Annotated in this window: 41 protein-coding genes, 3 tRNA genes and 4 pseudogenes (1 of these 48 running past the window's edge); 24 read left to right on the top strand and 24 right to left on the bottom strand. The window is 68.4% G+C overall.

Annotation, left to right across the window (positions count from 1 at the left end):
* Positions 1-33, bottom strand: the 5' portion of a protein-coding gene (locus G472_RS0130155) for a class I SAM-dependent methyltransferase (protein WP_029011372.1). The gene continues 624 nt to the left of window position 1, outside the view; only the first 33 of its 657 coding nucleotides appear in the window; it begins with the start codon at positions 31-33; the stop codon falls past the left edge of the window.
* An 88-nt stretch (positions 34-121) separates the two neighbouring features.
* Between G472_RS0130155 and G472_RS0130150 the strand changes: the two genes are divergently transcribed.
* The 4 genes from G472_RS0130150 to G472_RS0130135 all read left to right on the top strand — a co-directional run bounded on the left by G472_RS0130150 (position 122) and on the right by G472_RS0130135 (position 2,578).
* A tRNA-Asp gene (locus G472_RS0130150) sits at positions 122-198 on the top strand.
* A gap of 4 nt (positions 199-202) precedes the next feature.
* Positions 203-277 (top strand) — tRNA-Gly (locus G472_RS0130145).
* A 3-nt stretch (positions 278-280) separates the two neighbouring features.
* Positions 281-354: transfer RNA gene (locus tag G472_RS0130140), tRNA-Gln, on the top strand.
* Positions 355-487: 133 nt separating this feature from the next.
* Positions 488-2,578, top strand: a complete 2,091-nt coding sequence (locus G472_RS0130135; RefSeq protein ID WP_029011371.1) for a site-specific integrase — start codon at positions 488-490, stop codon at positions 2,576-2,578.
* An 84-nt stretch (positions 2,579-2,662) separates the two neighbouring features.
* On the opposite strand, the gene G472_RS40465 is transcribed toward G472_RS0130135, so the two are convergent.
* The 7 genes and pseudogenes from G472_RS40465 to G472_RS0130105 all read right to left on the bottom strand — a co-directional run bounded on the left by G472_RS40465 (position 2,663) and on the right by G472_RS0130105 (position 9,630).
* Complete coding sequence (locus G472_RS40465) at positions 2,663-3,301, bottom strand: response regulator transcription factor (RefSeq protein ID WP_245593630.1); 639 nt, start codon at positions 3,299-3,301, stop codon at positions 2,663-2,665.
* A 51-nt stretch (positions 3,302-3,352) separates the two neighbouring features.
* Positions 3,353-4,021 (bottom strand): hypothetical protein, encoded by a 669-nt coding sequence (locus G472_RS0130125; protein WP_029011370.1) that lies wholly within the window; start codon positions 4,019-4,021, stop codon positions 3,353-3,355.
* Positions 4,022-4,160: 139 nt separating this feature from the next.
* Positions 4,161-6,794 carry a relaxase/mobilization nuclease domain-containing protein gene (locus G472_RS39320; RefSeq protein WP_029011369.1) on the bottom strand — a complete coding sequence of 878 codons (2,634 nt, stop codon included), beginning with the start codon at positions 6,792-6,794 and terminating at the stop codon, positions 4,161-4,163.
* On the bottom strand, positions 6,787-7,164 hold the full coding sequence (mobC, locus tag G472_RS0130115; protein ID WP_156927316.1) for a plasmid mobilization relaxosome protein MobC: 378 nt from the start codon (positions 7,162-7,164) through the stop codon (positions 6,787-6,789). Before mobC ends, G472_RS39320 begins: the two co-directional genes overlap by 8 nt.
* 527 nt (positions 7,165-7,691) lie before the next feature.
* The gene (locus G472_RS40875) at positions 7,692-7,856 is read right to left on the bottom strand and encodes an IS1096 element passenger TnpR family protein (RefSeq protein ID WP_084537002.1); all 165 of its coding nucleotides are present in this window, start codon (positions 7,854-7,856) and stop codon (positions 7,692-7,694) included.
* 140 nt (positions 7,857-7,996) lie between these two features.
* A pseudogene (locus G472_RS40870) lies at positions 7,997-8,185 on the bottom strand (transposase); the annotation flags it as partial.
* A gap of 101 nt (positions 8,186-8,286) precedes the next feature.
* The gene (locus G472_RS0130105) at positions 8,287-9,630 is read right to left on the bottom strand and encodes a hypothetical protein (protein WP_029011366.1); all 1,344 of its coding nucleotides are present in this window, start codon (positions 9,628-9,630) and stop codon (positions 8,287-8,289) included.
* 795 nt (positions 9,631-10,425) lie between these two features.
* Here G472_RS0130105 and G472_RS0130095 point away from each other — a divergent pair.
* Genes G472_RS0130095 through G472_RS0130070 form a run of 6 tightly spaced genes read left to right on the top strand, consistent with a single transcriptional unit; the run spans position 10,426 to position 24,936 of the window.
* The gene (locus G472_RS0130095; RefSeq protein WP_029011365.1) at positions 10,426-15,600 is read left to right on the top strand and encodes a DEAD/DEAH box helicase; all 5,175 of its coding nucleotides are present in this window, start codon (positions 10,426-10,428) and stop codon (positions 15,598-15,600) included.
* A gap of 4 nt (positions 15,601-15,604) precedes the next feature.
* Positions 15,605-18,370, top strand: coding sequence for a DEAD/DEAH box helicase (locus tag G472_RS0130090; protein ID WP_029011364.1), 2,766 nt, complete (start codon positions 15,605-15,607; stop codon positions 18,368-18,370).
* A gap of 3 nt (positions 18,371-18,373) precedes the next feature.
* Positions 18,374-22,216: an Eco57I restriction-modification methylase domain-containing protein gene (locus G472_RS36540; RefSeq protein WP_035694279.1), complete on the top strand. Its 3,843-nt coding sequence runs from the start codon at positions 18,374-18,376 to the stop codon at positions 22,214-22,216.
* A 35-nt stretch (positions 22,217-22,251) separates the two neighbouring features.
* Complete coding sequence (locus tag G472_RS37810; RefSeq protein WP_051341635.1) at positions 22,252-23,616, top strand: HD domain-containing protein; 1,365 nt, start codon at positions 22,252-22,254, stop codon at positions 23,614-23,616.
* The gene (locus G472_RS0130075) at positions 23,613-24,122 is read left to right on the top strand and encodes a hypothetical protein (protein ID WP_029011363.1); all 510 of its coding nucleotides are present in this window, start codon (positions 23,613-23,615) and stop codon (positions 24,120-24,122) included. Before G472_RS37810 ends, G472_RS0130075 begins: the two co-directional genes overlap by 4 nt.
* 49 nt (positions 24,123-24,171) lie before the next feature.
* On the top strand, positions 24,172-24,936 hold the full coding sequence (locus tag G472_RS0130070) for an HNH endonuclease (protein WP_029011362.1): 765 nt from the start codon (positions 24,172-24,174) through the stop codon (positions 24,934-24,936).
* A gap of 83 nt (positions 24,937-25,019) precedes the next feature.
* On the opposite strand, the gene G472_RS0130065 is transcribed toward G472_RS0130070, so the two are convergent.
* A complete protein-coding gene (locus G472_RS0130065) occupies positions 25,020-26,162 on the bottom strand; it encodes a hypothetical protein (RefSeq protein ID WP_029011361.1) in 1,143 nt (380 codons plus the stop codon).
* Positions 26,163-26,398: 236 nt separating this feature from the next.
* Here G472_RS0130065 and G472_RS36530 point away from each other — a divergent pair.
* The 5 genes and pseudogenes from G472_RS36530 to G472_RS0130040 all read left to right on the top strand — a co-directional run.
* Positions 26,399-27,013 (top strand): annotated as a pseudogene (locus G472_RS36530) (transposase); the annotation flags it as partial.
* Positions 27,014-27,236: 223 nt separating this feature from the next.
* Positions 27,237-28,832 (top strand): TIGR04141 family sporadically distributed protein, encoded by a 1,596-nt coding sequence (locus tag G472_RS0130050; RefSeq protein ID WP_029011360.1) that lies wholly within the window; start codon positions 27,237-27,239, stop codon positions 28,830-28,832.
* 130 nt (positions 28,833-28,962) lie between these two features.
* The gene (locus G472_RS39315; protein WP_156927315.1) at positions 28,963-30,147 is read left to right on the top strand and encodes a hypothetical protein; all 1,185 of its coding nucleotides are present in this window, start codon (positions 28,963-28,965) and stop codon (positions 30,145-30,147) included.
* A gap of 387 nt (positions 30,148-30,534) precedes the next feature.
* Positions 30,535-30,711: pseudogene (locus G472_RS40865) on the top strand (DUF6538 domain-containing protein); the annotation flags it as partial.
* A gap of 238 nt (positions 30,712-30,949) precedes the next feature.
* On the top strand, positions 30,950-32,365 hold the full coding sequence (locus G472_RS0130040) for a tyrosine-type recombinase/integrase (protein ID WP_029011358.1): 1,416 nt from the start codon (positions 30,950-30,952) through the stop codon (positions 32,363-32,365).
* Here G472_RS0130040 and G472_RS38505 read toward each other — a convergent pair.
* The 10 genes and pseudogenes from G472_RS38505 to G472_RS0129990 all read right to left on the bottom strand — a co-directional run bounded on the left by G472_RS38505 (position 32,299) and on the right by G472_RS0129990 (position 42,682).
* Positions 32,299-33,127, bottom strand: a pseudogene (locus G472_RS38505) (IS5 family transposase). The gene G472_RS0130040 and the pseudogene G472_RS38505 sit on opposite strands and share 67 nt — an antisense overlap.
* 296 nt (positions 33,128-33,423) lie before the next feature.
* A complete protein-coding gene (locus G472_RS0130030; protein ID WP_211100280.1) occupies positions 33,424-34,626 on the bottom strand; it encodes a serine hydrolase domain-containing protein in 1,203 nt (400 codons plus the stop codon).
* A complete protein-coding gene (locus G472_RS0130025; protein ID WP_029011355.1) occupies positions 34,623-35,567 on the bottom strand; it encodes a phytanoyl-CoA dioxygenase family protein in 945 nt (314 codons plus the stop codon). Before G472_RS0130025 ends, G472_RS0130030 begins: the two co-directional genes overlap by 4 nt.
* A gap of 37 nt (positions 35,568-35,604) precedes the next feature.
* Entirely contained in the window at positions 35,605-36,309 is a 705-nt protein-coding gene (locus G472_RS0130020) for an ABC transporter ATP-binding protein (protein WP_029011354.1), read from the bottom strand.
* Position 36,310: 1 nt separating this feature from the next.
* Positions 36,311-37,030, bottom strand: coding sequence for an ABC transporter ATP-binding protein (locus G472_RS0130015; protein ID WP_029011353.1), 720 nt, complete (start codon positions 37,028-37,030; stop codon positions 36,311-36,313).
* Complete coding sequence (locus tag G472_RS36525; protein WP_051341634.1) at positions 37,030-38,007, bottom strand: branched-chain amino acid ABC transporter permease; 978 nt, start codon at positions 38,005-38,007, stop codon at positions 37,030-37,032. Before G472_RS36525 ends, G472_RS0130015 begins: the two co-directional genes overlap by 1 nt.
* 2 nt (positions 38,008-38,009) lie before the next feature.
* Positions 38,010-38,891 carry a branched-chain amino acid ABC transporter permease gene (locus G472_RS0130005; RefSeq protein ID WP_029011352.1) on the bottom strand — a complete coding sequence of 294 codons (882 nt, stop codon included), beginning with the start codon at positions 38,889-38,891 and terminating at the stop codon, positions 38,010-38,012.
* Between the two features lie 71 nt (positions 38,892-38,962).
* Positions 38,963-40,228, bottom strand: coding sequence for an ABC transporter substrate-binding protein (locus G472_RS0130000; protein ID WP_035694276.1), 1,266 nt, complete (start codon positions 40,226-40,228; stop codon positions 38,963-38,965).
* A gap of 47 nt (positions 40,229-40,275) precedes the next feature.
* Entirely contained in the window at positions 40,276-41,835 is a 1,560-nt protein-coding gene (locus G472_RS36520) for an AMP-binding protein (RefSeq protein ID WP_169732873.1), read from the bottom strand.
* Between the two features lie 7 nt (positions 41,836-41,842).
* Positions 41,843-42,682: a phytanoyl-CoA dioxygenase family protein gene (locus tag G472_RS0129990; protein ID WP_029011350.1), complete on the bottom strand. Its 840-nt coding sequence runs from the start codon at positions 42,680-42,682 to the stop codon at positions 41,843-41,845.
* Between the two features lie 201 nt (positions 42,683-42,883).
* On the opposite strand from G472_RS0129990, the gene G472_RS38500 reads away from it, so the two are divergent.
* A complete protein-coding gene (locus G472_RS38500; RefSeq protein ID WP_029011349.1) occupies positions 42,884-43,816 on the top strand; it encodes a helix-turn-helix domain-containing protein in 933 nt (310 codons plus the stop codon).
* Between the two features lie 79 nt (positions 43,817-43,895).
* Here G472_RS38500 and G472_RS0129980 read toward each other — a convergent pair whose 3' ends face one another.
* The 4 genes from G472_RS0129980 to G472_RS0129965 form a co-directional block, all read right to left on the bottom strand.
* Positions 43,896-44,336 carry a diol dehydratase small subunit gene (locus G472_RS0129980; protein WP_051341629.1) on the bottom strand — a complete coding sequence of 147 codons (441 nt, stop codon included), beginning with the start codon at positions 44,334-44,336 and terminating at the stop codon, positions 43,896-43,898.
* On the bottom strand, positions 44,333-46,606 hold the full coding sequence (locus tag G472_RS0129975; protein ID WP_029011347.1) for a propanediol/glycerol family dehydratase large subunit: 2,274 nt from the start codon (positions 46,604-46,606) through the stop codon (positions 44,333-44,335). The genes G472_RS0129980 and G472_RS0129975 overlap by 4 nt, the downstream gene beginning before the upstream one ends.
* 65 nt (positions 46,607-46,671) lie before the next feature.
* Positions 46,672-47,466 (bottom strand): 3-oxoacyl-ACP reductase FabG, encoded by a 795-nt coding sequence (gene fabG / locus G472_RS0129970; RefSeq protein WP_029011346.1) that lies wholly within the window; start codon positions 47,464-47,466, stop codon positions 46,672-46,674.
* 51 nt (positions 47,467-47,517) lie between these two features.
* Positions 47,518-48,519 carry a phosphotransferase enzyme family protein gene (locus tag G472_RS0129965; protein ID WP_029011345.1) on the bottom strand — a complete coding sequence of 334 codons (1,002 nt, stop codon included), beginning with the start codon at positions 48,517-48,519 and terminating at the stop codon, positions 47,518-47,520.
* Between the two features lie 267 nt (positions 48,520-48,786).
* Here G472_RS0129965 and G472_RS0129960 point away from each other — a divergent pair, with 267 nt between their 5' ends.
* The 5 genes from G472_RS0129960 to G472_RS0129940 all read left to right on the top strand — a co-directional run bounded on the left by G472_RS0129960 (position 48,787) and on the right by G472_RS0129940 (position 54,178).
* The gene (locus G472_RS0129960) at positions 48,787-49,932 is read left to right on the top strand and encodes an ABC transporter substrate-binding protein (protein ID WP_029011344.1); all 1,146 of its coding nucleotides are present in this window, start codon (positions 48,787-48,789) and stop codon (positions 49,930-49,932) included.
* 108 nt (positions 49,933-50,040) lie between these two features.
* Complete coding sequence (locus tag G472_RS36515; protein ID WP_051341627.1) at positions 50,041-51,132, top strand: ABC transporter ATP-binding protein; 1,092 nt, start codon at positions 50,041-50,043, stop codon at positions 51,130-51,132.
* A gap of 5 nt (positions 51,133-51,137) precedes the next feature.
* Positions 51,138-52,061 carry an ABC transporter permease gene (locus G472_RS0129950; RefSeq protein ID WP_245593629.1) on the top strand — a complete coding sequence of 308 codons (924 nt, stop codon included), beginning with the start codon at positions 51,138-51,140 and terminating at the stop codon, positions 52,059-52,061.
* A gap of 13 nt (positions 52,062-52,074) precedes the next feature.
* On the top strand, positions 52,075-52,884 hold the full coding sequence (locus tag G472_RS0129945; RefSeq protein ID WP_051341625.1) for an ABC transporter permease: 810 nt from the start codon (positions 52,075-52,077) through the stop codon (positions 52,882-52,884).
* Positions 52,885-52,894: 10 nt separating this feature from the next.
* Positions 52,895-54,178 carry a class-III pyridoxal-phosphate-dependent aminotransferase gene (locus G472_RS0129940; protein WP_029011341.1) on the top strand — a complete coding sequence of 428 codons (1,284 nt, stop codon included), beginning with the start codon at positions 52,895-52,897 and terminating at the stop codon, positions 54,176-54,178.
* Positions 54,179-54,207: 29 nt separating this feature from the next.
* Here G472_RS0129940 and G472_RS0129935 read toward each other — a convergent pair whose 3' ends face one another.
* Positions 54,208-54,903, bottom strand: coding sequence for a cysteine hydrolase family protein (locus tag G472_RS0129935; protein ID WP_029011340.1), 696 nt, complete (start codon positions 54,901-54,903; stop codon positions 54,208-54,210).
* 131 nt (positions 54,904-55,034) lie between these two features.
* On the opposite strand from G472_RS0129935, the gene G472_RS0129930 reads away from it, so the two are divergent.
* From G472_RS0129930 to G472_RS0129920, 3 genes are read left to right on the top strand one after another with little or no spacing between them, the layout of a single operon-like run.
* Complete coding sequence (locus G472_RS0129930; protein WP_035694273.1) at positions 55,035-55,838, top strand: DeoR/GlpR family DNA-binding transcription regulator; 804 nt, start codon at positions 55,035-55,037, stop codon at positions 55,836-55,838.
* A 44-nt stretch (positions 55,839-55,882) separates the two neighbouring features.
* The gene (locus tag G472_RS0129925; protein WP_029011338.1) at positions 55,883-56,644 is read left to right on the top strand and encodes an SDR family NAD(P)-dependent oxidoreductase; all 762 of its coding nucleotides are present in this window, start codon (positions 55,883-55,885) and stop codon (positions 56,642-56,644) included.
* The gene (locus tag G472_RS0129920) at positions 56,641-57,024 is read left to right on the top strand and encodes a hypothetical protein (RefSeq protein WP_156927313.1); all 384 of its coding nucleotides are present in this window, start codon (positions 56,641-56,643) and stop codon (positions 57,022-57,024) included. Before G472_RS0129925 ends, G472_RS0129920 begins: the two co-directional genes overlap by 4 nt.
* Positions 57,025-57,671: the final 647 nt, after the last annotated feature.

The following is a 57,671-nucleotide window of genomic DNA, read 5'->3' as shown; positions in this document are numbered from 1 at the left end:
GCAGCGGGCGGGATCGTCGTGGTGTGGGTGCATGCGCCATGGTGGCAGAGGAATTCCGCCGTCGCGACGAAAAAAGCGCTTGCAACGGCCCCGGCGTTTTCGTACATACCGCTTCCCTTTTGCGGGTGTAGCTCAGTTGGTTAGAGCGCCGGCCTGTCACGCCGGAGGCCGCGGGTTCAAGTCCCGTCACTCGCGCCATGTTGCGGGCGTAGCTCAGGGGTAGAGCACAACCTTGCCAAGGTTGGGGTCGAGGGTTCGAATCCCTTCGCCCGCTCCATGTTGGGGGATCGTCTAGCGGTAGGACAGCGGACTCTGACTCCGCCAGCCTAGGTTCGAATCCTAGTCCCCCAACCATCTCTCCCGATTTCGCTTTAGAATCAACAGCTTGGCTCCGCTGCCCCGGCAATCCAGTGCCGGTGGTGCCCAGAGCTGGTGCCCACACCTGCTGCCCAGCGCACCGCCCGGCCAGAAACCGAGCACCGCGAGCATGGGCCATGCCTCCCACCTGATCCTGCGCCATCAGACCTGGCATTGGCGCCGCCGGATCCCCGCCGACTTGCGGCTGACGGCGCCGCAGGGGAGACTGAGCCTATCGCTCAAGACGAGCGTCCTCCGAGGAGCCCGGCGCCTCGCCCTGCTCCTCGATCTGGCTCTGGAGGACTTGCGCATGCACCCGACGCCGCTCGCCCCGGACACGCTGACGGCCATCCTGGCCAAGGTGCGCGACGACGCCCTGGCCCGGGAGGAGGCAAGGCGGGCTCCGTGGCCGCCCGACCTCGGGTTCGTCCCGCGTCCGGCGGCATCCCGCGGCATCGTGGTGCCGGAAGCCCTCGCCCAGACCTATCTGACGTGGCTTGCCGGGCAGGGCGGCATGGCCGAGGTGAGTGACGCCGACCTGCGGGACCCGCTGGCGGGCCGCGGGGATGGGATCGCGACCCTCGGCTCCGACGGTGCCGGCGACGCGGCAGCCGCCACTGTGGAAACGACGCCGGCGGTCGACGAAGCCGATGGGCCGGCCGATGGTGGTCCCGTCCACCGTGGGGCCACGCTGCCGCCGGACCTCGATCGGGCGATCCGGGACCTCGTCGCCCGCCACCCTGCCCCGCCGGCGCAGGTGACGACGGCGCGCGGTGCGTCGCAGATCCGCGACACCATCGCCCGTGGCGTCCAGGGCATGTGCGAGGACGCGTCGCGGCGGCGCGACGGGGCGTTGGCGAAAGACCACGTCGGGCGGGCGCTCGACGGCCTGGACCTGCCGGCGATCGAGGGCCATGACCGCGCCTCGGTCGAACGCCACGCCTTGTCCGTTCTGGCCGCGGTCCAGAACCAAGCGGCGTCGCGCGCATCGGACCCCGGCGAGGTCTCGACCCGAACGGTGCCGCCTCCCGTCGCCGCCCCGGACGCCCCCGCCACACGGACACCAGCCCCGACGGTCACCCAGATGCTGCAGAAGTGCATCAAGTTGAAGCGGGGCAAGGGCTGGAACGACAAGTCGGTCGCGGACGCCACGACGACCGTCCGCATGTTTGTTGAATTCCGCGGCGATGTCGCCGTCGATCAGGTGACGAACGCCGACGCCCGTGACTACAAGGAGATCCTGCTCGACCTGCCGAAGCTGGCCGGCAAGGGCCGCTATGCGCGGCTCACGGTGCGTCAGCTCGTTGCCGAGGCGAACGCCCTCGAGCAGGCGTTGAACGACGGGACGATCTCCCCCGCGAGCGTCCATGGTGTCCATCGGGACGACGACAACGAAACGTGGCACGTCGAACGCTACTCCCTTACGACCGTCAACAAGCACCTCAATTTTTTGAACGTGATTTTTAGGGAGGCTATGGCCTATCTCGGCCGCGATCCGGACAGCTCGGTGTTCGGCAGCCAGCTGTACGAGAAGTCACTGATCCGGAAGCACCGTCGGAAGCGGCGCGCCTACGAAGTGGACGAGCTGGAACGCTTGTTCCGGTCGCCGGCCTGGACCGGCTGCGTCGACGACCGGTTGCGCGCCACGCCGTCGGACCGCCCGCCGCCGCGCGACGCCCGGTACTGGGCTCCGCTGATCGCGGCGCATCAGGGCATGCGCCTGGAGGAGATCCTGCAACTCAGGCCGGAGGACATCGGCGAGCAGGACGGGATGGCGGTCGTCCGCATCCGGGAAGGTGCGGGGCAGACGTTGAAGACCGCGTCGAGCACCCGGGTGGTGCCGCTCCATTCGACCCTGGTCCGCCTGGGCCTGCCGAAGCAGGCCGCGGCCCGGCGAGCGGAAGGAGCCAAGCAACTGTTTCCCGAATTGCGGCGCGGTGGCGGTTTCGGCACATACGGCCATGCCTTCAGCCTGTGGTGGACCGAGTACCGAAGGAAGATCGGCGTCTACGAGCCGTCGAAGGATTTCCATTCGTTCAGGACGAGCCTCAACACGCACTTGCTCCGCCGCGGCGTGAACGAGACGACCATCAAGGCGCTGCTGGGCCACAGCACCGCCGGCGACATCACGGCGGACGACTACAACGCCGGCCTGACCCTGGCCGATCTGCGGCGCGCGCTGGAGCTCTGGCAGCTCGATGTCGGTCACCTCGCCGACTGACCGCCTCCACCGCCCGGCGCTCCGGCCAAGCCGGTCGGGAGCGCCGGGTGGTGGAGGCGTCCGGCGCCGGCCGTCGCTACGGGATCATGCCGGCTCCCGGGCAAGCCACCGCGCGATGAACTGGCCGCGGTTGCTGACCCCGAGCAGCCGATAGATCTGGGAGAGATGGATCTTGACCGTCCCCTCGGCGATGCCGAGGCGGTGGGCGACCACCTTGTTGGGCGCGCCGGTGGCGAGCAGCGCGGCCACGTCCTGCTGGCGCGGCGTGAGACCCAGCGCCGGCGGCGGCGGCAACGGCGCCACGACCGGCCGGCGCAGCGGCCGCAGCGCCGGCTGCGACACCACCCCACATCCCCGGCCAACCAGCCGCAGGATGGCGGCGATGTCGGCGGGGCCCTCGTCACCGTGCAACACGGCGTCGGCGCCCCGGAGGATGGTCGGCGACCAGGGGGCGTCCCGGCCGTCCAGGACGGCCACCACGTGATCGGCGGCACCGACCAGGGTGAGGGCGCGGACGTCGGCCCGGAGGGTGCCGTCCGCGTCGGCCCGGACCAGGGCGAACCGGTAGCCGGCCCCCGCCGCGATGTCCGACGGGTCGCCGACGATGTCGACACCGTCCACCACGCCGGCCTGCTCGACGAGCCGGGCAAGTCCGTGGCCGAGCAGCGGCTGACGGATGGCGACCACGGCCCGGCCGGAAACGGCCAAATCCAATGAAGTCATGGTGATGCTCCTTGGCGCGGCAGCCCCGCCGGGCCACCGCGCGTGCCAGCGTTACAGGGAGACGACGACGTCGAGGCTGAGGGTGTGATGCGGCGCGATGGCCACCACGGCCGTCACCTCCGGCTGGCCAGGGGACCGGTGGTGTCCCAGGAGGAGACGCCGGCCAAGGTCCGCCAGATCGCCGGCGAGATCCCGCAGCGCGCGCTCACCATGGACGCCGGGCAGGTCGCCGCACGTGCAGGCCTGCAGCACCTCGGCAACGCGCAGCTCGAGGTCAGGGTCGACGTCGGACCCGACGCCGACCACCACAACACGATGGACGACAATGCCATCGAGCAGGTCCAGCGCCGTCTCGGGGCGACGGCAGTAGACGGCCACACCGTCGGCGTCGACGACCACCCGCCTGGGCCAGGCCGCCAGCCGCACGATCCGACCGACGAGATCCTGCGCCGACGCCGGTGCGTTGGGCGCGCGGCCGTCGGCGCCGTCGAGGATGGCCCTGGCGTCGTCGGCCAACCACGGCGGAGTTCCGTCCGGATCGCGGTCGACGGCGTCGACCACCTCCCGGGCCAAACGGCGCGCCGCCGCGACGTCACCCGCGGCGGCGTGGGCGCGGGCGAGCGCAACGAGGCCCTGCGGCGTGGGGCAAGCCGTGTAGGCCGCCTGCAGGCGACGGACGGCCGCAAGGGGAGAATGAAGGGATTCGGGCATGCTGGACATCGGAATGGCTCTCGTTGGCTGTGGAACGGTGACGCCCGGTCGGGCCGCGGCGCCGCCAACGCGCCGCCGCGGCCCGACCGGGCGTCACGTCACCATCCCCATGTTCAACCCTCGGGTGAAAAGGGCTCGGTCGCGACGGCTACTCCCGGGCGGCACCCTCCCTGCGGTGCGACGGCACGTCCCCGGCCTCCTGTGCGATCGGCGCCGAGGCGGACCGGGAGTAGACGGCCCGCTCCACCTCGAGCATCCGATCATGCGCCGCGACCAGATGCGGCGCGATCCGGGCGATCGTCTGGCGCAGCAGCTCCGGTGCCACGGCATGCCCGCCGTTGGCGCGCCGCGCGAACTCCGTCCGCGCCCGCGTGAGGCCGAGGCGCGCCGAGGTCTCGGTCCGCGCGTTGTCGTCGCGCAGCCACGCGGTCAGCCGCTCGACATAAACGCGCACCTCGCGTGGCGGATCGACTCCCGACAGTGCCGGGGTTGGCGGCTCTTGCGCCGCCCTGTCCGCCGTCAGGTCCGATCCGGCCGCTGCGTCTGCGCGACCAGGGAGGCCAGCCGCTCCACCGCCATGGACAGGCGCACGATCGCCTCGGCCTGAATCCGCAGATGCTCCAGGATCTGGTCGGCGACGCTCGTGCCCGACGTCGGCTTGAGCAGCGCCATCAGCGCCTCGGTTCGCCCGTCGATCCGGATCAGGGTGTCGGTGGTCTGCGACGGGTCCATCAGCGATCTCCATCGTTAGCAGCGTTGCTGTCACCCGGCTCCTCTCGAGCCGGGCGACGAGGTCGATATGGGATTGCGGTTCGGGCGCCGCGGGCATGTGACGCAGCAGCTCGAGTGCCGGATCGATGACGCCTCGGAGGTGCCCCGGGCCCAGCAAGCTGTCGCACAAATCCTGGATGGGATCGGACGCATCGCCCGGCGCACGGTTGCCCGGCGTGGTCCGCCCGGGAGACGGGCCGTCATCTGGCTCCGGACCCGGCACAGCCGTCGTGGACACGGTCGGAGCCGGGCCGTCCCCAACGCCGTCGTCCGGCGCGACGATGACGGGGGTGTCGCGACACCCCTCGTCAACGGGTCCGAGAGTAGGGGATGGTTCCAAAGCCGGGTCGCGCAATCCGTCGGTCCAGTCGTCGGCCGCATGGTCCGCCGACCGAGATGCGGCATCGACGCTCCAGGGAATGCCGGCCTCCTCCAGCGCCGCGGACGCGGCGGCGATCCAGTCCGGCGGACCGGACAGCTCGACGCCCGGCCATGCGGCCGCCCGGACGAGCGCGACGAAAACGGTCACCGCATTAGCCGACACGGTGCCCGCCGTCCCCACGACGATCAGGTCGCCATGGTCGGTCAGCGTTTCACCCGTTGTCAGTCGGACGCGCAGGGGCCGATCGGCCTCATCCGGCCGCGGCCGGTCCACGGCCCGCAGGTACGGCCCGATCCGCGGGTCGATCGGCCGGCCGTAATGCTCGGCGAGACGGCGGAGCAATGCCGACGGCAGCGGCGCGTCGAACGCGACCGGCGGCGGCGTGGGCTGGTCCGGCATCCGGCGCCGACGTCCGGCAACGGCGGCATCGCCTGTCCACGGCCACCCTCGTGGGGCCGCGGAGTCGTCAAGGGCCGGATCAAAGGACGGCCCGTCATCGTCATAGGGCTGCTCCGAGGTCGCGCGCCAGATGGCGGCATCCCGGCGGGCCCGAAGGGGGGGCGCCCGCCGAGAGTGGAATTCCCGGTTGTTGGCGATCGTCCGAAGCTGCCGCACCTCGTCCGCGACGCGACGTCGGTCCTCCAGGCGGGCATGCAGCGCGTCCAGCGCGTCGCGCCGAGCGGCAATGTCGATCCCCAGCCGGCGCAACAGACACAACTCGGCGTCGACCTCGTCGCGTGCCGCCCCTTTGTCGCTCCGCGCCGCGGATCGCTTGATGTCACACTGCCCCACCCGGACCTCCGCGACCGACGGCAGCGTGGCAGGGTCCAGGTCGCCCAGGCGGGCCGCCACCGCCGCCGCCCGCAAGCGTCGCCCGTCGTCGTCGACGAGGCGCCGCCGCGGGGAATGGACCCCGCCCCGGGGGTCGACGATGACGATGTCGCGGCGATCGCCGCGCGCCAGGACATAGCCCTGCACCGCCAGCGCCACGGCGAAGGACCGGCCATTGTCGGAGCGGGCCCATGTCGACTGGATCAGGGCGTCCACGGCGCCCTGATCGACGCCGAGGCGCTTGGCCTGCTGGTGCTCGTCGTGGCTCAGCCGGCTGACTGGCCGTGCGTCGATGACGACGCCGTCCGCCCGTAGGCGGCCCGTGAAGCGCCCGGTCCCTAGCGTCAGGCCCAACGTCGCCTCGATGCTGCGTGCCGCCTGCTCGTTTTTTACATACCGCCAACCGTCGGGCGCCGCGGTCATGGTCGCGAGATCGATGCGGAGCCTGACCTGGTGGTAGTGACGGCGGCCATGCTTGATGTGCTCGATGATGACGTAAGGGCCATCGGGCAGCCCGTGACGCCGATCGTAGACGGTGAAGGCCATCCTCACCTGGTCGTCGGTCAACTCGATACCGGGTGCGGGGCTGATGCTCGCGTGGTCCAGCGGCCGGTGTGACCGGCCGCCCAGGGCCATGTCGGCCATGTCGAGCAGCATCGTGGGCACGGTCTCGCCCATCAGCCCACCGGCGACCACGATGCGCACACACTCGTTTTCAGCCGCCTCCAGGTGGGCGGCCAGCGCGACCGCCCCACCCCTGGCGCTGCTCTTGATGATGATCGACGGCCGCTCAGGCATCGCGCAGCGCCTCCGCGACCCTGGCCCGCATGTCGTCCAGCGGGCCAAGCGCCGCCCGGACCTCGGCGGGATCCATCGCACCGCTCGCGTTAGCCACGCGGGCGATCTGGTTGATGTTCGAACCGATCTTGCCGAGATCCCCGAGGATTGCTGCCAGCACCCCACCTTCCGGCCGGCGACGGCGGTGGCGGCGACGACGGCGCAGCGTCAGGTGCCGGGCGACATACGCCATCACCAATCGGCGGGCCAACTGGCCGGGGCTCTCGCCCTCGTCGCAGACCTCCTCGATCGCCGCCACATCGTCGTCCAGGGCGCGGAATCCCACGGTCCGCCGCATCTGCCGCTCCTCGGTCCCACTCTGATCCGACATGACCACCTCCACCTGATCCGAGACGTGACACAACCGGGAGAGGGTGCAGCGGAGAGATCTCTCTCCCTGCCAAGCTGCAAATAACCAGCGCCCTATGGGCGCGGTTAATTTGCACGGCTTGCTCACCCTCAAAATCGCTCTCCCGACGTTGACATGGATCAGCGACGCACTCCACGCAACAGGAGAGGCAGATTTTTTGCGTTTCCATTTTTTCTACGTGGACACACGACGCCGCGCAAGAGTTCCGCTTGGTTCTGAATAGGTTTCATTTCATGGAGGCCCACCGCCGAGCGCCATAGCACGCGCCACGTCTATGCGCCGGCAGGGTCACGGGGGAGTCACGGGGGCGCCACGGTCGCGCTTTGATTGCATAACCCGCTATAAGGATCGCGCTGCGGCCGCGATGACGAACACCGGCGGGCCCCGTGCATCGTAAGCGTCGGCTGGTGGATGCGGTCAGGGCTTCGTTTTGGGTTTCCGGCGGGCGAGGCGCTTGGCGAGGCGAGCGAATTCCTTGCAGACGGCGGCTACGCCCACGGTGGCCGGATCGAAGCCGGGTGCGCGCATTCGATCATCTCGGCATGGCGCTCATGTCCGGGATCGGCGATTGCCTTGAAGTGTGGTTCGTAGCCCCAGGGGCCGCCGATGTCTTCGGGCGGACACTGAGGTGATGTGGTGGACGGCCCTTCCACCCTCCTGGTTCGGTGGCAAGCTGATTGCCGTCTGAAGAAACCACCTCAGCCGGAGCCGGGACGGGCATGACGACGCCGGTCGATGGCGGCGCATCGAGCACGTGCACCGGCATGAACGCCGGCCTCTCGGCGGACAGTTCGCCGTTCTTGATCTGCCGGCGCCAGCGGTCGATCAGGCTGGTGCACACGCCATGGCGACGCGCCACCGCGGTCACCGCGCCGTGCCCGCCCCGGGCTTCGCCGACCAGGCGGATCGTCTCCTCGGCCGCGTAGGTGCGCCGCCCCGGACGCCGATGATGACGTCGATGCGCTGGAGCGCCACGGTGCAAACCACGCTGCTTGCCACGATGAAGGCGGCCCGGGAGCGGCGCCGACCTCCAGCTTTCATCACGCCGCCCATCCTTCCCGCAAGGCAGCCTCCAGACGGCGCTTACCCATTGGCAGCGTTCGTCCGACCATCAATGCTCGCGGCGCCCGAGGTGCCGTCGGCTCGCAAGTCCGTGCCGCCACGATCCGTCCCTGACGACAAGCCCGTTTGCTCCTGCATCACATCGGCTGGCCGACGAGACCGCCGCACCGGACCAGCCTCCAGGCAGGCCGGTGCCGCCGCCCCGTCCTTACCGCCCAGCCCGACCTCGGTCGAACGGCCGGTTGCCAAACCACCGGTGCCATCTGAAGCGTCCAATTCCGCCGTGTCGGCGGAAGTCCCGGTCGTGTTCACGCGCAAACCCGTGGCGGCCGCCACGTTCCCGACAGAGATGGGCATGGTGACGAGGAGGCGCTCGATGAAGGCGCCCAGCGCCCCGGCGGCATTGGCCTCCGCCACCAAAGTGATGATCTGCCGATGCGCGTCGGCCAGATCCCCGCGCCACTGCTCGACCTCAGCGCGCAAGCGGTCGATCTCGTGCCGACACTCCGCCTCGTCCCGTTCGAATCGTGCCTCAGCCGCCGTGAACACCTCGCTTCTCGACGCGAGCTGTTCGGCCAGCGTGGCAGCCTGCCCGCGAGCCGCGTCGCGTTCGCTCCGGGTGTCGGTCAACTCCTTGCGAAGCCCGTCGATGCAGGCCTCATGCGCCGCCGCCTCGGCCTCCGCGGCGCGGACCCGCTCTTCCAGGGCGAAAATGCGAGTCAGTGCACTCGCCTCTCGTACCTCGCACTCCTCGATCATCCCGGCGGCCTCCTCAACAATGCGCGCCGATTCCGCTACGCGTGCGTCCAAGACGCCCTGCAGCAGCGCCCTCTCCATGCCGAACCGCTCGCGCTCGGCAGCCCGTGTTGCCTCGCCAGCGGCATTGGCCGCGGCCAACGTCTCACCCAACCGCCGCTCTGCACGCTCGTCCACCTCGACCAATGCCTGCCGCATGGCGAGCTTCACCTGCACCAGCACTTGCGCGACGCCCGCCAGCCCCTCGGCGGCGGCGTCCAGCACTGCGGCAACCGCCGGCGGGATGCCGGCCACCGCATCCGCCTCCGGTTCGGCGCCCGGCACCGTCGGCTTCGCAGCCACCGGAGCGCTCATCTCGGTGGTCGCCTGATGCTGGGCCCGGCGTTCCTCGTACCACGCGCTGACCGCACGCAGCACCTGACTGTTGTTGCGGTTGACCATGGCGCGGATCGCCCGGGCCGAAGGCGGCACCTCTCCGCGCTTCCACGCGTCATCAAGGATCGCCCACACCCGGGCCCGCAGTTCGATGTCCACATCGGGCAATCCCGTGCTGTCGGCCGCGGCTCCGGCCACCGAGGCGGCACCGCAATTGTCGCTGGGCCCGATCATCGTCCTTCTCCTGTCCACGCGCGTACCGATTGCACGCTGGAGGGACATGGGTTCGCGCTGTTGGCACCGCGGAGGCGGCGCCGGGAACCGCTTGCTTCCGGAACCGCCGCCTTTGGAAGCAACCGGTTCCAGAAGCACCTGCTTCCTTGTGGTGATCTCCAATCCCACCGGTGGGATCAGGCCTTCACCATGACCCGGCGCTCCTCGCCACTGTGCTCGATTGCCTGTTCGATCATGCTGTCAGTGTCCAGATCCGGGGCGACAGCCGACGCCTCGAGGACAAGCGCAAGGCGGGCTTCAGACCCGGGCCTGATGAGCAATGAAAGCCAGCACGGAGTGGGGTGTCGGTCTTCCCGCGCCGCCTCGGTGGATCTGTTTTGAACCCGCGCCGATCACATCGGCGGCTTCCAGCGTCCATTTCCCGGGAAAACGAGAAGCACGATTCGCAAACTACTCTCGGGGAGGTTATTCCAACTTCACACAACCACATCCCTGGATTGGATAACCATCCAGCTTGCACTCGAACTTCAGAGCAACTAGCCTCACCTCGCTACGCAATTTCGGCTTGCTCGCCGCTGGGCATGCCCCGGAAGCCGGAGGTTCAGCAGTGACCAAGTCAGAGGAACGCCCCTGCATTGCCGTCGGCCGCCCCTAGAGGAAATTTGAATAGAAGAACAACACCCAGATGTTGAAGATAGAGTTGTCAAAATACCTTGACGGCAACGGCCTTCTGTCGGCTGGGAAAATTGAAAGTGAATGGCGAACGGCATCTGGTGAGTGCGCAGGGGGTTTTAGATGAGAGCTTTCGAATTTGACCGGCACATTCTCGAAAACTATGCTCGGTTTTCACGTTCTTTCAGCACCCCTCGATCACCGGATCTGGATGACGCCATCCGCAGGCAGTACACGGAAGGCCGGTTCTGGCCCGACGCACTCCTGTCGCTGAATCCGCGCTATGAAGCCGGTCCCACCACCGATGAACTGGTCAGCTCCGGGGTCCTCGCGGCGGAGACGGCCCACGTCTTCCGCATCGATTCGACGCCGGTGCGGTTTCATGCACACCAGGGGCAGGCCATCGCAAAGGCCCGGGCCGGCCAGAGCTTCGTGGTAACGACGGGAACGGGGTCGGGCAAGTCGCTCTGCTTCTTCGTGCCCATCGTCGACGCCATCATCCGGGCGCGCAAGGCCGGGCAATCTCCGCGGACCCGAGCGATCATCGTCTACCCGATGAACGCCCTGGCCAACAGCCAGATCAAGGAAATCGACAAATTCATCAACCAGTCGGGCCTGCCACAAAACCTCAGACCCTCGGTGAAACGCTATACAGGGCAGGAGTCCCAGGAGGAACGCCAGCGGATCGCCGCCAATCCACCAGACATCCTGCTCACCAACTTCATGATGGCGGAGCTTCTGCTCACCCGGCAGGACGCGGTCGACTCCCAGGTCATGGAGAACGCCAAGGGGCTGGAGTTCATCGTGCTCGACGAGCTCCACACCTATCGGGGGCGCCAGGGGGCCGACGTTGCCATCCTGGTCCGTCGGCTTCGGGATCGCTGCGCAGCCGACAAAGATCCGATCTGCATCGGCACCTCCGCGACCATGGCGAGCGAGGGCAGCGACGAGAGCCGGGCGCTGACCGTGTCCGAAGTGGCGTCGCGTCTGTTCGGCACGCCGGTCGGCCCCGACGCGGTCATCGATGAGTCCCTGCGGCGGGCGACCGACGACCAATTGGCGCTTCAGGACGTCATGCCGGCCTTGGCCGGCACGATCACGGCGGGCATCCCGCCTCATCTGCCCGATGCCGACCTGCCCCGTCATCCCCTTGCGGTCTGGTCCGAACTGGCGCTCGGCCTGGAGGATGGCCTGGTCCTGAGGCGCCGGAGGCCGGTACCGTTCGGCGAGGCCGTGGAAAAGCTTGCGCAGGCGAGTGGTCTGGAACCCGATCCCTGCCGGACCGCGCTTCAAGCCTTCCTCACCCGCGTCAGCCTGCCGGAGAAGGATCGCGGCGGCAGTGCCCCGCACGCCTTCCTGGCCTTCAAGCTCCATCGCTTCATCTCCGGCGCGGGGGAGATCTACACCACCTTGAAGGCCCAGCCGCGGACGGTCCTTCTCGAGGGGCAGCTCGAGGACCCGTCCGACCCCGGCGTACGCCTCTACCCGACCCGGTTCTGTCGGCAATGCGGACATGAGTATCACGTGGTCACGAAGACCGAGCAGGATGGCGGAACCGTCTTTCTGCCCCGTGACATCGACGACACGCCGATCGACGCCGAGGACCAGATCGACGTGGCCGGGTACCTGACGCCCATGGCGGATGGCGATCCCGAATACCGTTTCGACGGCAGCCTCGAAAGCTACCCCGAAGGTTGGATCGAGGAGCGCAACGGCCTTCCCAAGCTGCGGAAGAACCGGGCCAAGCGCGTTCCGCTCACGGTGACGGTAGCCGCCGACGGACGATCCGACCCCGACGGCCGCCATTTCTGGTTCATTCCGGGCAAGTTCGGATTCTGTGCCTGCTGCCTCGATGAGCCACACGGCGCCACGCGGGAACGCAGCAAACTGGCCGGCCTTTCCGCCGAGGGTCGGAGTTCGGCCACCACGCTTCTCGTGTCGAGCGCACTGGAATGGCTGAACAATCCCGGCAACGGCGTCCCCGAGGACAAGCGCAAGCTCCTCGGATTCACCGACAATCGGCAGGACGCCGCGCTGCAGGCCGGGCATTTCAACGATTTCCTGTTCGTCAGCCTGCTGCGCGGCGGAATCCTGCGGGCCGTTCTCGACGCCGGCAACGACGGCCTGAGCGAGGATGAGTTCGGGCTGCGCGTCGGGCGTGCCCTCGGCTTCACCGCCGCGAACCTGCCGGCCCGCATCCATTGGATGCTCGAGCCCGAGGCCGGCGCGGTGATCCGTAGCGATGCCGAACGGGCGCTGGCCAAGGTTCTCGCGCACCGGGTCTGGACCGATCTGCGTCGCGGCTGGCGGTTCACCAACCCCAGCCTCTCCGTCCTGAAGCTGATCGAGGTCGATTTCATCGGCCTCGACGAGGTCGCCGGGAAGCGGGAACGGCTTATGGCCGCCCTGCCGCAGTTGGGTGCCATGGACGCCGACGGCCGGCGGAATGTCCTGCGCCTTTTGCTCGGGGCGATGCTCGAAGGCTTGGCCGTCGGCACGGAGGCGCTCGAGCTGCCGGTTCTCGACACGGTCGCGCAGAAATCCCGTTCGCTTCTGCGCGCCCCCTGGGCCATCGACATCAAGGAGACGCCTCGCGGCCGGACGACGCTGTTTTTGCAGGCGCCGGGAAAGGATGCCGTCGGGCTCCGAGAAGAGCAGACCATCTTGCGCGGCGGGGTGAGTTCGCGCATCGCCCGCCTCATCAACCGCAGGAGCGTCCTGGGCACCAAGCTGGGTCGGGACGACTACCTCGACGTCATGGCAAATCTTCTCGAATGCCTGGCCGAAGAGGGCCTCGTCACGCTAGTCGAGGCGGACGCCGAGATGCGCGGCTGGCGGCTGTCGCCGTCCGCCGTGCGCATCATCCCCGGTGAGGCGATCCGCCAGGGCGCCCCGACGGGAAACCGGTACTTCCATGACCTCTACACCGGGATCGCCGCGCAGCTTGCGACGGGCGGCTCGAGGTTCTTCGGCTTGGAAAGCCGGGAGCACACCGCCCAGGTCTCGCAAAAGCACCGGGAATGGCGGGAATGGCGATTCCGCTATGAAAAGGACGATCGGGAGAACATCAAGGAGCACGTCGCGGAAATCAAGGCGGACGGCGAATCCGACCAGTTTCTTCCTGCACTGTTCTGCTCCCCGACCATGGAGCTTGGGGTCGACATCTCGGCCCTGAACGCGGTCTACCTGCGCAATGTGCCGCCGACCCCGGCAAACTACGCACAGCGGGCGGGCCGCGCCGGCCGGTCGGGCCAGGCGGCGGTCATCGTCACCTATTGCGCCGCCCAGTCCCCGCACGACCAGTATTTCTTCGAACGGCGCAACGACATGGTCGCCGGGGTGGTGCGCCCGCCGGCCCTCGACATCACGAACAAGGACCTCGTCAGCTCCCACCTGCAAGCGATCTGGCTGGCCGAAGCCGGCCTCGCCCTGTCTCCGGACATTCCGGAGATCCTCGACCTCTCGAAGCCCGGCTATCCGCTGAAGGACGAAATTCTTGCGGTGATCCGGGCACCCGGACTCGTCGCCAAGGCGCGGGAGCCGATGCGACGGGTCCTCGGCCAGATCGTCGTGTCCGTCGGAGGGGTCCGTCCCGTCTGGATGGGGAACCCGGACGATTACGTGACGGACGTCGCCACCCAGGCACCGGTCGAGTTCGACCGAGCGTTCGAGCGCTGGCGCGAGCTCTACAACTCCGCTCGCTCCCAGTTGATCGAGGCCAACCAGCGTTCGCAGGTCGCGGGCCTTTCCGGCGCGGATCGCCGGAAGATCAAGGCGGCCCAGATCCAGGCCATGGACCAGATCGGCATCCTCGAACAGGGCAAGGCGACCAACGGGTCCGACTTCTATTCCTATCGCTACCTGGCCACGGAAGGCTTTCTGCCGGGGTACAATTTCCCGCGCCTGCCGCTCTACGCCTTCATCCCCGGGGAAGGTGGCTCGGGCGCCTTTCTGTCGCGTGCCCGCTTCCTCGCCATCTCCGAGTTCGGCCCGCGCAGCCTCATCTACCATGAGGGTCGTGCGTACCGGGTGATGAAGGCCAAGCTGCCCCCGGAAACCCGCACGCCCGACGGCCAGGAGCTTGCGACCCAGAAGATCACGATCTGTCCGAATTGCGGGGCGGCGCACACGGAGGAGTGCGAGCGCTGCCATGCCTGCAATGCGCCCATCACCGAGGAGAAGCCGGTCGAGCGGACGCTGCGGATCGACAATGTCGAGGCGGCACCGGCGGAACGCATCACCGCAAACGACGAAGAGCGGGTCCGCCAGGGCTTCGACATCCAGACCGTCTTCGCCTGGCCGAGGAAGCACGGCCGCATCGAGGTGACCGAGGCGGAGTTCCGCACGGGGGATACGCCCTTGTTCACCCTGCAGTACGCCAACGGCGCGGAGATCAGCCGGATCAACAAGGGCCTGAAACGCCGCCGCGACAAGAATGTTCTGGGGTTCCACATCGACCCTCGCACCGGCTACTGGGCCAAGATGGAGGACGAGGACGCCGAGGTCGACCTGCCGCCGGACGCCGTCCGACCGGTGCGCATCGTGCCCATCGTCCGGGATCGCAAGAACGCCCTCCTGTTGCGCTTCCACGATCCCGATGCCTTCCGGCCCGGGACGATCGCAACGGTGCAGCATGCCCTGATGCGCGGCATCGAGGTGGTCTTCCAGCTCGAGGAGGGCGAGGTTCTCGGCGAGCCGCTGCCCCAGCGGGACAAGCGCCGCGCGGTCCTCGCCTACGAGGCGACGGAAGGCGGCGCGGGTGTCCTGAGCCGTCTGGTCGAGGACCCCGGCGCGCTGAACAAGGTCGCCCGCACGGCGCTCGACCTCATGCACTTCGACGGCGTCGAGGAGGCCATTGCCGCCGGCGACCCGGAGCTCCTGCGCGACCGCGACGACGAGGCCTGCGTCCGCGGCTGCTACCGCTGCCTGCTGTCGTATTTCAACCAGCCCGACCACGAACTGATCGACCGGGCGAGCGATGAGGTGAAGGCGCTCCTCATCGACCTCGCCCGCGGTTCGGTGGTCCTGGCGGCAACGCCGCGCCGGGATGAGGCGGCACGGGGATGGGAGGACCACTTCGCCCCGGCGGGCTTGCCCACCCCCGATGCGACAGGGGTGACGATGGCGGATACGACCCTTCCCTTCGCCTGGCGCCGCAACCGCGTGGCGGCGACCACCGGAGACCTGTCCGCGGCAGCGCAGGAGGACGCCGACGCCAAGGGATGGTCCCTCTTCCGGTTGCCGGCCTCCCCCGATGGGGGGCTTCCCGCAGACTTGATCGAGTTGCTGAAGGAATGACCCGATGACCCTGTCCTTTGCCCCCGGCGACCTCGTGCGGGCGCGCGGCCGGGAATGGGTGGCCCTTCCCGCACCGCGCCCCGACCTCCTTGCCCTGCGGCCCCTGTCCGGCAGCGAGGGCGACACCGTCCTGCTGGACCCGCGGCTGGAATTGACGCCGGTCGGCCCCGCCCGCTTCGACCTCCCGGAGGACGCCGCCCCGACGGTGCAGTCCAAGGCGGCCCTTCTCGCGGACGCCCTGCGCCTGACCCTGCGGCGCGGCGCGGGACCGTTCCGGTCGGCGGCCCAGCTTGCGTTCGAGCCGCGGACCTATCAGCTCGTCCCGCTGCTGATGGCGCTCCGCCTCCAGGTTCCCCGCCTCCTGATCGCCGACGACGTCGGCATCGGCAAGACCATCGAGGCCGGGCTGATCCTGCGGGAGCTGATGGACCGCGGCGAGGCGGACGCCTTCTCCGTCCTGTGCCCGCCCCATCTGGTCGAGCAATGGACGACCGAACTCAAGGTGCGCTTCGGGATCGACGCCGTCGCCGTCACGTCGGGGACGGCGGCACGGCTGGAGAGGAGCCTGCCACTCGCCCAGACCCTGTTCGACGCCCACCCCCACACCGTGGTCAGCCTCGACTACATCAAGGCCGAGAAGCGCCGGGAGACGTTCGCCCGCGCCTGCCCGGACTTCGTGATCGTCGACGAGGCCCACGCCTGCGTCGGCACGCACAAGGGCCGGCAGCAGCGCTTCGGGCTTCTCTCCGGCCTCGCACAGGACCCGGAGCGGCGGTTGATCATGCTGACCGCGACCCCCCATTCAGGGGACGAGGAGGCCTTCGCCCGGCTCTTGTCCCTGATCGATCCGGAGTTCGCGTCGCTGACCTTCGATGACGCGAAATATCGCGAGCGTCTCGCCCGCCATTTCGTGCAGCGCCGCCGGATCGACATCGTCTCGGGCGACTGGGGCGAGGACCGGGCGTTTCCGAAGCACGACCCGAAGGAGGCGGCCTTCCGCCTGTCGCCGGCGCATCTGCGGTTCCAGGAGGCGGTGCTCGACCACTGCCTGGGCGTGGTCTCACGGGCTGGAACGGGGCAGCGGGAGCGGCGACTGGCGTTCTGGGGGACGCTGGCCCTGATGCGCTGCGTGGGGTCGTCCCCGGCGGCGGCGCTCAGCGCCCTGCGCAACCGCCTGGCGAACGAGCCCGACCGCATCGAACCGCAGATCTACGACGAGGACGGGGACGACGAGGACGCGGTCGACCTCGAGCCCGGCGCGGTCTGGGAGGGCGACCCGGCGCTTCAGGCCCTCATCGCCGAGGCGGAACGGCTCGTCGGCGATTCCGACCCGAAGCTCGACGCGCTGATCGGCATCCTGAAGCCCCTCGTCAAATCGGGGGCGAACCCGGTGGTGTTCTGCCGCTACCTCGCGACGGCCGAACACGTCCGCGACGGCCTGCGCAAGGCGTTCCCGAAGCTTCGGATCGAGGCCGTCACCGGCGTGCTGACCCCGGACGAGCGGCGCGACCGGGTCGTGGACATGGCGCCGGACGACGAGGAGAACCCCAGCCAGCGCATCCTGGTCGCGACCGACTGCCTGTCGGAAGGCATCAACCTCCAGCAGCTTTTCGACACCGTCGTCCACTACGACCTGTCCTGGAACCCGACCCGGCACCAGCAGCGGGAAGGCCGGGTGGACCGTTTCGGGCAACCGGCCCGTCTGGTCCGCTCCGTCATGATGTATTCCCCCGACAGCGCCATCGACGGGGCGGTGCTGGAGGTGATCCTGCGCAAGGCGAAGAAGATCCGCGAAGCCACCGGCGTCACCGTTCCGCTGCCCGACGAGCGCGGGCCGGTCACCGACGCCCTCATGGCCTCCATGATGCTGCGCCGGGGTGACACGCGGCAGATGGCCCTCGACCTGCGGCTGGACGACGGCACCCGCCTGATCGACACGCGCTGGCGCGACGTGTCGGAGAAGGAGAAGCGCTCCCGCACGCGCTTCGCCCAGAACGCCATGAAGCCGCAGGAGGTGGCGCCGGAGTGGGAGAAGGTGTCCGGCCTGCTGGGCTCCCCGCAGGCGGCGCGAACCTTCATCGAACGGGCCATGGCCCGGTTCGGCGTGCCGCTGGAGGAGCGTCGCTCCGCCCTGCTGGCGCACGTCCACGCCCTCGACCCCGCCCTGCGGGAACGGCTGGCCGAACGCGGCATGGCGGGCAGCGTGCGCCTGGCAATGGCGGAGCCCGCCCCGTCCGGGGTCAGCCTGATCAGCCGGTCGCATCCGCTGACGGCGACGCTGGCCGAGGCCCTGGTGGAAGCCTCCCTGGACCCCGCCACGCTGACGGGCCTGGGCATCGGCCGCGTGGGCGCCTGGCCGACGCCGGCCGTCGAGCGGATGACGCGGCTGGTCCTGCTGCGCATCCGCTACAAGCTGACCGTCCACGGCCGCCGCGAGCGGCTGCTGCTGGCCGAGGAGGCGGCGCTGGTCGCCCTCGGCAACGGCGCCGTCGTCGCGTCGGGGGAAGAGGCCCGCGCCCTTCTCGACGTCCCGGCCGCCGGCGACCTGGCGCCCGCCGCCCGCGACCGCTTCGTGAAGCGGGCGCAGGAGGACCTGCCGGCCCTGCTCGACGGGCCGCTCGCCGCCTTCGTGCGGGGGCGGGCGGAGGAGCTTGCCGCCGACCACGCCCGGCTGCGCGCCGCCGCCGGTTCCGCCTCCCGCGTCGCCGTGGAGGCCGTCCTGCCGCCCGACGTCATCGGGCTGTTCGTGCTGATGCCCAGCGAGACCTGATCCATGCCGCGCAAGCCCGTCACCGACATGTCCGCCTGGCCCTCCCTGACGCTGGAGGGCAACCTGATCGCGCCGGCCATGGTCGCCAAGATCGACCGGCGGGAGGCGCCGGAACAGGCCGAGGAGAGCTACGGCATCCGCAAGGGGCTGACCGTGCGGGAGGAGATCTCCACCTCCTTCCGCGTCGGCCAGTCCCATTTCGACGCCTTCGCCAAGGCAGCCGCGCCGTCCATCGAGGCGACCCGGCGTTTCGTGCGCGACTTTCTAAAGGAAACCTTCGGATTCGACGATCTGGCGCCGGCCGACGGTGCGGCGTCCCTCATCGCCGGCGGACGGGTGCCGGTGGTCGTCGTGCCGCCGGCCGAGGCGCTGGACCGGCGCAGCCCGACCCTGTCGACCGACCGCGCCCGGTCTCCCGCCTTCGCCCTTCAGGACCACCTGAACGACAGCGACGGCACGCTGTGGGGTCTGGTCACCAACGGGACCCGCCTGCGCCTGATGCGCGACAACGCCTCGCTGACCCGCCCGGCCTACATCGAGGCCGATCTGGCGCAGATCTTCACCACCGAGGACGCGGCGTCCTTCACGGCGCTGTGGCTGCTGATCCACCGCTCGCGCTTCGGCCGGGCGGGCGCCACCGCCGCCGACTGCGCCCTGGAGCGCTGGCGCGACGCCGGGTCCCGCGAAGGAGAGGCGGCGCGCGACCGTCTGGCCGGTCAGGTGGAGGACGCCCTGCGCCTGCTGGGGTCCGGCTTCCTCGCGGCGAACCCCGATCTGGCGGCCCGGCTGGCGTCGGGGGAGATCCCGCTGACCGGCTGGTTCAACGAGCTTCTGCGCCTCGTCTACCGCCTGATCTTCCTGATGGTGGCGGAGGACCGCACCCTGCTGCACCCGAAGGACGCCGCCGCCGACGCACGCCGGCTCTACACCGAGGGCTACAGCCTGACGGCGCTGCGGGCGCAGTGCGTGCGCCGCGCCTCGTGGGACCGCCACCACGACCGCTACGAAGGTCTGAAGGTGGTGTTCCGCGCGCTGGCCCGCGGCGAGCCGGCGTTGGGTTTGCCGGCATTGGGCGGGCTGTTCGCCCCCGACCGGCTGCCGCACCTGGAAACCGCCGTCCTGCCCAACCGCGCCTTCATGGAGGCGGTGTACCGCCTGTCCTGGCTGACCGACGGGACCGCCATGGTCCCCGTCAACTGGCGCGCCATGGAGACGGAGGAGCTGGGGTCGGTCTACGAATCCCTGCTGGAGCTTCAGCCGCAGTTGGCCGGCGACGGCCGCGCGCTCGCCTTCGCCTCCGACGCGGCGGAGCGGAGGGGCAACCAGCGCAAGACCACCGGCTCCTACTACACGCCGGACAGTCTGGTGCAGGCGCTGCTCGACACCGCCCTCGACCCGGTGCTCGACCGGGCGGAGGCGGAGTCCGACGACAAGGCGGCCACCCTGCTCGCCCTCACCGTCATCGACCCGGCCTGCGGCTCCGGCCATTTCCTATTGGCCGCCGCCCGCCGCATCGCCACCCGCGTGGCGCGCATCCGCGCCGAGGGCACGCCCTCCCTGGAGGATTTCCGCCACGCATTGCGCGACGTCGCCCGCTGCTGCCTGCATGGGGTGGACAAGAACCCCATGGCGGTGGAGCTGACCAAGGTGGCGCTGTGGATCGAGACGGTCGACCCCGGCCTGCCGCTGGGCTTCTTCGACGCGCAGATCCGCTGCGGCGATTCGCTGCTGGGCGTGTTCGACCTGAAGGCCCTGGAGCAGGGCATCCCGGACGCCGCCTACAAGCCGCTGTCCGGCGACGACAAGGAGACCGCCAAGCACTTCGCCAAGCGCAACAGGAGCGAGAAATCCGGCCAGGGCAGCCTGGACTTCGCGCGCGGCGGCGGCTCGCTGCCGGCAGCGCGGCAACTGGCCGACCTGGGGGCGGACCTGCGCCATCTGCCGGAAACCACCCTGGCGGAGATTCAGGCCAAGGACGCCCGCTTTCGCGAATCGCGTCGCCGTCCCGACTGGTACCGTTGGAAGATCGCATGCGACGCCTATGTCGCGGCCTTCCTGGCGCCGAAGGTGGGCGGCGTACCCGCCAACCGCAACATGGTTACGATCCCGACGACGACCCACGTGTGGGAGGCCATGGCCGGGCACAGCCTCTACGGCCCGCTGGTCGCCCGCGTGGACCAACTGGCCGAGGCTGCCCACGCCTTCCACTGGCCGCTGGAGTTTCCCGACATCATGGAGCGCGGCGGCTTCGACGTGGTGGTCGGCAACCCGCCGTGGGAAGTGATGCAGCTTTCCGGCAAGGAGTACTTTGCAACGAGGAAGCCCGAGATTGCTGCTCTTGCTGGCGCTGCGCGCACGAGAGCGATTGAAGCACTGGAGCACGATGATCCAGCGGTATTCCAGGACTTCGTTATTGCCCAACGCGTTTTTGACGCGAGCAATGAGTTTGCCCGTGAGTCCGGCCGATTTGAACTGACGGGTAGAGGAAAGATCAATACCTATGCCTTATTCGCGGAAGTGTTTGCAAATCTTATCGGGCCAACGGGGCGCGCTGGAGTGATCGTCCCGACAGGGATCGCGACCGACGTGACGGCCGCGCCTTTCTTTGCAGGGCTGATCAGGCGCGAAGCGTTGGTTCATCTGACTGCGTTTGAGAACGAAGAGAATATTTTCCCTGCAGTTCATCATGCGTTCAAGTTTGCAATACTTGTACTTTCAAATGAGCCAAATAGGTCCCCGGAGTTTTGCTTCTTTCTTCGAAAGGTGGCCCAACTCGCCGACCCGGAGCGCAATTTTACCCTAACGCCCGACGCCATCGCCCGGTTGAATCCCAACACCCGCACGGCCCCGGTCTTCCGCTCTCGCGCCGATGCGGAACTGACGGCGAAGATTTATAAAAACAGCGGAATTTTTATAGAAATGAATGGCCGAAATGAAATTTCCGCGTTCAGCCCAATCGTCATTCAGAATTTCTTTTCCGGTTCGAACCGCATCGATTCGGAAATATTTGAAAAGTATTTTGGCTGCGGACCAGCGGATAGTATGCTACCGGTATTTCGCGGCGGCGATATATCTATTTTTGATCACAGGTTTGGGATTGATTCCGAAGCAAAGAGTTCAGACAACGAATGGTTTGGAGATGGCCGCTTTGCGCCAAAAGAAGAGGTTATCCGCCGCCTCTCCAGCAAAGGATGGCGGAAAAACTGGCTGATTGGTTGGCGCGATATCGCTCGATCGGTTGATGAAAGGACAGTTATTGCTGCTGCGTTTCCTGTATGCGCCACAGATGACACTTTATCTCTTCTTCTCCCTGGCATTGCAGAATGCAAAATTGCCGGAGCATTGCTTGGCAACCTTAACTCGCTCAGTCTTGACTATGCAGCGCAATCCAAAGTGGGTGGAACCCACATTCGCAAGAACGTCATCGCCCAATTCCCCATCCTCCCACCCACCTTCTACACCGAATCCCGCCTGTCCTTCGTCATCCCCAAGGTCCTGGAACTCACCTACACCTCCCACAGCCTCGCTCCCTTCGCCCGCGATCTCGGCTATGACGGCCCACCCTTCCGCTGGGATGAGGAGCGGCGCGCTCTGTTGCGCGCCGATCTCGACGCCTTCTACGCCCGAGCCTATGGCCTGGACCGGGACGAACTGCGCTACATCCTCGACCCCGCCGACGTGAAGGGGCCCGACTACCCCTCCGAAACCTTCCGGGTACTGAAGGAGCGGGAAACCCGCCAGTTCGGCGAATACCGCACCCGCCGCCTCGTCCTCGCCGCCTGGGACCGGATGGAGGCGGACGGCAGCTTTGCCAACCTTGGTCTCCTCGAAACCGTGTCCGTGTGATAGTTTCCATCGGCACAACCGTTCAGGATGGGGCGATGGGAAAGAGGCTTCGTGATCCGGTGCATGGTCTCATCGTCTTCGACGAGACCGACCCGATCGACGCTCTGGCTTGGCGACTGATCGACACGCCGGAATTCCAGCGCCTGCGCCGCATCCGGCAGCTCGGCGTGTCGGAGTTCACCTTTCCCGGCGCCGTCCATACCCGCTTCGCCCACTCCATCGGCGTGTTCCACACCGCGCGCACGCTGGTGGGCGTCGTGCGCCGGGAGATGAAGCGGCTGGGAAAGGAGTTCGAAAGCCCCAAGGCGGAGGTGGCGCTGATCGCCGCCCTGCTGCACGACCTCGGGCATGGCCCGTTCAGCCACACCTTTGAGGGCGTCCAGGCCTCCCGCGGGGTCAAGCGGCGGCATGAGCGGTGGACGGCCGACATCATCCGCAACCCGGACGGGCGTATCCATCCGCTGCTGGAAGGCCACCGGCCCGGCTTCACCGGGGAGGTCGCAGCCCTTCTGGAGAAGGAAGACCCGGAGGACATCTACCACGCCATCGTGTCCAGCTCCTTCGACGCTGACCGGCTGGACTATCTGCGCCGCGACCGGTTGATGACCGGAACGGGGGCCGGTGCCGTGGATTTCGACTGGCTGATCGACAACGTGCGGGTCGCAGAGATTGAGCTGGACGTCCCGGACGAGGACGGGGACGAGCCGCGCCGGGTGCCGACCTTCTGCCTTACGGCCAAGGCACTGCCGGCGGCGGAGCAGTTCCTGCTGGCGCGGTACACGCTGCATGAGCAGGTCTATTTCCACAAGACAACCCGCTGTGTGGAGAAGATGATCGGCAAGTTGCTTCGCGCGGTGGCAGACTGCGCCGTCGGGGATAATAATGCGGTGGCATCTTCAGGCTTGCTGCCGGATCACCCTCTGATTCGGTTCTTCGGCCCGGATGGCGAAATCGTCACCAACTATCTGGCGCTTGACGACGCGCTGATCCATGGCTCGCTCGACGCAATGTCGAAGGCATCGAACCCAAGCGTCTCCGAGATGGCGGCACGGCTAAAGGAGCGCAGGCTGTACAAAACGCTCGACATCGCAGATTTTGGGTCTGATAAAGGAATCCAACGCCAGCAGTTGCGTCGCATCACGGCGCGCTTCAGGGAACAGATTGAAAACGGTACCGTTATCGTGGATGGGGCGCAGATCGGTATCTACGCCGAGATCGGTGGGGATGAGGACAGAATGCACAAACGCCTGCACATCCTGGATGCTGCGAAACCGGCTGAGATCAGCCGATTGTCCGCACTTGTCGGCGCGCTTGAGCAGAAGAAGGATTTTACGCGCGTCTTTTTCGCCGATGAGGAGGAGCGGGACGTAGCTCGCAAAGGTGGGGGGAAGGCATCATGACGGACAAGCCAGAAGATCGAGTTGCAGCGATCGTAGAGGCTGCCGGCGGGCGACTGGTCAGCCGGGTGCGGCTCCAGAAGATTGCCTACCTGATTGATCAGGTAGCGGAGCCAAGCGGGTTCGAGTACTCCTATCATCACTACGGCCCCTATTCGCGGGACCTCGACAACGCAGTCCTGGATGCCGAGGCGTTCGGAAAGGTGAAGGAGAGTGTCGGCTATCGCCACTCCGATGGCGCCCGCTACAGCATCTTCGAACTGAAGGAATGCGGTGAAGCGAGTCTGGCCAAGAAGGCCAAGGATCTCATCCCCACCTTGGCGGCCACCAATGTTACGGTCCTTGAACTTGCTGCGACCGCGCATTGGCTTGCCACGGCTGAGCGAATCGAGGATTGGGAAAATGAGATCCGCCGTCGTAAAGGATCCAAGACGGAAGGGGGCCGCCTGGATGAGGCAAAGAAGCTTCTGGCCAATATAGGCCTGCCGCCAGCGGAGCGTACCGCCTGATATTCCGGAAAAGTGGATTTGAATAACAAGCGCTGGGGAAATATTCGACATGATCGAATCTCCCCAGTCTTTTATCGTTTCCGAGGAGTGCAGGAAGGCAACTTGGCAGAACGGCTACCGCCGACGCCTGGACGATAAGGACGGCTGGGCGCATTACGCCTCCACCACGGCGAAGGGAACGATCGCGCTGGCCGCCGCCGGGCCGACGGGACCATGGTTCCTCGCCATCGACCACGCCGGCGTGGTCGAGGAATTGGCGCATCCGCACGCCGAGATGCCCGGCCCCGGCGACGCGCGCTACGCGTTCACCACGTTGAGCGCCCTCTACGAGGTGCTGCCCAAGGTCTATGCCCTGGCCGTCGCCCTGCCCGACGGCCCGCTCGAGGCGTTCCGGGACGCCGTAAAGGACCTGCCGAGGACCACCGAGGCCGAGCGCCTCGTCGTCCAGCGCGTCGGCCAGGACATCTTCCGCGACCGGCTGATGACGTACTGGCAGGCGCGCTGTCCCTTGACCGGCATCACCGATCCGGCCCTGCTGCGCGCCTCCCACATCGTCCCGTGGAAGGACTGCCCGGACGATGCCGAACGGCTGAACGTCCACAACGGCCTGCTGCTGTCGGCGCTGTGGGACGCCGCCTTCGACCGCGGACTCGCGACCTTCGACGATGCCGGGCGCCCGGTTCTCTCGCCCGGCCTGGGCACCGCGGCCAGGGGCGAACTCCGCTGGCAGCAGCCCATTCCGCTGACGGACAAGCACAGGATGCGACTGGCGTGGCATCGCACCCATCGGTTCGAGGCTGCCAAGCCGGCTTGACGCGTCGCGGCAGGTCGGCACCCCTGACCGGGGAGCCTCCGCAATCGGCCGTCGCTGCTCGCAGCCTCCTGTCCCACGCCCTCCTACCCAGGCAGGCCGGCGCGGTCGAGCCGGTCGATCAGGGTCCCCTTGCGAGAATGCCGGGCCCGCAGCCGCGCCATGCGAGGGCGGAAGTCCTCGTCCCGGCCATCGCGCTCGGCGAGCGCCTTGAGGTCCAGCAGGAGGTTTACGGCTTGTTCGTATTCGGCGGCGCGTTTGGCCTCGATCCGGTCCTCCACCTCCAGCCAGGCGGCATCGACCCGCGCCGCCAGGACATCGAGGCGGCGCAGCCGGGCCTCCGCCTCGGCGCGCTCCCGGCGCGCCCGCTCGGCAGCGGCGCGTTCGGCCTCGCGCCTCCGCCGCTCCTCGGCACGGGCTTCCGCCGCGGACAGCAGGTCGCCGACACGGCGTGCAGGCAGTGCCGGACCGGATGCGCCGCCCGGCGCCTCCCGGCAGCAGCGGCGCAGTTCACCGGGCAGCGTCGCGCCGTCGCCACGTGCCAGCCGCGTCAGAAGCGCGTCCTTCTCAGCAACGGGGAGCGCCTGGATGAACGCGCCGAGCGCCTCGTCGGTGAGCGGATCGGTGGTCTGCTCATCGCCCTCCGCTGCCACGGCGAGCAGATCCTGATCCAACCGGACGTATTCGACGAAGGCGCGCAAGGCGCCGTCGAGCCGTGACAGACCCGGGGGCCGGGGCGCTTCGGCATCGTCCTCCCCCACCTCGCCGCGCTGCACGGCGAGCAACCACCCGAGATAGAGGCAGCGCAGGTCGCCCTCCAGCAGTTGGGCGCGCAGCGGGGCCAGGGCCGCCATCCATCCCGAACCGTCGTCGGCGCCGTCGATCTCCAGTTCGTCCGCGGTGAACGCCAGCACGAGGCCGTCGCCCTTTCGCTCGGCCCGGAGCGTCCCGTCACAGGCATAGGGGCGAATCCGTTCGGCATCGAACAGACGCCGCGGCAGCCGGACCATGAAGGACCGGGTGTACCAGTGGGCCATGGAGACGTGGAGGTCGAACCAGCGCCCCATCATCTCGGCGGGGTCCGCTTTCAGATCGCCCCATTCGTAATGGTTGGTGAAGCTGGCGGCGGTGATCCTCGCCCGCGTGGAGATGGCGCGCAGCGCCGCCTGGTCCTCGGCGATCAGCGGCCGGTCCACCGCCTGGAACTCGTAGTATTGATACGCGCTCATGCCGGAATCCACAGGAGATCGGGACACGCGGCCGTCCGGCGATACAGAGACGCCGGACGGGGCCCGCCGCGCTCCCCGGAACCGAGTGTGCAAGAAACCATGTCGCGAAACGATCCCCATGTCCATTCACCTGACCCGGCCGATGACCAAGGTCGCCGCCGAGCCGGGCATCTCCGACGCCGCTCTTCGCAAGATCTGTGAGAAGCACCGCATTCCGGCTCCCGGCCGGGGGCATTGGGCGAAGGTCACGGCCGGGAAGCCGCCGAAGCGGGCGCTGTTCCGCGACGTCTCGGACCCGCTGGGCGACCGGATCCTGGATACAGGGCAGTCCCGCAGCGAAGCTGCCGCGGGAGGTGCTGGAGGCTCGCGCCAAGGTGAAGGCAGAGCCCGATCCCACTACGTTCTCTCGGCGCAGTGGCGACCAGGAAGCGGCGTCGGCCATGCCGACGCCGGACGGGCCGGTCACCGCGGTCATTGATTCCACCGGGCTGAAAGTGTTCGGCAAGGGCGAATGGCACCTGGAGAAGCATGGCGGCACGGCTCGCCGATGCTGGCGCAAGCTGCACCTGGCCGTCTGCCCCGATATCGGCGAGATCCTCGCCTCGGTGCTGACGGGCAACGAGGAGGGGGACGCCTCCCCGGTCGGCCCACTGCCCGACCGCATCGAGCGCCCGGTCGGCGCGGTCCTTGCCGACGGCGCGTACGATGGCGAGCCTGTCTATCGTTCCATTGCCGAGCGCGCACCGGACGCCGAATCGAACATCCCGCCCCGCACCACTGCGGTGGTCCGCTGCAAGGTCATGAATGCCACCACCAGCATGGGCATGCCTGTCACTCGCAAGGTCGCCTGATTACCGCTGCCCCAAAGCGAATTCCATCGTCACGCTGACTTGCGCACCAAAGCCCTTTAACGACAATTTTCCCAACGGATGTTATCGTAAAGTGTGCGTGAATCCACGCGAAACATACTACGTTATGTATTTGCCCCAGCTTAAAACCAACTAAAGCACTTGCATGTATCACTAAGGTCGCGTAAAATTCGCCTGAATTCGGCCTTTCTCATCGAGATGATGCATGCCGGAACGGACCCACAAGCTCGCGATATACCTGATCAAAGCGCACGCCCAAACCTACGACGATGCATTCAGGAGCCCACGCGAGCTGCAGCCGGTAAGGCTGAAGGCTGAAAGCGGTGTCATTGGCACCATCTACACGCGCCGATCTTCCATTGGCCGCCCGAAGTGGCGCTCTTTTCTGGAGGAGGGCGCTGATGGCGACCTATCCCACCTAACTTCGGCGAGCGCGGCCGCGGTACTAATGGTCGAGTCAGCCGGTCGCCTGTTTGCGGTTTGCTTTGGATACGGCAACACCTTTCTGCGCGACGATATCGTCGAACGGCGCTTCGGCCTCAAGGTCGCGTTGAACTCGGTGATCCCCGAGAGGATTCGCAGCGTCGATCTGCAGCAATTCGACGACATCACGACCATCACGGTTGCTCAAGCCAGCCGCGCCACCTCACAAGACACATTTGGCTTGGACGTGCAGCGAGATGTGATGCGCGCCGTAACAGGGGAAGTCTCGGACAAGACGTTCGCGATGCGGCTTACGGGCCGCGATGCGCTTGTCGTGCAGGCTAAAGTCGACTTCGCCGGTATTCCCGGCAAGTGCGCCGAAGCGCTGCGTCGCTATGGGATAGACACGTACCGCCAGCACTTCGCTTGGGTTGACCACTTGGCGCAGGTGAGGGACACGGCGCAGGTACGCGCCCTCGACGAGCGTCTCATCAAGGCGATCAAGACCCGTGCGTTCGACAAGCTGCACCTCGCCCCGCCCCGCTTGATCGATTACGAGAAAGTGCTCGGCTTCCGCTATCCCGCCGAGCGGAAAACGAAGAACCTCCACATTGACCTGGACATCACCGACTACATCAGCAGCCGGCCGGCTGACCAGGACTGGACGCTCGACGCTCTCAAAGGACAAAAAATTCGCGCCTACTACGACGAAGATTCGGCAGCAGACTCTTTCAGCGTCTACTCGTCCGTGGTATTTGAAACAAAAGAGGCCAACAGAACCTACGTTTTGAGTTTTGGTGAGTGGTTCGAAGTCGCCGATGGGTATGTGGATGACATTGAGCGCCGGTTGGCCGCGTTGGAAGAGGACGCCGCGCTGCCTCTTCCGGTGTCGTATATCGATGAGCGTGAAGGAGATTACAACGCCCGCGCCGCGAGCGCGCCAAACGCTGACCTCGCCCTTATGGATCAGAAGCTCGTACGTATTAGCGGTGATCCCATTGAGGTGTGTGATCTCCTGAGCCTCACCGGCGATCTGATCCACGTCAAAAGGAAGCTGGCATCCGGCTCCCTCAGCCATCTGTTCGCCCAAGGCGTCAACAGCGCGGACGCTCTGCTTTTTGATCCAGCACTACGCCAGCAAGCGGTTTCCCACCTCCCCGCCTCACACAAGGCGGTGCTCGACAAGGCCTTGTCGGGTGGTGACGTACGCGTCGTCTACGCGATAATCACAAAATCAGCGGACCCCATCAAGACGGCACTTCCGTTTTTCAGCAAGCAAAGCGTCGTCAACGCAGCCGAACGGCTCCGGCGCATGGGCGTCAGCGTCGCCATACGCAAGATCCTTGCCGTTGATCGTCCCGCAGCGATGGCGGCGTAGCCGCGCGTTGGGTCGAGCCGGCCGGTACGCCATCCCTCAGGCATTGACCCAAGAGGGGCCGGCGCCAGACCTGCCAGCGCCAATGCCCGGTTCTGACTCGTGATTTCAGGTCAAGAGAAAGCGGAACATAATGTTCAGAGAAGCCCGCTTCGTCATCGACCCTCCTGCCTGTTGCCCAACCTCGCTGAGGGTACCGGGGCCAGGCGGTTTTGTTCCACCGCCGCAGATTACTTTTGATATGTACCAAGTAGGGCTTGCAGCTCTACACGAAATGACGGATCTCCAGGGTCGGCTCAATCCGATCTTCCTTCTTTTCAGTGAGCTTCTTGTTGCCCGCTCTCGCGAGCTTCGGTGGCGCGACGGTGGTTTTGGCAAAGGGCGCGAAGTCCGCCGCGGGCTCTCAAATTTGTTCGGTCGCTTCTTTGCACGCGCGTTTCTTGAGCGGCACATGGGCTACACATGGTTCGCCCCGGTCGATGGGGCGGCGAGCCAAATTACCTACAACTTGACCGTTGAACGAACGACCCCACTCGGTGACATGCCAGATTGGTTCTGTATGAAGCCGGGGGAAGCTGCGCTAGCAGAAGCTAAGGGATCGTACGCACACGGTATTGTTGGCACGAACCCTGGTCCAATCGTCAAGGCGCAAGAGCAACTCGACAGGGCGGCCGTTTACCATGTGGCGCGCGCGCGCAAGGAAGAAAAGCACGTAAAGCGTTGGGCAATCATGAGCCGCTGGGCCTCAGAGCGGCACAACGTTGACGACGCTGTTTTTTACGTGGCCGATCCCGATCGGCCTGCCAAGGAATTCAGCGAGGAGGAGATGGACGATGCTCTGTTCGAGACCTCGCGAAGGCACCTCGCTCGCATTGCGTCCAGTTTGCGCCTTTCAGAACTGGCGTCGCATCTGGAACGCCGGACGCGCCATCCCATGATTTTCCGGACCAAGCCCGACCTTGGCTCCTACAAAGCAGCTATTGTCCAGCGCAAAGGGATGGATGACCGCAGGTTCATCGGAGTAGTGATTGGCATGCACGGCGTGATCGGAGAAGACATCGACACCGTGATCTCAGACGTTAGGAGCATGCCGTCGTATCTTCGTCGGAACTTTATGTTCTTCGGGATCGATGCTGGCGTGCTGGAGTCTGCTTTAAGCGACGACACAAAACCGGATCTGCCAGACGTGGCGTCTAAATTCCAACACATGTCGGAGGACGAGGCAAGGCAGCGCGGCGAAGTCTTCTATGGCCGCGACGGAACGCTGCTGTGCAATGCCGAGTACATCGACGGTACCGAAAGCATCTCCATTGCCTGATTGTCAATCTCGTCCAGGAGGCTTGCCGGCGACCAGCGTGACTGAACCACGCCGGCTTTCTCGGAGGCTATTCGGCACGAGTCAGAGTGCCGCACCGTGTCGGTTCGGCTCCTATAACCGTAGGCCCATTCCGGTCGCCCTTGCCTGTAGCCCAAATCGACCATATATTGACGCTCACAAAACGCGAACCAAGCAAGATCAAAGCGTTACCCGATTTGGTTGTGGGTCCTAGTCCCCCAACCATCTCTCCTGAGAATCCCGCTCCCAGCAAGGCTTTGCGCCCCGCGATCGGCACGCCGCCCCGTCATCGGCGTGGCCCGGCCAACCGCGTGTGCCAATCCCCTGTGCCAACGGTCCCGCCGCGCCCCGCCCGGCCCGGAGACCGGCATGGCTGTCCTCACCCACCTCGCCCGCCGCGGCGCCACCTACGTCTGGCGCCGCACCCTGCCGAAAGGTTTCGCCGAACTTCGGCGAACTTCGGACTACCGTTTGTCCACGCGATGCCATCTCCTGCCCGAGGCGGCGCGACGGGCGCGCCGCCTGGACGTCGCGTTCGACGCGGTGGTGGAGGCTCTCGGAACCGTGATGGCGGGCGGGCTCACGCTCTCGCTGGAGGAGGTCAACGGCATCGTGCGCGCCGCGCTCCAGCGCGTGCTCGACGAGACCGAGGCCGCCCGCGCGCTGGCCGGACCGCGCAGCCCCGAGGCGGCGCGCGCCGCCGCCGCCGCGGCCCGAGCCGCCCGCCGGCGCGCCGCCGTCGGGTCCCCGCGACGATGCACCGCCGGCTTCGGCGAGCCCGCGCATGAGCGCGCTGCTCGACGGTTTCCTGCGCCATCTGACCGGCAAGGTCCACCCGGAAACCATCGTCGATTACCGGCAGTCGGTCGGCCTGTTCATCGAGCTCGCCGGCGACTGGCCGGTCGACAGCGTGCGCCCGGACCGGGTTCTTGCCTTCCGCGACGGCGTGCGCCGGCTGCCTGCCAAATACGGCCAGTTCCGTGAGTTCAAGGGCAAGCCGCTGCGGGACGCCATCGCCCTTGCGGACAGCATCGACGAGAGCGCCGAGCAGCGCGTCGACGCGCGCATAGCCCGCGGCGAGATCCCCCAGGCCAACCGCATGCATGCCATCCGCGAGGCCCTGGTGCCGCGGCTGTCGATGAAGGCGGCGAACAAGCACCTCACCGCCTTGCGCGCCTTCTTCCAATACGCCCGCGAGGCCGGCCACACCACCGGCGACAACCCCGTCACCAGGGCGTTCTACGCCAAGAGCCTGATCGGCAAGAAGGCCCGCGACGAGCGCGCGGCGTGGGAGCCGGAAGCCGTGCGCGCCGTCCTGCTGTCGCCGGCCTGGACGGGCTGCCGGTCGCTGGCCGAGCGCGCCAAACCCGGCCCGCTGCTCGTCCAGGATGACTTCTACTGGACCTGGCTCGTGCTCACCCATCACCCCTTGCGCCTGAAGGAGGCCTGCCAGTTGATGGTCCGCGACGTCGTCCTGGTGCACGGCATCTGGTGCCTGCGCATCGCCGAGGACGAGAGCGCCGTCCAGCAGCTCAAGACCGACAATGCCGAGCGCCTGGTGCCGGTGCACCGGCTGCTTCCGGAGGCCGGTTTCCTGCAGCATGTCGAACGGTTGCGCCGCGAGGGCGTGCTGGCACTGTTTCCGACCTTCCAGCCCACGCAGGCCAGCCGCTCCAAGCAGTTGACGGAAAGCGTCGCGATCGGGGTCCGCCAGCGTTTCGGCCGGAAGTTCTACAAGAAGATTTCAGCGTATCTGCGCGCCCTCGACCAGCACGAGGACGGCCGGGTCAACCACTCCTTGCGCCACACCATCGATACCATGCTGCACAACGAGGACGTGGCCTCCGTGCGGATCGCCGAACTGCTCGGCCACCAGCGCATGAGCGGCGGCGAAACGACGAGCCGCTACGAGCCGCTATTACAAGGGCGCCACACTTGCCAAGCTGAAGGAGGCGATCGACACCATCGACTACGGGGTCACCGTCGGCGCCGACGGCCGCCTGGCCGCCCGCGCCGAGACAGAGGACAACGGCACGGTGATCCGCTTCGAGCAGCGGCGCTGATCGCGCATCTCCCAACATGTAATTGGATCGCATCACTGGATACGGTCGTAGGGAGAGGGACCCTTAGAACCTATTCCAGTAGGCAGACGAACTCCCGGACGGTGACGGGGCAGACGATGTGGAGCATAGCCTCGTAGGTGATGGCGAGCTTCTCCCAGCGGACCAGGATGCGGCGATAGCGGTTCAGCCAGGAATGCGCACGCTCGACCACCCAACGCCGTGGTTTGGCGGGATGGGCAGACGTGGCGGATCGGTCCCCGCCGCGGCGGCGGATGTGGGCGGTCAGGCCGTAATCGTAGGCGATCTGCCGCGGGCCATCGCAATCGTAGCCCTTATCCAGGCAGAGATGCTGGGGCCGTGCCGCTGTCGGCCTGGGACGCGGCACGACGGTGGCTTCAAGCGTTTGCTCCAGCAGCTTGAAGTCGATCACGTTGGCGCCGGCGACCGCGAGGCCGAGGGGGAGACCGTGGCCATCGGTCAGCAGCGACCGCTTGGTGCCCAGCTTGCCCCGGTCGGTCGGATTGGGGCCAACTTTTTCCCCCGCCCAGCGGCGCCTTGGTCATCGCCCCGTCCACTGACAGCCAACTTCAGTCGATGCCGGTTACGTCCTCGTAGGCCAGCAGGCCCTGGCGCCAGAACTCTTCGAAGACGCGGGCCTCGGCCCACTCACGAAAGCGGCGGTAGGCCGAGGAGGGCGAACAGATGCCGGTCGCTCGCAAGGCTTGCCATTGGCTGCCGGTCCGCAGGATGAAGAAGATGGCGTCCATGGCCGCGCGGTCCGGCACGCGCGGATTATGGCAGCCCAGTGGATGCGGCGGACGCTCGGGCAGCAAGGGCTCCATGCGCTCCCACAACTCATCCGGCAACCACCGGCCGTCGTCCTGGACCAACTTGCCCATGGAAACCTCCGGTCCTGAATGCACCGGAAGTCCAACAGATCAGATCCAGAATGCTCCCTATCGGAATAGGTTCTTAGCGGGAGGGACCGCTCCCGCTTGGTGATTCATCATGCCGCACAAGGCCAACGCCGCTCGCCGTCACCGGCACCGTCACGTTCAGGCTGGATTGCAGCGATCCGGGCCGGCAGAGGGGCGCCATGACGACGCCCCGTGACCGCCCGGTCCCCGGGTTTCCGTGGGCAACCCGCACCGTCCCGAACCGCCAGCTTCAACGACTTGACGGTGCCGCGCGGCCGTCATGCGAGGCACCGCTGCAGGGCGTCCACCAAGGACTGCCCCCGGGCGTTCAGCAGCAGCCCCTCCCCCATGCGGTTCATCGTGTAGCCGAAGCCCAAGCGGTGCGCCGGGTCGGCGAAGCCGAGCGAGCCGCCGGCCCCGACATGGCCGAACGCGGTGGCCGGCAGCACGGCGCTGTCGACGCCGCGCGCGCGGTTGTCCATCGAGCGCATGAACCCGGCGGCGAAGCGCGTCGGGATGCGCAGCGTCGCGTCGTCGTGGGTGGCCGACGTGACCTCCGCCATGGCGGCGACGGTGTCCGGCCGCAGCAGCCCGCCGCCACCGTTGGCCAGCGGCGCGTAGAAGCGCGCAAGGCCGCGGGCGTTGGTGATGCCGTTCGCCGCGCCGATTTCCGCCGCGCGCCCGACACGGCTGTTGAATCCCTTCGGCCGCCAGCCGCCGGTGTTGCGGAAGTAAAGGGCGGACACCGAGTCCGGCTCCTCCGCCACCGCCGCCTCGAAGCGGCTGGCCGGTGCTCCCCGCACCGGGCGGTACGGAATGATCGGCGCGACCCGCCCCTCCGCCGCCTCCGGCAGGCCGATCCAATAGTCGAGGCCAAGTGGCCCGGCGACCTCCTCGGCGAAGACGGTGCCCAGCGAACGGCCTGAGACGCGGCGGACCACCTCCCCGACCAGCCAGCCGAAGGTCAGCCCGTGGTAGCCGGTGCGTGTTCCCGGTGCCCAGAACGGCGCTTCCGCGGCCAGCCGCCCCACCATGACGTCCCAATCGAAGGCCGCGCCGTCCGGCAGCGGCGCGCGCAGGGCCGGCAGGCCGGCGGTGTGGTCCAGCAGCATGCGCACGGTGGTGCCGCCCTTGCCGGCCTGCGCGTACTCCGGCCAGCAGGCGGCCACCGGGCCGTCCAGGTCCACCAGGCCGCGTTCCGCCAGCCGGTGGAGGCACAGCGCCGTCGCCGTCTTGGTGTTGGAGAAGACGATGGACACCGTGTCCTCCTCCCAGGGACGCCCGGTGTCCGGATCGGCCAGCCCGCCCCACAGGTCGAGCACGACCTGCCCGGCCACGGTCACGCACAGCGATGCGCCGACCTCGCCGCGCTCGACGAAGTTGGCGACGAACGCCTCCGCCAATGGCGCGAAGCGGGGCAGGCCGGCGCCGCGCACCACCCCGCCGGGGACCGGCGTCTCGAAGGACCGCACGGCGCTCACCGGCGCTCCGGCGCGCGCGCCGAGTACCCCAGGAGGTAGCGGACGGTCGGGGAGAGCCGCCGCGCCGTCGCCTCGTCCAGGGTGGCGACGAAGTCGGTGAAGCCCCGCAGCCAGGAGCGATTGTAGTTGCACAGGATCGCTCGCCGCGGCCGGTCGGTTTCGTTGGGGCCGGAGCGATGCCACGTGTTCGACAGCCAGATCGCCACCGAGCCGGCCGGGGCCGTCAGCACGCGCTCGTCGTCGCGCTGGCCCTCGGACCACGGCGGCGCCTTGCGGAAGCGATGGCTGCCGGGGACCACCCGCGTGGCGCCGTTGTGCGCGGTGAAGTCGTCGAGCAGCCAGACGTTCTGGACCATCAGCGGGAACTCGGGCAACGGCTCCGGGATCTGGCCGAGCGGCGCGTCGACGTGCCAGGCTCCGCCGCCGGTGCCCGGGCCGATGCTGGTCGCCTGGAAGTCGTGAAGGTTGCAGTCGGCGCCGAGCACCCGCCGCACCAGGTCCAGCACCACCGGGTTCTCGATCAGCGACGCCATCTCCGGCGCCTTGTTGACGAGCTGCCAGACGCGCTGCGAGCGGTCCTGGTCGAACAGGGTCGGCAAGTGGATGAAGGTCTTCGGCACCTTGCCGTAGGGCACCGGCCAGGGCGTGTCGGCGTTGCGGGCGCGGTCGTGGCGCATGCGGGCCAGCAGGCGCTGCGCCTCCGCCTCGCTCACCGTGTAGTGCGTCCGGTAGTAGTCGGCCACCTCGGCATCCTCGGGCCGCTCCTCGCCGTCCTCCGGGCAGTAGGGGTGCACGCGCTCGTGCACCATCAGCGCGTCCACCGTGCGGCGGTAGCGCTCCAGCTCGTCCGGCGGCAGCACGTTCTCAATGACGGCGTAGCCCTCCTCCTCCAACTGGCGTTGGACCGCGTCCAGGTCGATGGACGGCACCGCAAGCGGCATGGCGTTTCCTTCCACTGTTGTTATTGGTCCACTGTTCTCATTGCCCGAGATAGGCGGCCTTGAGGCCGTCGTTGGCGAGCAGCTCGGCGCTGGTGCCGTTCAGCACGACGCGCCCCTGCTCGATGACGTAGCCGCGCGCCGACAGTTTGAGCGAGCGGCGAACGTCCTGCTCGACGAGCAGGATTGTGACGCCCTCGGCGTTGATGTCCGGGATGCGCGCGAAGATCTCCTTGACGACGACCGGCGCCAGGCCGATCGACGGCTCGTCCAGCAGCAACAGCCGCGGCGCCGTCATCAGCGCCCGGCCGATGGCCAGCATCTGCTGCTCGCCGCCGCTGAAGGAGCGGGCCAACTGCCGCCGCCGCTCGCGCAGCCGTGGGAACATGCCGTAGACCCAGTCGAGCAGGCGCCGGCTGCGCGCCGGATCGCGCAGGATGTCGCCGCCGACCAGAAGGTTCTCCTCCACCGACATGTGCGGGAACAGCCGCCGCCCCTCCATCACCTGCGCCATCCCCCGGCGGGCCACCGCGTGCGGCGGCAGGCCGGACAGGCGCTCGCCGCGGAAGCGGACCTCGCCGGCCGTGGCCGGCAGCGTTCCCATGATGGTCCGGATCAGCGTCGTCTTGCCGGCGCCGTTGGCGCCGACGATGCTGACGATCTCGCCCTCCTCGACCGAGAGCGCGACGCGGTGCAGCACGCGCACGTCGCCGTAGCCGGAACTGACGTGGTCGATCTCCAGCATGTCAGTCCTCGTCCTCCCCCAGATAGGCGGCGATCACGTCCGGGTCGGCGGCCACCGTGGCCGGGTCGGAGTCGCAGATCTTGCGGCCGTGGTGGATCACCACCACACGGTCGCACAGGCGCATCACCGCGTGCATGTTGTGCTCCACCAGCAGCACGGTCGTGCCGCCGCGGCGCACCGTGCGGATCAGGTCCATCATTTCGGCGGTCTCGACCGGCGTCAGGCCGGCCATCACCTCGTCGAGCAGCAGCAGCCGCGGCTCCGTCGCCAGCGCCTTCGCCACCTCCAGCCGCTTGCGCCCGGCCAGCGTCAACGTGCGCGCCGGCTGCTCCAGCCGGTCGGCCATGCCGAAGCGTTCCAGCACCGCCACCGCCCGGTCGTGGGCGCGGGGCCGGTCGGGGTGGCGCAGGAAGGCGCCGACCATCACGTTGTCCAGCATGCTCATCTCGCCGAACGGGCGCACGATCTGGAAGGTGCGCGCCAGCCCCAGGCGGCAGATCTCCGGCGGCGGGCGCCCGTCGATGCGGCGCCCGGCGAACCACACCTCGCCGCGCGTGGTCGGCTGGAAGCCGGAGGCCATGGCGAACAGCGTCGTCTTGCCCGCACCATTGGGCCCGATCAGGCCGACGATCTCGCCCTCGCCGACGTGGAACGACACCTCCTCGATGGCGCGCAGACCCCCGAAGTGCTTGGCGACGCCGCGGTATTCGAGCAGCTCCATCACGCCACCTCCACGCCGGCGCGCGGCGCCGCACGACACCCGGTCGCGCGCCGGGCCAGCGCGATCAGGCCGCGCGGCTCGAACCGGATCACCACCATCAGCAGCAGGCCGTAGAGCATCATCGCCGCCCCCGGCGCGCCGCCGGTGACGAAGCGCGCCACCTCCTCGGCCGGCAGAAGCAGCAGCGCCCCCAGCGCCGGCCCCCACAGCGTACCGCGGCCGCCGATGATGCAGATGACGGCGATCTGCACGCTGAGGTGCCCGCCGAACACCTTGTCGGGGCTGATGAACAGCACGTACTGCGCGTAGAAGGTGCCGCCCACCGCGGTCAGCGCGGCGCTCAGCACCGCCGCCTGCAGCTTGCACCGGCGGGCGTTCACGCCGAGCGCCAGCGCCGCCTCCTCGTCGTTGCGGATGGCCGTGAGGTAGTAGCCGAAGCGCGAGCGCAAGACGGCGTAATTGGCGAACAGCGCCACCGCGACGAGCGCCACGACCACCGCGTAGTAGAACTCCTTGCGGGTGTGCTGGAAGTACCAGGGCGCGTCGTGCAGCAGCCGCACCTCCATGCCGCGCGGGCCGCCGAGAAGCTCGTGCGAGTTCTCCACGATCACCCGCAGGATGACCGCGGCGGCCAGCGTCGCCAGCGCGAAGTAGGCGCCGCGCAACCGGAAACACGGCAAACCGATCAGCGCCGCCGCGGCGCTCGCCAGCACCGCGCCCGCCAGCATGCCCAGCCACGGACTGAGCCCGTAGGTGAGGAACAGGTAGGTGGAGGTGTAGCCGCCGATGCCGAAATACGCCGCGTGCCCGAGCGAGAGCTGCCCGGCGATCCCCCCGATGATGTTCCAGGAGAGCGCAAGGTAGGCGTACAGCAGCGTGAGGATGACGACCGAGAGCGTGTAGGGGTTGTCGAACACCAGCGGCAGCACCGCCAGCACGGCGGCGGCGGCGCACCCGATGAGCCGGTCCTGCCGCATGCTCACGCCTCCTCCAGCCCGAACAGGCCGGCGGGGCGGAAGTACAGCACGCCGAGAAAGATGGCGAAGATCATGGCCTCGGAGTAGGTGACCGGCATGAACTGGGCTCCCATGGACTCGATGATCCCCACCAGGATGCCGCCCCAGAACGCCCCGCCCACGGAGCCGATGCCGCCCAGCACGACGACGACGAAGGCGCGGATGCCGTAGGAGTCGCCGATAAAGGGGTCGACCGGGACGATGGTCAGCAGCAGGCTGCCCGCCACGCCGAGCACGGCCAGGCCGAGGGCGAAGGAGACCTGGTAGACGGCGGCGCTGTCGATGCCGAGCACGCTCGCCGCCTCGCGGTCCTGCCCGGTGGCCCGGATCATCCGCCCGATGCGCGTGCCGCGCAGGAAGGTGACGAGCAGCAGCGTCACCGCGCTGGCAACGATGAAGCCGGCCACCTGCGGGTAGGTGAAGATGAGGTCGCCCACCATCACCACCTCGTTCGGCCAGTCGCCCGGCGGGCTCTGGAAGTCCGGCCCGGCCAGGACGAGGAACAGGTTGTCCAGGAAGATCCACAGGCCCGTCGTGAAGATCAGCACCCCGATCGGCTCGCGCGTGGCCTCCTTGCGGTAGATGGGCTCGATCAGCCAGCGCTGGGTGACGTGCCCGACGACGTAGAGCGCGGCCATCACCAGCGGGATCACCGCCAGCGGGTGCAGCCCGAGGTGCCGGCATCCCCACAGCGCCAGGTACATGGCGATCATCAGGAAGGAGCCGTGCGCGAAGTTGATGATCTTCATCACGCCGAACTGCAGGCTGAGCCCGAGCGCGATGAGGCCGTAGATGGCGCCGCTGGCGATACCGTTCAGCAGGGCCTGGGTGATGGTGCTGGACATCGGCCACCGTGTGGCAGGGGAACGGGACGTGCGGGAAGGCGGGGGCGCCCGCCGGCGCCCCCGGAGCGCCTCTACTTGCGCTCGCTCCAGGCCGGGACCGGCCAGGTCATCTCGAAGCCGGCCGGCGTGAGCTGCGGCGGCCACACGGTGTAGTACTTGCCGTCGACGATCTGCTGCACGACGAAGCGCTTCAGCGTGTTCTGGTTCTTCTCGTCGAAGGCGATGTCGTAGCCGAGCAGCTTGGTGACGTCGTTGCCCTTCATGACGGTCTGCGCCAGCGCGTCGCGGATCGCCTGCGGCTCGGCCTTGCCGGCCCGCTCCAGCGCGTCCTTGAGGATCCAGACGTCGGCGTAGGCGGTGACGCCCAGCTCCGTCGGCTCCGTCTTGTGCTCGGCGACGTAGTCATCCCAGAAGCGCTTGGCGAAGGGCGTGGTGACCGCGGACTCGTAGCCGGCCCAGCCGTTGGTGGTGAAGGTGTAATCGGTGCCCTTGACCCCGACGGTCGGGACGAAGGTGCGGTCGACGTGGCCGGCGGCGCTGCCGACCACCGCCATCGCGTCAACCTGCATCTGGCTGATCAGCTTCTGGAGCTGGATGGCGTCGCCGGTGTAGGAGGTGACCGAGATGACGTCGGGCTTGGCCCCCTTCAGCTTGAGCACCAGCGGCCGCAGGTTGGGCGAGTTCGGCGCGTAGGATTCGTCCAGCACCACCTCGATCCCCAGCTCCTTGAAGCGGGTGCGCATGGTCTTGGCGAGATCCTGGCCCCAGTCGGTGTTCTCGTAGATGACGGCGGCGGTCTTCGGCTTGCGGCCGGACTTCTCGCCCGCCCACACCACGAAGTCGACCGAGCTGTCGGCGTTGCCGGAGGACGGGATCTGCGTCGGGCGGAACACATACTTGAAGCCGCGCTCGGTGATGTCGGCCTTGGCGGCGAGGTCGACCAGCCACGGAACCTGGTACTTCTCGGCGACGGCGGTGGCCGGGAAGGTGACGTTGCTCTGGAAGGCGCCGATGATGACCGGCACCTTCTCCACGGTGATCAGGCGCTCGGCCTCGGTGATGCCCACCTTGGGGTCGCCGCGGGTGTCCACCTCGACGAGCTGGAGCTGCGCTCCGCCCATCGACCGGATGCCGCCGGCGGCGTTGATGTGCTTCACCGCGAGGTGCGTCGCCTTGCTCATCTCCTGGCCGATGGACGCCGCCGCCGTGCCGGACAGCGGGATCAGATAGCCCACCCGCACCGGATCGGCGGCGAGGGCGCCGGCCGCGGCCCAGCCGGCCACCGCGAGCGCCGACAGGGCAGTGATCGCGGTCCTCCACGCACGCTGGTTCTTCATCGTCTCTCTCCCACCTTGGTTCTTGTTCCTTCCGGCCGGAGCCGTCGTCAGTCCGCGCGCACGCTCTCCCCGTCCTCCGGGATCGGGACGAGCAGTCGGCGCGCCAGCTTGCCCACGCTGGTCTTCGGCAGGGCGTCGGTGAGCGCGATGGCGCGCGGAACCTTGTAGCGGACGAGCCCCCGGCGGCAGTGCTCGACCAGCTCGGCCGGGCGGACGGCCATGCCGTCGCGCGGCACCACATAGGCGTGGACGACCTGGCCGTAGTAGCCGTCGGGCGCCCCGAAGACCGCCGCGTCCTGGACGGCGGGGTGCTCGAACAGCACCTCCTCCACCTCGCGCGGGTAGACCTTGTAGCCGCCGACGTTGATGGTCTCCTTCTTGCGGCCGGTGATGAACAGGTAGCCGTCGCCGTCGAGGTGGCCGATGTCGCCGGTGTAGAGCCAGCCGTCGCGCAACGCCTCGGCGTCGGCGTCCGGGCGGTTCCGGTATCCGGCCATGACGTGCGGCCCGCGCACGCGGATCTCCCCGGTCTCGCCGCGGCCCAGGCGGCGCGTTCCATCATCGGCGTCGACGATCTGCATCTCGCTGCATGGCACCGCCGGCCCGACCGATCCCACCTTGCGCGCGCCGTGCACGGGGTTGTAGCTCAGCACCGGCCCGGCCTCGGTCATGCCGTAGCCCTCCAGGATGGTGCCGCCGGTCGCCTCCTCCCAGCCGCGCAGCGTCGCTTCGGGCAGGGGCGCCGAGCCGGAGTAGCAGTAGCGCAGGCTGGCGAGGTCGGTGGCGCCCAGGCGGTCGTGCGCCAGCAGGCCGCGGAAGATGGTGGGGCCGGCCGACATCAGCGTGACGCGATGGCGGGCGATGGCCTCGATCACCCGGTCGGGCCGGTAGCGCGGCAGCACCACGAGGTGCGACGCGGCGTAGCACGCCAGGTGCAGGCACATGGACACCGCCGACACGTGGAACAGCGGCATCGAGCACAGCGCCACCTCGCCGCCCCGCTCGGTCGGCAGCACCGCCTCGCGTTGGGCGAGGTTCACCGCGAGCTGGCGGTGCAGAATGTTGACGCCCTTTGAGCGGCCGGTGGTGCCGCCCGTGTACTGCAGGGTGGCGAGATCGTCGTGGCCGGGCAGCTCCGCCGGCAGGCGGGCGGAGCCGGCCGCGTGTTCCATCGCCAGCGCCGTGCCGCTGCTGCCCGCGCAGACCACCGCCGCGACGCCGAGGGCCGCGCAAAACCCGTGCACGTCGGCGGCCACGCCGGCGTCGTAGACGACCAGCCGCGGCCGGGCGTCCTCCAGCATGGCGCCGATCTCCCGCGCCGTGTAGGACGGGTTGAGCGGCACCACCTGCGCCCCGGCGGCGTGCGCCGCGTAGGTGGCGACGACCAGATCCAGCGAGTTGCCCATCACCAGCGCAATGCGCTCGCCCGCGCCGACCACGTCCCGCCATTGCAACGCCAGGCCGGCGACGGCGCGCAGAAGCGCGGCGTAGGTGAGCGTCGTGTCGCCGAAGGTCACGGCGGGGGACTGGGCGTGGCTGTCCGCCGCCTCGGCCAGCATGTGGACGACCGAGGCCGGAACCCGCGGCAGCGTCCCGCTGTCGGCCACCGCCGCCTCAGGCATCGGCGCCGGCCGAGCGCTTGCGGTCGCTCGCCTCCCACACCATGGCGCGGGCGCGCTCGCGGCCCAGCCGCTCGATCGGGTCGCGGTTGTCGATGTGGCCGTACTGGCCCTTGTAGACGGAGTAGCCGCACAGCTCCTGCAGGCGCCGGGGAAACCGCATGGCCGTCTCCTGCGGGATACCGAGCAGCAGGTTCTCCTGCTGGCGCACCCAGCCGGCGCAGTAGTAGCAGGACAGCGCGAAGCGCCGCCGGTCGGTGCGGTTGGCGCCGCCGGCGTGCCAGAGCTGGCTGTCGAAGATCATCACGCTGCCGGCCGGCATCTCGGCGGCGATGGTGTCGTACGTCCCGCCGTACGCGGGCGGCGCGTCGAACCGGTGGCTGCCCGGCACGATGCGGGTGGCGCCGTTCTCCTCGGTGAAGTCGGTGAGCGCCCACAGTGCGTTGATGGCGATCGGCACGTGCGGGCGCGGCAGCGGAATCTGCTGGGTGTCCTCGTGCATGGGTTGCGCCTCCTGCCCCGGCGCCAGCGTGATGGCGGACAGCGAGGACAGCAGGAGCTCCCGGTCGAGGACCGCCTCGGCGACGGGCAGGACATGGTCGTGCAGCGGCGCCGGCCAGAACGCCTCGTCGCGCGCCAGCAGGTTGTAGATGCGGACGGTGCGCCGCCCCTCGAAGCTCGTCCTGGCGAAACCGATCCCCTGCTCGCGCTCGACGCGTTCCAGGGCGTCGACCAGGGCACGGCGGGTCGCCTCGTCGACCGCACCCTCGACGATGGTGTAGCCGTCGCGCGCGATCCGCTCGCGATGCTCCGCTATCCGCTGCTCGTTGAGCATGTCCCCTCCGCACCGTCAGCCGCTGGCCTGGCAGGGAGTGTAGCAGCGCTCCGGACAGCGGATTGTGCGTGCCGTCCATCATCTTTGTGTGCCGCGTCCGGAACGTCGTTTCCGGCGTGCCACCGGATTGCTGTTGCCCGGGTGTGCCCGCCCGTGATCGAATGCGACGAAATGCCGCAACAGATGGCAGTGGGAGGTTGCATGCGCTCCACGTGGACGACGGAGGATGTGCGCGAGCACGAGCAGTTCGCCTACTGGCGTGACGCCATCTGCGACGCGTTCGTGCCGCTGCAGCCCGAAGGCGACTGCGGGCGCTTCCGCGGGCGTATCGACAGTCTGGCCTTGCGCGCGATGCACGCGTCCGTCGTCGAGGCCGATGCCCACCCCGTCCACCTGACCCGCCAGGGCATCCACCGGCAGAGCGAGGTCTCGTTCTTCGCCAATCTGGTGCTGGAAGGCGAGGTGATGGTCGAACAGTTCGGCGAGGCGACGCGGGTGCGCTCCGGCGACATCTATCTGCTCGACACGGCGTCCGCCTTCACCGTCACCTTCGGCTCCCGTTTCCGAATCTTCTGCGTGACCCTGCCCGAGCACCTCCTGCGCCACCGCATGGGGGCGCTGGGGCGCCCGGCCACGTCGGTCCTGCGCGGCGACGCCGGCAGCGGCCGGATCGCGTCCCTCTACATGCAGGCGCTCGAGTCGATCAGCCCGCTGGAATTGGCCGACATCCAGGACATGGCGGCCGACCAGCTCTCGACGTTGATCGCCCGCGCGGTGAGCCGCAGCCCCGACGATCCGGGCGGACCGCGCCGCAACGGCCACCGCACCGCCCTGCAGCGCATCCTCTCCCACATCGACGCGCACCTGGCCGACGAGGACCTGTCGGTGGAGACGGCCAGCCGCGCGCTGTGCATGTCGCGCAGCTACCTCTACCAGGTCCTCGGCGAAGCCGGGCACACCTTCGCGGGATACGTGCGTGATCGCCGGCTCGACGAATGCCGGCGCAGCCTGCAGATGAACCCGCAGGCCTCGATCACGGAGATCGCCGTGCGTTGGGGCTTTCCCGACCAGTCGTCGTTCAGCCGCATGTTCAAGGCGCGCTTCGGCAAGACGCCGCGGGCGGCGCGCGGATGATGAGGTCGGCGGGGATCTGTTGCAAATCCCTCGCCCGCGTGGCCTCGCCGCACCACCCTGTCCGGAGTTGGGTACCCCGTCAGAACCGGTAGGTGAAGAGTTTGCGGCGCTCGTAGACCGCGGCGGCCTCCTCCACGAAGGCGGCGATCCGGTCGGCGCCGTAATCGCGGCGCAGGCGGGTGGCGGCATCGAGCAGAGTCTGCTTGTCCTTGGCGCGGCCGGGCCGCAGCAGCTCGTAGGTCTCCAGGATCACGTCCTGTGGCACGCCGACCAGCTCGGCGGCGCGCTCGAAGTTGCGCGCCAGGGTCTCGCGGCCGGCGGCGCGGGCAATCGCCGCCTGCATCGTCAGGGCCTGCGGGGTGATGGCGAGGTCGGCGAGGCCGACCGCGCCAGCGGCAATGGCGTCGAGCGTGAGGGAGTCGAGCGGCTTGCCCGTGGCAGTCCTCACCAAGTCGGGACGCTTCTCCGACAGCGGATAGTCACCGGTTCCCAGGGCCTGCGGCGGGACAGGGTCGGTCATGGCACGGTAGCTCCCTCAAGGAAGGTGACCGCCACCTGCTCGGGGCTGGCGCCGTCCTCCACCAACCCGGTCTCGATGGCGTAGATGAGGGCGACCTGGGCGTGGTAGCGCGCCCCCATGGCCTCGCCCCGCTGCGGCACGACCACGGGTTCCGGCCACTCGCCCAGCGCCAGAGCCGCGGCGTTCTCGCCCAGGCGGCGGTAGTGGGCCAGCGTGGTGATCGGGGCGTTGGAGAAGAGCTCCAGGTTGTTGTGCGGCAGCCGGTCGTGGCCGTGGATCACCGCGGTGCCCTTGGCCTGGATGCCGATGCCGATCCCCGATCCCGACAGCCGCGCCGCCGCCAAGCCCAGGAAGGAGGTGTCGGCGGTGTGCCGCAGGCGCACCACCCGCGCCGCCAGCCCACGGGCGGCAATGCCGTCGATCAGGTTGCGCAGCACGTCCGACAGGACGTGGCCGGCCAGCGTCTCGTAGAGCCGCGTGCCGAAGGCGGGACTGATGCCGATGACCACCTCGCGCGGGTCGGTGCCGCGCGCCGCCGGGCCCATGGTGCGGTAGGCGATTCGCCCGGCCTCGCGCCGGCTCTGGCGGGCGGCGGCGCGCAGCACCGCGTCGCGGTCGAGAACGTCGCGGATGGCGTGGATCTCGGCCCGCCGCTGCGCCGACAGGCGGTAGCCGGTGCCCGGGCCGCGATAATCGTTGGGATCGTTGACGGCGCTGACGACGCGGCCGCCGCGCACCACTGCCGCGGTCTGCAGATAGTCTCCCGAGACCCGGAGCTTCAGCAGGGACAGCAGGTTGTCCGCCTCCTCGCGGAAGCCGCGCGCCGTCATGGCGTTCAGCACGTCGATGACGGTGATGCTGCGCCGCTGGATGGCGTCGCTCAGCACCGCCACCTCGCCGGGGCGGTAGCTGTCGGTCTCGTCGGAGCCGGAGGCGAAGACGACGCTGTCGAGCCGGGCCGGATCGGCCGAGCCGAGGCCGAGCGCCTCCAGCACGCCCGCCAGCACCTCCACCGCCCGCCGGCGGACCGCCAGAACGGCCGGCTCGTCACGCGGCGTCAGGCCGCCGTCCGCCTCGAAGTCGCGCTGCAGGACCAGGTAGTCCTCCATCTCCTCACCGTTGAACAGCGACGGGTTGAAGGAGTTGTCGTACTTCAGGATCGACCCGAAGCCGGAGCAGATGAGGTCCGAGCCGGCGATCAGGTAGGGCAGGATCTTGGCACCGATGCGGATCTCCGATTCCGACGTGCGCGCGTCGTTGCCGGAGGCGCACTCCAGGTCGAGCCAGACCGCCAGAAGATTCTCCGCCATCAACTCCCGCACGCCGCCGGGAATGGTGGAGGCGAGCGGAGCCCCGTCGATGCCGCCGTTCTGAGTGCCCTGCACCCCCATGGCACGCTGCAGGCACAGGCAGCGGGCCTCCAGGTAGAGGAGCGACTTGCTCTCGTGATAGCCCATCAGCAGCTCCGACCCGGCGCCCGACGTGCACCGCATCTTGATCCCGCGCGAGGCGTAGGCGGCGGCCAGGAAGGCCTTGGACCACGGCGTGTCGTCGCCGTCGACGAAGGTCCGCTCCGTGCCGTAGACCGAGACGGTCTCGGCGTAGGAGGTGAAGCCGGCCATGGCGATGCGCAGCTCCTCCGCCTCCTCCGAGGAGCACTGGAACAGGGTGCCCGACCGACCGACCGCCGCCCCGACGCAGCAGGCGAGCGCGTTGGACCAGGCGTTGCGCGACACCCGCATGGTCGTCTCGATCTCGTCGAAGCCGAAGGCGACGGCGGTCGCCGCGTCGGCCGCAAGCTGCAACGGGTCGTCCTTGGCGTTGGTGACGTGGGCCTGGTTGCCGGGCGTGGCGCGCGCCCGCATCTTGGCGTAGGCGAAGGTGATCTCGGCCGCGTTCAGCCGCGCCACCACGTCGGCGAGCTTGGCCGGCGTCATGCCGCGGGCCAGCCGCACCAGCTCGGCCCGCGGCACGTTGACGTCCACCAGCATACGCGCCACCGTCTGCGACGGCAGGGCCATGGCCTCCGGCGCCACCTCGGGGTCGAGGTGATGGGTGGCGATGAACGTGTCGATCATGTCGAACTCGGCCGCCGACACGCCGTCCATCACGGCGACGGCGCCGCCTTCCAGCGTCAGCCCCGGCTCGGGGTCACGCAGGCCGGCAACCGCGGCGAAGCCGTTCGCCGCGTCCTCCACGGCGAAGCGGTCGAGGCGCAGCGGCCGCTCGTCCCATTCGGCGAAGCGGCGCCAGCGGTTTGGCGTGGGCATGGCAGGCTACCCCTCGATGCGGCGGCCGCCGGTGGCCGCCCGGATGTCCGGGACGCGCGCGCCGGTCAGGCCGGGACCACGTCCATCTCCTCCAGCGCCATCAGCGATTCCGGCAGGACCTGCCCACCGTCGATCACGATGGCCTGGCCCGTGATGTAGGCGGCCTCGTCGCTGGCGAAGAAGAGCGCGGCGTTGGCGATGTCGTCGACCGTGCCCAGCCGCTTCATGGGGATCGAGGCCTCCATCTTGGCGATGTAATCGCCGCCGATGCCGTCCAGTCCCTCGGTCTTGATGTTGCCGGGCTGGACCGCGTTGATGGTGATGCCGTAAGGCGCCAGCTCGATGGCGGCGGTGCGCACGAAGCCGAGCTGGCCGGCCTTGCTGGCGCCGTAGTGCGACCAGCCGGGATAGCCGGTGATCGGCCCGGTGATCGAGGACGTGACGACGATGCGGCCGCGCCGCTTCGCCTTCATGGCCGGCAGGCAGGCGGAGACCGACAGGAAGGTGCCCTTCAGGTTGGTGCCCATGACCAGGTCGAAGTCGGCCTCGGTCATGGCGCCCAGCTTCGCCGCCGGGAAGATTCCGGCGTTGGCGCACAGGATGTCGATGCCGCCCAGCGCCTGCTCCGCCACCGCCGCCATGGCCTCGCAGTCCTCCGGCCGCGACACATCGGCGGCGAAGGCCTCGGCGGTGCCGCCGGCCCCGCGGATATCGGCGGCCACGGCCTCGGCCTCGGCGAGGTGGCGCGACACCGCGAGCACCTTGCAGCCGACGGCCCCGAAGCGCCGGGCGATGCCCCGGCCGATGCCCTTGCTGGCGCCGGTGACGATGACGGAACGGCCTGCGAGTGAGGTGAACATGGGCATTTCTCCTGGCTGGCGGGAACCGGACGGGGGCAGGTGGAGCGGTGGTCAGGAATGGGTCGTCAGCAGCCGCTCGGCCATGGCGAGCGCGCCGCGCGTGTAGTCGACGCCCATCTCCTGCGCCAGCGGCACCTCGGAATGGGAGGCGAGCCAAGCGACCAGCAGGAAGCGGCGCATGGCGACGAAGACGGGAAGCTCGCGCGCCTCCTCGTCCGACAGAGGGGCGACCGAACGGTAGCCGTCCACCCAGGCGACCATGAGGTCGTCGACGATGGGCTCGTGCTCGAAGAAGCTGACGGCGCTGGCAAAGTCGTAGAGGTACCAGCTCACCCCGCAGTCGTCGAAGTCGATGACGCGCATGGTCGCGCCGTCGACCAGCAGGTTGGCCAGCCGCAGGTCCGCGTGGACCAGCCCGAAGCGGTCGCTCTCCGTGCCGAAGCGGGCGAGGCGGCGGGCGATCAGGGCGATGGCCCGCTCCATCAGGGCGGTGCCTTCGGCGTCGAGGCCCAGGCCGGCGCGCCACGGCCCCCACAACGGCCGTTCCCCGAACATGGCCTCGCAATCCCAGGTCTTGCGGCGGAACCCCGGCGGCAGAGGCCAGGAGCGGGCGTGGATGTGCATGCGCGCGGTCAGCGCGCCCAGCGTGCGGAACCACGGCACCAGATCGGCGTTCGGCTCCGGCTCGCGTCCCGGCACGTACTCGAACGCCACGGCGTGACGGGCCGGCCACCCGGCCGGGGATTCGATGCGCTGCAGCAGTTCGCCGTCGCGGCCGGGCACCAGCGCCGGGGTGTCGATCACCCGCTCCGCCTGCAGGGCGCGGATCCACGCCAGCTCCGACCGGATCTCGTCCGGCGTGTGGTAACCGCGGCGATGGACCCGCAGCACCAGGTTGCGGCCGTCGTCGGGGTCGCTCAGGAGGTAGGTCGCATTTTCCGACACGTTGAGAAGCCGGACGTCGCTGCGCGGCGACAGAGACCAGACGGGAAGCGCGGCGCGGACCGCCGCCTCAAGGTCCGTCAGGACCTCCGGAGCATACTCGCCAGCCATGGCCTTCCGCTCTCCCTCCTCGGTTCGGCGGCTTTCCGTCGTGGCGTGCACCACTGTGGTCCACTGTTGGTTATGCCGCTTTCTTTGTGTGAGGTTCATCATGATGCAGCGGTTTGGTGTTGTAAACCCTCCAATCCGGCGTGTAGCATCCAACATTGTTGAGGCGAGTCCCACACAATGCGCGATCGGGCCGGGCATCGCCGGCCGGGACGGACAGGGAGGCGCGGCGGGGCTCGGGGCCCATCCAGCAGGTGAAGGAGACGACGGATGACGCAGTTTTCCCGACGTGCGGTCCTGCAGTTGATCGGCGCCGGCGCCGTGGCGCTGGGCGGCCCAACGGCCCTATCCCGCGCCGCCCTGGCGGCGCGCCCGAAGGAGCTGAACATCCTGTGCTGGGAGGGCTACAACTCCGCGCAGGTGCTCGATCCCTTCCGCAAGAGCCGCAGCGCCACCGTCCGGGCGGAGTCGCTGACCAACGACCCGACGATGATCAACCGCCTGCGCGCCGGCGAGACCAACACCTGGGACCTGATCAACGTCAACAACCCCTGGGCGCGCAAGGTCATGCTCCCGGAGAAGCTGATCAAGCCGCTGCCGCGCGCCGAGTTCGAGCCCTTCTTCGAGACCATGCTGCCGTCGTTCAAACCCCCATACCGCTGGGCGCTCAGCGACGACGGCAAGGAGCTGCTGGGCATGGCGCAGCGCTTCGGACCCTACAGCTTCGTGGTCAACACCGACAAAATCAGCCGCGCCACCGCCGAGGACACCGGCTGGGACCTGTTCAACGACCCCAAGCTCGCGGGCCGCTACGGCATCCTGGAATCCGACGACTGGAACGTCTTCGGCATCTTCGTCATCGCCGGCATCGACCCGTTCAAGCAGCACACCGCCGAAGAGATGGCCGCCTTCGAGCAGACGGCCAAGCGCGTCTTCGCCGGGGCCAGGATGATCGGCGATATCGCCACCATGAACCAGGCGCTGATCTCCGGCGAGATCGACCTGCACCTGACGGGCGGCACCTACTCGATCTCGCCGGCGCGCGCCGACGGCTTCGTCAACCTGCGGGGCATCACGCCGAACAAGGGCCCGATGGGCGGCAAGGGCGGCATCGCCTGGATCGAGATCACCTCGATGGTGAACAACCCGGACCTCTCGCCGCTGGCCGCCGACTTCCTGAAATACGTGCAGGCGCCCGACATCGCCCACACCGTCGCCTTCGCCGAGGGCACCTTCAACCCGGTGACGCAGATGGGCAACCCGGCCTGCTTCAACCTCTTCACCAAGGAGCAGCTCGACGCCATCCAGTGGGACAGCCTGGAGGAGGAGATGGCGCGCTCGGTCGAGTACGACATCGTGCCCGACTACGACCGCGCGCTCGACCTGATGAACGCGGCAAAGCGCAGCCGCGGCTGAACGGACGCCCCACACCGAACGCGGGACCGGCCGGGGCGGCGCGAACCGCCCCGGAACCGGCCGCCATGACCGGAACAGGATCGCTGGGCGATGAGGGATTCAGTGGTGATGCACGAGGACCGACCGGACACCGCGCCGGGCGCCGGCCCCGTTCTCGAGCTGGCCGGCGTGCGCAAGACCTTCGACGGCTTCGTCGCCGTGGAGCGCATCGACCTGCAGGTGGCGGAGGGGGAGTTCTTTACCATCGTCGGCCCGTCCGGGTCGGGCAAGACCACCCTGCTGCGCATGCTGGCGGGGATGGAGCACCCGACCGAGGGCGACATCATCGTGCGCGGGCGCAGCGTGCGCCACCTGCCGCCCAACAAGCGGCCGACGTGCCTTGTCTTCCAGTCGCTGGCCCTGTTCCCGCACCGCACGGTCGGCGAGAACATCGAGTTCCCACTGAAGATGCGCAAGGTGCCGCCCGCCGATCGCAGGGTCCGCGCGCTGGAGCTGATGCGCATGGTCCGGCTGCCGGAAGGCTACTATGCCAAGAACGTCACCAAATGCTCCGGCGGCGAGCGTCAGCGCGTGGCGCTCGCCCGCGCCCTCGCCTACGACCCCGAGATCCTGCTGTTCGACGAGCCGCTGTCGGCCATCGACTACAAGCTGCGCAAGACCCTGGAGAAGGAGCTGAAGGACCTCCACAAGGAGACCGGCAAGACCTTCATCTACATCACCCACAGCCTGGAAGAGGCGATGGTGATGTCCGACCGCATCGGGGTGATGCGCGGCGGCCGGCTGGTGCAGGTCGGGACGCCGGAGGACATCTACACCCGGCCCACCGATCGCTTCGTCTGCGAGTTCATGGGCGAGGTCAATGTGCTGCCGGTGGTGGCGGCGGACGGAGCCTACGTCTGCGCCGGTCTGACCGGGCGGTTCACGCCGCCGCCGGGCGGGCCGCAGCCGCCCAAGGGCTTCATCGTGGTGCGGCCGGAGTTCCTCCACTTCGTCGAGGACGACGACACGACGACCGAGAACGTCATCGTCGGTACCATCTACAACGAATACTCCCTGGGCTCGCGCATGCAGTACCAGGTGCGCGTCGGCGACAAGACCTTCATCGTCGAGCAGTCGCGGCGCCACGCCTGTTCGGGCGCGCCGGACCGGCCGGTGCGCATCGGCTGGCACGCCCGCGACGCCATCTTCGTGGCGGAGTGACGGCCATGGCCACCGACATGCTCGAGGCCCCCGCCCCGTCCGAAACCGCGCCGCGGCCGGCGCCGGGTTCCCGCGCGCTGGCCTTCCTGTCGGCCGGCGCGCGTTGCGCGCTGCCGGTCTACCTGCTGCTGGCGGTCGGCTTCGCCGCGCCGCTGGTGGCGGTGGTCGCCTTCTCCTTCGCCACGCCGCGCTCGTTCGACGTGTTCGCGACCTTCACGCTGGAGAATTACGCCACCATCTTCGACCCCGCCAACACGGTGTGGCTGTCGTTCGCCTGGTCGCTCGGCTTCGCCGCCTTCACGGTGGCGCTGCTGGCGGTGGTCGCATACCCCATCGCCTACGGCATCGTCCACCTGTTCGGCCGCTGGTCGGGGCTGGTCGGCATCCTCTTCGTCTTCCCGCTGTTCATCTCCGAGAACGTCCGCCTGTTCGGCTGGGTGTTGTTTTTCATCCGCAACGGCGTCCTCGACGGCAGCCTCAAGGCGCTGGGTACGGATGGCGGGCCGGACGTGCTGTTCACGCCGGGCATGATCCTGTTCGGCATGGTCTACACCTATCTGCCCTTCATGCTGTTCCCCACCGTGCTCGGCCTGTCGCTGGTGCCGCGCGACGTGGTCGACGCCGCCCTCGACATGGGGGCGACGCGCCTGCAGGCCTGGCGCGAGGTGGAGTTGCCGCTGGCCATGCCCGGCCTGCTCATCGGCATGCTGCTGACCTTCGTTCTCGCCGCCGGTGCGGTGGCGGAGGCCAAGGTGCTGGGCGGCCAGTCGGTGATCGTCATCACCCACGACATCGAGATCGCCTTCACCTACTCGCAGAACTGGCCGCTCGGCTCGGCGCTGGCGGTGCTGCTGATGCTGATCATCGGCGGCCTCACGCTGGCCGCGCTGTCGCGGCTCGACCTCGACCGCATTCTGGGTCGCAAATGAGGGAGGCGCCGTGATGAACCCGCAAGAGCAGCGCCTGCGGCGTGCCCGCCTCATGACCGCCGCGTGGACCGGCTTCGTGCTGCTGGTGATCTACCTTCCGGTGCTGTGCAGCGCGCTGGCGTCGCTGGGCAAGGGCCGCTACTTCCTGTTCCCCATCCGCGGCTGGTCGGTCGACTGGTGGGCGCGCACGCTCGATTCGATCGAGATCGGCATGCTGCTGCGCACCTCCCTGGCGCTGGCGGCGGCGGTGACGGTGGTGGCGGTGGCCGCCGGCTTCTTCGGCGCGCTGGCCTTTGCCCGCTACGACTGGTCGGGGCGGCGCCTCTACCAGAAGATCGTGCTGCTGCCGATCTTCTTTCCCCAGCCGGTGCTGGGGCTGGCGCTGCTGCTGTGGTTCAACGCCGTCGGAATGGAGATGTCCTGGCGGACCGCCATCGTCGCCCACCTCGTGTGGATCGTGCCGGTGGTGACTCTGGTGATCGCCATCAAGGTCTACGGCTTCGACCCCGCGCTGGAGGAGGCCGCCTTCGACCTCGGCGCCTCGCGCCTGCAGGTGCTGCGCGAGGTGACCCTGCCGATCCTGTGGCCGGGCATCTGGTCGGGCGCGCTGTTCGCCTTCCTGCTGTCCTGGGGAAACTTTCCGCTGTCGCTCTACACCACGGGCGCGGACTCCACCGTGCCCGAATGGCTCTACGCCAAGATGATCGCCGGCTACACGCCGATGGTCCCCACGCTGGGCACGATGAGCACCATCGCTGCCGCGTCGGCGCTCGGGATCGGCGCGCTGGCGGCGATGCTGATGAAGCGGCGCCGCGCCGCCTGAGGAGACGTCCATGCACGATTACGGCTTTTTCTCCTACGGATCCAAGCAGGAGATGATCGAGAAGTCGATCGCCTATTGGAATCCCGACAAGACCCGGTTCTGGCAGCAACTCGGGGTCGACCTGGTGATCGACCGGCGCGAAGGGTACTTCCTCTACGACATGGACGGTGCCCGGCTGATCGACGTCCATCTGAACGGCGGTACGTACAACCTGGGTCACCGTCATCCGGAGCTGGTGGCGACGCTGAAGCAGGCGCTCGACCACTTCGACATGGGCAACCACCACTTCCCGTCGCTCGCCCGCACCGCCTTTGCCGAACGGCTCGCCCGGACGGTGCCGTGGGCGCGCTGCTACACCCTGTTCGCGGCGGCCGGCGGGGAGGCGGTCGATCTCGCGCTGAAGACCGCCCGCGCCGCGACCGGCCGGCGCAAGATCGTCAGCATCGTCAAGGGTTACCACGGCCACACCGGGCTGGCCGTGTGCACCGGCGACGAGCGCTTCTCGCGGCGCTTCCTGTCGGAGCGGCCGGCGGAATTCGTCCAGGTGCCCTTCAACGACCTGGAGGCCATGGAGGCGGCGCTCGCCGGCGACGACGCCGCGGCGGTGATCCTGGAGACCATCCCGGCGACCTACGGCTTCCCCCTGCCCGCCGAGGGCTACCTGCAGGGGGTCAAGGCGCTGTGCGAGGCGCACGGCACCCTCTACATCGCCGACGAGGTGCAGACCGGCTTGATGCGCTGCGGCACGCTGTGGGGCTACGAGGGCTACGGGATCGTGCCGGACTTGGTGGTGTCCGCCAAAGGGATCGGCGGTGGCCTCTACCCCATTGCGGTGGTGATGGTGCGCGGCGAGGCGGCCGGCTGGCTGGAGGAGGACGGCTTCGCCCACATGTCGACGGCGGGCGGCGCCGAACTCGGCTGCATCGTCGGCATGGCCGTGCTGGAAATGACGCAGCGCCCCGATGTGGTTGCCAACGTCCACGCCGCCACGCGCCACTTCAGCGATGGGCTGGCCGACATCCGCTCCCGCCATGGCGATTTCTTCGCCGGTGTGCGCCAGCGCGGCCTCGTCATGGGGCTGGAGTTCGCCCATCCCGAAGGGGCGAAGTTCGTCTCGCGCGCGCTCTACGAGAATGGCGTGTGGGCCATCTTCTCCACCCTTGACCCGCAGGTGCTGCAGTTCAAGCCGGGCATCCTAATCGAGCCAGCCCTGCGCAACGAGGTGCTGGAGCGGCTCGAGGCGGCGTTGCCGCGGGCCCGGCAGCTCGCCGCGGAGGCCAAACGGGCGGCGTGACCGCCGCCGCCCGGGCCGGCCCGCGGGCACTAGCGCGGCAGGTAGCCGAGCAACTCGTCGGCGCTCATGACGTGGCCGTAGATCATGTTGATGATCTCCAGCTCCTTTAGGTGCAGCTCGTGGGAGCCCGCCGCACAGCCGTCCTCGACCACGATGACGTCGAAGCTCTCGTCCGCGAGGCTGCGCACGGTCGAGGACACGCACTGGTCCGTGAAGATGCCGCAGCAGACCACGTGCGTGATGCCGATGTTGGACAGGAGGAGGCGCAGGTTGGTGCCGGTCAGCGCACTGTCCGTGGTCTTAGTCACCACGATCTCGTCGTCCCGCGGCGCGATGGCGGCGACGATGCGCGAGGGCTCGGTGTCCTCGGGCAGCAGAAGGTTGTTCCAGCCCGGCTTCTTCTGGCTCAGCGAGCGGTCGCGGCCGTCTCGGGTGCGGCAGGCGATGCGGGCGTGCACCACCTCCAGCCCGGCGGCGCGGAACGCCGCCTGGAGGCGGGCGACGGTGGGAATGACGACATCGCGCATGCGTTCGTGGAAGGGCGTCCATGCGTGCCAGCGTTCCAGGGCCGCCCCCGACAGGCTGGCTGGATCCTCACGCTGCAGGTAGACGTTCTGCACGTCGATGCACAGCAGTGCCACCCCGCCCCGGGTCAGGACGGGGTCCTCGGGTTCGGGAGCGCCCTGGTAGTAGAAGGAGCGATGCGCGGTCTTCCATCTCTGCATGCCATCCTCGCAACGGCTTGGAAATGTGGTAAGAGGCTCGCCCGGGGGCGTGAACATGAAGAATGTGCAATGAATCTTGTGGAACATGCAACGGCCGGCGCCGACCTTCCGCGGCGCAAAGAGACTGAACCATGACGGACATGACGGACACACCCAGGCAGCGGCTGCGCAAGGACCGGCGGCAGGAGCGCATCGTCGCGGAGCTGCGGGCGCAACCGACGCTGCGAGTGTCGGAACTGGCGACCGACCTCGGTGTCTCGACCGAGACCATCCGCCGCGACTTGGACGAGCTGGAGTCGCGCGGCCTCATCAACCGCACCTACGGCGGTGCCGTGCGCCCCTTCGGCCTGGAGCCGACGATCGCCGAGCGCCACCGCATGATGGTGGCCGAGCGCGAGGCCATCGCGACCGAGGCGGCGCGCTATGTCAACCATTCCGACGTTCTGATGATCGGCGGCGGCGCCACGACCGTCCACATCGGGCGGCGGCTGGCGGCCGAGAAGCGCGATCTGACCATCATCACCAATGCCTTCGGCGTGGCGACGGTGCTGGCCGTCAACCCGACCTTCACGATCTTCATGTGCCCCGGCCGCTACAACGCCCACGAGGGGCTGATGGCCGGGGCGGCGACGGTGGAGTACCTGGCCGGGTTCTACGCCAACCATGCCATCCTCGGCGCGACGGGCATGACGCCGGAGGGTCCGAACGAGGCCGATGCGGACGCCGCGGCGGTCTACCGCGCCATGATGGGCCGCTCGGCCGAGACCATGATCGTGGCCGACCACACGAAGTTCGACCAAGTGTCGCTGGCCCTCTATTTCACCTGGGCCGACGTCACCCGGCTGGTCACCGACCGGGTCCCGACGGGGCCCTTGCGCCGGTCGCTCGACCGCGCGCGCGTTCACTTGGCGGTCAACGGGCCCGAGCCGCCCTGAGCGGGGCCGGCCCGGCGGCCGCCGTCGGCGGAAGGGGGAAGGCGATGATCCTGAAGGACAGAATCGCGGTGGTGACCGGGGCCGGGTCGGGCATCGGGCGCGCCGGGGCGGAGATCATGGCGCGCGAGGGCGCGGTGGTGGTCGTGGCGGACCGCGACGAGGCGGCCGGCCAGTCGACCGCCGAACGCATCCGCGCCGCCGGTGGGCGCGCCGAGCCCTTGCGCGTCGACGTGTCGGTCGATGCCGACCTGGAACGCATGGTCGCTTTCTCCGTCGACACTCTCGGGCGAATCGACATCCTGCACAACCACGCCGGCATCCAGGTCGGTGGCACGCTGGAGGAGGTGGGCCCGGAGGACATGGATGCGTCCTACCGCCTCAACACCCGCGCCCATTTCCTGGCGTGCAAGCTGGCGGTGCCGCATATGAAGGCGCAGGGCGGTGGCGTCATCCTCAACACCGCGTCCAACTCCGGCGTGTTCCTCGACCACGGCATGCTGGCCTACATCACGTCCAAGGCCGCCACCATCATGATGACCAAGCAGATGGCGCTCGACTACGCCCGCCACAACATCCGGGTGAACGCACTGTGCCCCGGCTTCGTCGACACGCCCTTCAACGAGCCCTACGCACGCCAGATGGGCGGCCGCGCCGCGCTGGAGCGCTACGTGCGCGAGACCATTCCGCTCGGGCGCTGGGCGACGGTGGAGGAGATCGCCGAATCCATCCTGTATCTCGTCTCCGACCGCTCCGCCTACATGACCGGCCACGCCTTGGTCGTCGACGGCGGCGAGTGCATCGCGTGATGGTTCCGTCAGATGTCGTGCCGCGCCCGGGCCGGCGCCGCAAGGGACCCCAAAGGGCGAACGCCGCGCCCTACGCGACGGCGAGCAGGCCGCGCTGGTGGCAAGATGGACCGAAACCTGCCGGAACTGCCGACAAGGCCGACGCCGAACGTGAACTGTCGACGATCCTGGAGGCGGAGATCGCGGACGAGTCGGTGGTCGCGTTGCACCCCGCTGCTGTCGAGACCTACCGCCGAAAGATCGAAACCCTGCACAAGGGGTGGTCCGACGACGGCGAGGCGCGCCGAGAAGCCATGAACGCCATGCGGGCACTCATCGCGCGCATTGAGATCACGCCCGGCGAACGCCGTGGTGAAACCCACGTCAGGAATCTGGGGTAGATCGAGGAGCTGCTCGGCCTCACACAGCCAAAGCTGGATGAGGCCTGCAGCACGGTCGCCAGGACTGCATCGATGGCAGCAACGGCAGGACTTGAACCTGCGGCCTTAGTTATGCGCCCACCGCCCATTTGCTCCTTTAGGACTGGCCCGAGAGAAATGTTCCTCTCCCAAAGTCGCCACTTTCTTCCGCCAGTGAACAATGCCAATCTGGTGCTCCACGCACGGCGAGCCGCCGCGGACGCCTCCTCGTTGGGAGACGGATTCTCATATACTCAGGGGGTAGGCTCCCCGTCCTGGCCCCCAACCAACTCTCTTTCCAATATTCCTTCCAATCATCACGCCGGTCCCGGCGAACGGCACCGGACGTGCAGCCGCTCGCCGCCGCGATCGTACGGATCGCCGCCCGTTGCGAGGTGTGCTCGTACACCATCCGAATCGCGCGCTCACGGACGCCGAAGGCGACTCCGGGAAATGTTGGCTTCCGTTATCGTGAACTCAGCTTCAGAGGGCGCGGGGCATCCGGCCAATCCGGCGCGGTTCATCCGGCCCGCTGGGCCGCGTCCCCCGAGGTGGTGTACGAGCTGTGGGTAAGCGGCCCGCCGCAGCGCCCCCCAGAGCTGGCGTAGGCGGGCCGCTTATCCACAGTG

Origin of the sequence: Azospirillum halopraeferens DSM 3675, assembly GCF_000429625.1 — a bacterium.
Classification (GTDB): domain Bacteria; phylum Pseudomonadota; class Alphaproteobacteria; order Azospirillales; family Azospirillaceae; genus Azospirillum; species Azospirillum halopraeferens.
Note: the sequence above shows the minus strand (reverse complement) of the source record. Positions and strands in the feature narration are given on the sequence as shown.

What these genes read in the sequence shown, in the direction of transcription:
- G472_RS0130135 (WP_029011371.1), top strand. Translation starts at nt 488, where the DNA reads ATGGGCCATGCCTCCCACCTGATCCTGCGCCATCAGACCTGGCATTGG.
- G472_RS40465 (WP_245593630.1), bottom strand. Translation starts at nt 3,301, where the DNA reads ATGACTTCATTGGATTTGGCCGTTTCCGGCCGGGCCGTGGTCGCCATC.
- G472_RS0130125 (WP_029011370.1), bottom strand. Translation starts at nt 4,021, where the DNA reads ATGTCCAGCATGCCCGAATCCCTTCATTCTCCCCTTGCGGCCGTCCGT.
- G472_RS39320 (WP_029011369.1), bottom strand. Translation starts at nt 6,794, where the DNA reads ATGCCTGAGCGGCCGTCGATCATCATCAAGAGCAGCGCCAGGGGTGGG.
- mobC (WP_156927316.1), bottom strand. Translation starts at nt 7,164, where the DNA reads ATGTCGGATCAGAGTGGGACCGAGGAGCGGCAGATGCGGCGGACCGTG.
- G472_RS0130105 (WP_029011366.1), bottom strand. Translation starts at nt 9,630, where the DNA reads ATGATCGGGCCCAGCGACAATTGCGGTGCCGCCTCGGTGGCCGGAGCC.
- G472_RS0130095 (WP_029011365.1), top strand. Translation starts at nt 10,426, where the DNA reads ATGAGAGCTTTCGAATTTGACCGGCACATTCTCGAAAACTATGCTCGG.
- G472_RS0130090 (WP_029011364.1), top strand. Translation starts at nt 15,605, where the DNA reads ATGACCCTGTCCTTTGCCCCCGGCGACCTCGTGCGGGCGCGCGGCCGG.
- G472_RS36540 (WP_035694279.1), top strand. Translation starts at nt 18,374, where the DNA reads ATGCCGCGCAAGCCCGTCACCGACATGTCCGCCTGGCCCTCCCTGACG.
- G472_RS37810 (WP_051341635.1), top strand. Translation starts at nt 22,252, where the DNA reads ATGGGAAAGAGGCTTCGTGATCCGGTGCATGGTCTCATCGTCTTCGAC.
- G472_RS0130075 (WP_029011363.1), top strand. Translation starts at nt 23,613, where the DNA reads ATGACGGACAAGCCAGAAGATCGAGTTGCAGCGATCGTAGAGGCTGCC.
- G472_RS0130070 (WP_029011362.1), top strand. Translation starts at nt 24,172, where the DNA reads ATGATCGAATCTCCCCAGTCTTTTATCGTTTCCGAGGAGTGCAGGAAG.
- G472_RS0130065 (WP_029011361.1), bottom strand. Translation starts at nt 26,162, where the DNA reads ATGAGCGCGTATCAATACTACGAGTTCCAGGCGGTGGACCGGCCGCTG.
- G472_RS0130050 (WP_029011360.1), top strand. Translation starts at nt 27,237, where the DNA reads ATGCCGGAACGGACCCACAAGCTCGCGATATACCTGATCAAAGCGCAC.
- G472_RS39315 (WP_156927315.1), top strand. Translation starts at nt 28,963, where the DNA reads ATGTTCAGAGAAGCCCGCTTCGTCATCGACCCTCCTGCCTGTTGCCCA.
- G472_RS0130040 (WP_029011358.1), top strand. Translation starts at nt 30,950, where the DNA reads ATGAGCGCGCTGCTCGACGGTTTCCTGCGCCATCTGACCGGCAAGGTC.
- G472_RS0130025 (WP_029011355.1), bottom strand. Translation starts at nt 35,567, where the DNA reads ATGCCGCTTGCGGTGCCGTCCATCGACCTGGACGCGGTCCAACGCCAG.
- G472_RS0130020 (WP_029011354.1), bottom strand. Translation starts at nt 36,309, where the DNA reads ATGCTGGAGATCGACCACGTCAGTTCCGGCTACGGCGACGTGCGCGTG.
- G472_RS0130015 (WP_029011353.1), bottom strand. Translation starts at nt 37,030, where the DNA reads ATGGAGCTGCTCGAATACCGCGGCGTCGCCAAGCACTTCGGGGGTCTG.
- G472_RS36525 (WP_051341634.1), bottom strand. Translation starts at nt 38,007, where the DNA reads ATGCGGCAGGACCGGCTCATCGGGTGCGCCGCCGCCGCCGTGCTGGCG.
- G472_RS0130005 (WP_029011352.1), bottom strand. Translation starts at nt 38,891, where the DNA reads ATGTCCAGCACCATCACCCAGGCCCTGCTGAACGGTATCGCCAGCGGC.
- G472_RS0130000 (WP_035694276.1), bottom strand. Translation starts at nt 40,228, where the DNA reads ATGAAGAACCAGCGTGCGTGGAGGACCGCGATCACTGCCCTGTCGGCG.
- G472_RS0129990 (WP_029011350.1), bottom strand. Translation starts at nt 42,682, where the DNA reads ATGCTCAACGAGCAGCGGATAGCGGAGCATCGCGAGCGGATCGCGCGC.
- G472_RS38500 (WP_029011349.1), top strand. Translation starts at nt 42,884, where the DNA reads ATGCGCTCCACGTGGACGACGGAGGATGTGCGCGAGCACGAGCAGTTC.
- G472_RS0129980 (WP_051341629.1), bottom strand. Translation starts at nt 44,336, where the DNA reads ATGACCGACCCTGTCCCGCCGCAGGCCCTGGGAACCGGTGACTATCCG.
- G472_RS0129975 (WP_029011347.1), bottom strand. Translation starts at nt 46,606, where the DNA reads ATGCCCACGCCAAACCGCTGGCGCCGCTTCGCCGAATGGGACGAGCGG.
- fabG (WP_029011346.1), bottom strand. Translation starts at nt 47,466, where the DNA reads ATGTTCACCTCACTCGCAGGCCGTTCCGTCATCGTCACCGGCGCCAGC.
- G472_RS0129965 (WP_029011345.1), bottom strand. Translation starts at nt 48,519, where the DNA reads ATGGCTGGCGAGTATGCTCCGGAGGTCCTGACGGACCTTGAGGCGGCG.
- G472_RS0129960 (WP_029011344.1), top strand. Translation starts at nt 48,787, where the DNA reads ATGACGCAGTTTTCCCGACGTGCGGTCCTGCAGTTGATCGGCGCCGGC.
- G472_RS36515 (WP_051341627.1), top strand. Translation starts at nt 50,041, where the DNA reads ATGCACGAGGACCGACCGGACACCGCGCCGGGCGCCGGCCCCGTTCTC.
- G472_RS0129950 (WP_245593629.1), top strand. Translation starts at nt 51,138, where the DNA reads ATGGCCACCGACATGCTCGAGGCCCCCGCCCCGTCCGAAACCGCGCCG.
- G472_RS0129945 (WP_051341625.1), top strand. Translation starts at nt 52,075, where the DNA reads ATGAACCCGCAAGAGCAGCGCCTGCGGCGTGCCCGCCTCATGACCGCC.
- G472_RS0129940 (WP_029011341.1), top strand. Translation starts at nt 52,895, where the DNA reads ATGCACGATTACGGCTTTTTCTCCTACGGATCCAAGCAGGAGATGATC.
- G472_RS0129935 (WP_029011340.1), bottom strand. Translation starts at nt 54,903, where the DNA reads ATGCAGAGATGGAAGACCGCGCATCGCTCCTTCTACTACCAGGGCGCT.
- G472_RS0129930 (WP_035694273.1), top strand. Translation starts at nt 55,035, where the DNA reads ATGACGGACATGACGGACACACCCAGGCAGCGGCTGCGCAAGGACCGG.
- G472_RS0129925 (WP_029011338.1), top strand. Translation starts at nt 55,883, where the DNA reads ATGATCCTGAAGGACAGAATCGCGGTGGTGACCGGGGCCGGGTCGGGC.